Here is a 56350-nt window from a genome sequence, read left to right as displayed (position 1 = left end):
CTCGCCGACCGCCTGGGCACCCAGCGCACGCTGGTGCTGTTCTTCGCCCTGGCCGCGGCTTCGCTGGCGGCGCTGGGTATCAATCCCGGCCCGTGGCTGCTCAACACACTGCTGGTGATCGCCGGCGCCACCACCATTGGCACCCTGGCAGTGATCCATGCCTACGCCGCGCAGTTCTACCCGACCCACGTGCGCTCCACCGGCGTCGGCTGGGCCGCCGGCATCGGCCGGCTCGGCGCCATCGCCGGCCCCATGCTCGGCGGCAGCCTGCTCGCCCTGGAGCTGCCGTTCCAGGAGAACTTCCTCGCCTTTGCCCTGCCCGGCGTAGTCGGGGCGCTGGCCATCGGTTTCATCCGCGTGCGACCGCGCGAGTCCGTCGGTGCCTTTGTCGCCCGCGAAAAATCCGTTTGAAAGGAGAATGTCCATGACCGCTTCGATCTACACCGATTTCCACCTGCAACCCCTGGCCGGCGAATGGCGTACCGGCAGCACCGGCAAATCGCTGCGCGACTGCAACCCCTATGACGGCAGCCTGCTGGTGGAGATTCCCCAGGCCAGCCGCGACGATCTCGATGCCGCCTACCGCAAGGCCGCCCAGGTGCAGCCGGCCTGGGCCGCGCTGCCGCCGGTGGAGCGTGCCGCGCTGTTGCACCGCGCGGTGGCGGTGTTCGACGAGCGCCGCGAGGAGATCATCGGCTGGATCATCCGTGAGTCCGGCAGCACCCGCCTGAAGGCCACGCTGGAGTGGGGCGCGGCGCGCGCCATCACGCTGGAAGCGGCATCGTTCCCCAGCCGCGTGCACGGGCGCATCGTCGACTCCAGCATCCCCGGCAAGGAAAGCCGCGTGTACCGCAGCGCCATCGGGGTAGTAGGCGTCATCAGTCCGTGGAACTTCCCCCTGCACCTGACCCAGCGCTCGCTGGCACCGGCCCTGGCGCTGGGCAACGCGGTGGTGGTCAAACCGGCCAGCGACACCCCGGTATGCGGCGGCCTGCTGCTGGCGAAGGTTTTCGAGGAAGCCGGGCTGCCGGCCGGCGTGCTCAGCGTGGTGGTGGGCGCGGGCAGCGAGATTGGCGATGCGTTCGTCGAACATCCGGTGCCGGGGCTGGTGACGTTCACCGGGTCGACCCCGGTGGGGCGCAATATCGGGCGTATCGCCAGCGGCGGCGCGCACCTCAAGCATGTGGCCCTGGAGCTGGGCGGCAACAGTCCGTTCGTGGTGCTGGAAGACGCCGACCTCGAACAGGCGGTGAATGCCGCGGTGTTCGGCAAGTTCCTGCACCAGGGCCAGATCTGCATGGCGATCAACCGCATCATCGTCGTCGATGCGTTGTACGACGCTTTCGCCGAGCGCTTTGTCGAGCGGGTGAAGCAGGTGAAGGTCGGCGACCCGCAACTGGCGGAGACGGCGGTTGGCCCGATCATCAATGCGCGCCAGCTCGAAGGATTGCTGGAGAAGGTGGCCCTGGCACGCCGCGAGGGTGCCCGGCCGCTGTATGAAGGTGGCGTGCAGGGCCAGTTGCTGGCGCCGCACGTGTATGGCGAGGTCGGCCCGGACATGGAGATCGCCCGCGATGAAATTTTCGGCCCGCTGGTCGGTCTGCTGCGCGCCCGCGACGAGGAGCACGCGCTGGAGCTGGCCAACGCCAGCGAGTACGGCCTGGCCAGCGCCGTGTTCACCCGCGACCTCGACCGTGGCGTGCGCTTTGCCCGCCGCATCCACGCCGGCATGACCCATGTGAACGACATCCCGGTCAACGACGAGGCCAACGCGCCCTTCGGTGGCGAGAAGAACTCCGGCCTGGGCCGCTTCAACGGCGACTGGGCGATCGACGAGTTCACCCGCGACCACTGGGTGAGCGTGCAGCGGGAGGCACGCCACTACCCCTTCTGATCGCCTGACCGGCAACGCTGCGAATTCAGCTCTGGGCGTGTCCACGCGGACGCGTCCCGGGTCGCTGCATCCCTGAAAAAACGGAGAACAATAACAATGATCAGCCGTCATACCCGCGTATTGCCGTCCCTCGCCTGCGCGACCCTGCCGCTCCTGGCCTGCAGCTACGCCCAGGCCGCCGAGGAGGGTGGTTTCTTCGAGGACGCGCGCACCGACCTGGTGCTGCGCAACTATGCCTTCAACCGCGACTTCCGCGACCACAACGCCGGCAAGAGCCTGGTCAACGAGTGGGCACAGGGCTTCATTCTCAAGTTCACCTCCGGCTATACCCGTGGCACGCTGGGTTTCGGCGTCGATGCCCTGGGCCTGTACGGCGTGAAGCTGAACAGCAGTCGCGACCAGAGCGGTTCCGAATTGCTGCCGGTACATGACGACGGCAAGGCCGCGGACGAGTACGGCCGCGTGGCGGTGGCGGCGAAGCTGCGGCTGTCGGCCAGCGAGTTGAAGATCGGCGAGATGCTCCCGGATATCCCGGTTCTGCGCTATGACGACGGTCGCCTGTTGCCGCAGACCTTCCGTGGCGCCGCGCTGGTGTCGCGAGAGTGGGAAGGCATGAGCCTGTACGGCGGGCGCTACGACCAGGTCAGCCTGCGCAACTCGGCAGACCTGCAGGACCTGTCCTCGTGGTCGGCGCCGACGGCGAAGTCCGACGCCTTCAACTATGCCGGCGCGGAGTACCGCTTCAACGACCAGCGCACCCTGGTCGGCGCCTGGTATGCGCAGTTGGAGGACATCTACACCCAGCGCTACTTCAACCTGCTGCACAAGCAGCCGGTGGGCGACTGGGTGCTGGGCGCCAACCTCGGCCTGTTCTTCGACCGCGACGATGGCCGCGCCCTGGCCGGTGACATCGACAGCCACACTGCCTACGCGCTGCTCTCGGCCAATCGTGGCGGGCACACGGTGTACCTTGGCCTGCAGAAGGTCGGTGGCACCGGCATGTGGCAGTCGGTCTATGGCAGTAGCGGACGGACGATGGGCAATGACATGTTCAACGGCAACTTCACCAACGAGGACGAGCGCTCCTGGCAGGTGCGCTATGACTATGACTTCGTCGCCGTGGGCGTGCCGGGCCTGGTGAGCATGGTGCGCTACGGCAAGGGCGACAATGCCACCACCAAGGCGGGCAGCGGCGGCAAGGAATGGGAGCGCGACGTGGAGCTGGGCTACACGGTGCAGAGCGGGGTGCTGAAGAAGCTCAATGTGAGGGTCAACCACGCCAGCAACCGACGCAGCTTCAACAGCGATTTCGATCAGACCCGGTTGATCTTCAACTACCCGATTTCACTCTGACGGCACGCAGGGGGGTGTGGCTGGCGAGCGGGTTGCCTCGCCAGCCCGATGGCGGCGGCTCAGCCCGCCAGCAGCCACGCCCCGGCGCCGGCCGAGGCCAGGCCAGCGAAACGCACCAGCGGCGCCGCGGCCTGCGGCAGCACGCGAACCAGACCATAACCCGCTGCATGCAGCGCGGCGGTCGCACCAACGAAGCCGGCGGCATACAGCCACGGGCTGCTCAGGTCCGGCAGTTCCAGCCCGTGCGCCACCCCGTGGGCGAGGGCGAACAGCGCCGTCGCGCCCATCGCCAGCAACAGCGGCGGACGCACCGCCAGCGACACGCACAGGCCCAGCGCCAGTACCGAAGCGGCAATGCCGGTCTCCATGAACGGCACCTGCAGCCCCTCGAAGCCGAGCAGCCCGCCCACCAGCATGGCCGCGACGAAGGTGCACGGCAGCGCCAGTCGCGCCGCGCCTCGCTGCTGCGCCGCCCAGAGGCCGACGGCGAACATCGCCAGCAAGTGATCGAGACCGGTGACGGGGTGTGCCAAGCCGGCGATCAGGCCATGGTCGCCGTGGCCGGGATGGGCGAAGGCCACCGCCGGGGTGAGGAACAGTGCGATGCTGTAGAGGGCTTTACGCAGGGTCATGGTCATTCCTTGGTCTGTGGGTCTGTTCAGGCTGCGGTCAGCAGGCCCTGGCGCTCGATGAAGGCGATGATCTCGGCCAGGCCCTGACCGGTCTTCTGGTTGCTGAACACGAACGGCTTGTCACCGCGCATGCGCGTGGCGTCCTGGTCCATCACTTCCAGGGAGGCACCCACCAGCGGGGCGAGGTCGATCTTGTTGATCACCAGCAGGTCGGACTTGCAGATGCCCGGCCCGCCCTTGCGCGGGATCTTGTCGCCGGCGGAGACGTCGATCACGTACAGCGTCAGGTCCGACAGCTCGGGGCTGAAGGTAGCCGAGAGGTTGTCGCCACCGGACTCCACCAGGATCAGGTCGAGGCCGGGGAAGCGGCGGTTGAGCTGGTCCACGGCTTCGAGGTTGATCGAGGCGTCCTCGCGGATCGCCGTGTGCGGGCAGCCGCCGGTTTCCACGCCGATGATCCGCTCCGGCTCCAACGCCTCGTTGCGCACCAGGAACTGCGCATCCTCCTGGGTGTAGATGTCGTTGGTGACCACGGCGATGTTGTAGCGCTGGCGCAGGGCGCGGCACAGCGCCAGGGTCAGGGCGGTCTTGCCGGAGCCCACCGGGCCGCCGATGCCGACGCGAAGAGGTTGAGAGTTCATGGCAGTTCTCCTAGGAGCGGAACAGACGGCTGTATTGGGTTTCGTGGTTCATGCTGGCCAGCGCCAGGCCGAAGGGCGCGCCGCCGTGGGGATCGTTTTCCAGCGCGGCCCGGCAGGCGGCGTCGAGCTCGGGAAGCAAGTGCGAGGTGAGCTTCTGCGCGGCCAGCTGGCCCAGCGGCAGGGTTTTCATCAGCACCGCCAGCTGGTTCTCCAGCCAGCTCCACAGCCAGGCACCGAGGGCCTGTTCCGGGGAAAGCCCCCAGGCGCGGGCGGCCAGCGCCCAGGCGGCGGCGAAGGAGGGTTCGGCCTGCTCGGCGAGCCACAGGCGAGCGGGTTCGTCCAGCTCGGGCAGGGCTTCGAGCAACTGGCCGAGGGAGAAGCCCATCTGCCGGTTCTCCAGCCCCAGCTCGCGGGTTTCGCGGCTGGCGCGATGGCGCTCGGCGGCATCGCGCAGGGCGTCCCAGTCGGCGCTCTGCGCGGCGCGCAGCAATTCGGCCAGCAGCGGGCCTTCGAAGCGCGCGAGGTTGAGATGCAGTTGATCGGCGAGCCAGGTGCGAGCTTCATCGGCGTCCTTCACCTGGCCCTGGTCGATGGCGCTTTCCAGCCCTTGCGAGTAGCTGTAGCCGCCGATGGGCAACTGCGGGCTGGCCAGGCGCAGCAGCGCCCAGGCGCTCGAAGATTCAGCCATGGGCGACGGCCTGTGCAGGTGCGCCGATCTGCCTCCTCTCCCTCCGGGAGAGGGCAGGACACTCGCGCAGGAGCATCACAACCGCACTCCGAACTGGTGCAGCTTCGGCGCGTAGTTGAACTCTTCCTCGCCATGGTGCGAGTGGTGATGTCCGCCGCCATAGGCCCCGTGCTCGGGCTGGAAGGGGGCTTCGATGGCCTCCACGGTGGCACCGAGCTGGTCGAGCATGGCCTTGAGCACGTAGTCGTCGAGCAGGCGCAGCCAGCCCTCGCCGACCTGCAGCGCGACGTGGCGGTTGCCCAGGTGATAGGCCGCGCGGTTCAGCTCGCGGGCGTTGGCGCAGGTGACGTGCAGCAATTTCTCGGGCGCCGCGCAGACGCGTACCACGCGGCCATCGTTGGCCAGCAGGCACTCGCCGTCGGCCAGCGGCGACTGGCCGCGCTCGAGGAACAGGCCGACGTCTTCACCGGTAAGGGTGAAGCAGCGCAGGCGGCTCTTGCTGCGCGCCTCGTAGTTCAGGCGCAACTCGGCGTCCCAGTGTTCGCGGGGTTCGATTCGTTGATGAATGACCAGCATGGCAGCGTCCGGCAGTAGCAATGGCGGTGCTACAGCAAGGGGCTTGCCAGCGTGGGTAGCCGTCAGGCTTGGCGCGGGCTGGAGCGCTTGTCCGAACGATCAGGAATGGCGTGCGCGCCCGACGATGGTGCGCACGAAAACGGTGCGCACCAAGGCGGGGCGGTGCGGATCTTTCCAGCAGCGAGCAAGCTCGCGAACCGCTTCACTGCAGAATTTGTTCGCGAGCAAGCTCGCTTCTACAGGTTTCGCGAGCAAGCTCGCTTCTACAGGTCGGGCAGGGTGCGAAGGGGCTGGCTCAGGGCCGCGAGCCGATGCCGGTCCAGTGCTTGGCGCCGATCATGATGAAGCGCAGCTGCTGGGTGATCTTGGCCTGGGGTGAAAGGTGCGTTGGCAGGCTGTCGGCCGGCGGGTCGATCAGCTCGGGAAGGGTGGCGAACACGGTCTTCACCACCAGGTCGGCGATCACGTCGATGTCCTGGGCGGTGAGGTGCGGCAGCTTGTTGAGCAGCACAAGGTCGGCGGCGAGGTCGTCGGTGATGCGCTGGCGCAGCTCGCCCACGGCCTGGCGGATCGGGTGCGAGCCGCCGTATTGCTCGCGGGCGAGAAAAAGGAACTGGGTGCGGTTGGCAGTCACCGCGTCAAGGAAGATGCGCACCGAGGCCTCGATCACGCCACCCAGCTCGAACTCGTTGTGGCGCACCACGCGCAGGGTTTTGCGGAAGGTCTCGTCGACGTCGGCGACCAGGGCGAGGCCGAGCTGGTCCATGTCGGTGAAGTGCCGGTAGAACCCGGCAGGCACGATGCCTGCCGCCTTCGCCACTTCCCGCAGGCTCAGGCTGCCGAAGCCGCGGCCGCTGTCCATCAGGCTGCGCGCGGCATCCATCAGGGCCAGGCGGGTCTGTTGTTTCTGTTCGGCGCGGGGAGTGGACATGAGGCACTGCTATCCAAGGCGAAGGCGCAGGCACTCTAGCAAATGCGAGCCGGCGCCGGGGAGGTTCCTGATCATTACAGTGAACAGATGTTGACTGAAAAGTTCGGGTCGTGCGATTTTAAGTGAACACATGTTTACTGTTTGGTACGCCTTCATGTCCCTGCTTCCCTTCGAGGGCCTGCGTTTCATCTCGCCCCTGCTGTCGCCGCTTCGCGCGCTGGTGCATAGCCAGTGGCTGCGCGAGTCGGATGTAGATGCCGTGCTGCGCGTGTGCAACCGTGGCTGGTCGTTGCGCCGGGTGTTCGCGCGGGTCGAGGCGCGGCGGTGGGTGGCGGACGACATGCTCGAACTGCGCCTGCGCCCCAACGCGCACTGGCGCGGCGCGCGGCCTGGCCAACACCTGCAGCTGTTCGTCGAGCGCGACGGTGTGCGCCACAGCCGCAGCTACAGTCTCACCCGGATCGCCGAGGACGGTTGCCTGGAGTTCGCGGTGAAGCGGCAACCGGGCGGACGGATTTCCACTTTCCTGCTGCAACAACTGTGCGTCGGCGAAATGCTGGAGCTTGGCCAGGCGGACGGCGACCTGAGCTGGCCGACCGATGACCAGGGGGTGCTGCTGCTGGCCGCAGGCAGTGGTCTGACACCCTTGCTCGGTCTGCTGCGCGAGGCACTGACGCGCGGTTACGGCGGCCCTGTCACGCTGCTGCACTACGTCCGCCAGCACGGCCAGAAGGCCTTCGTCGAGGGCCTTCAAGCGCTGGCGCGGCAATACCCCAACCTCGAGCTGCGCTGGGCACTGAGCGGCGATGCCGCGCTGGAGGGCGAGCTGTCCGGGCGTTTCCAGCGCGAGCACGTGGCCGATCTGGATGGTCGCCACGTACTGGTCTGCGGCCCCGGCGGATTTGTCGAAACCGTGCGCCAAGCGCTGGGGGCGAGCAGCCGCAGCCTGCAGGTCGAAAGCTTCAGTCCGCCGGCCTGGGGCGACCGCGAACCGGCGAAAGCCGTGAACCTGCGCTTCGCCCGCAGCGCACTGCAGGTGGCCGGCGACAGCCGCCGCAGCCTGCTGGAGCAGGCCGAGTCCCATGGACTGCGTCCGGTGCATGGCTGCCGCCAGGGCGTCTGCACCCGTTGTACCTGCACGCTGGTCAGCGGCTGCGTGCGCGACCTGCGCAGCGGCGAGCTGTTAAGCGAGCCCGGCCAGCCCATCCGCATTTGTGTCAGCGCGCCCCAGGGCGACCTGACTGTCGATCTCTGAATAGTCTGGAAGCCACCGCCATGCGTGAAGACCGCGACCTCAGCGCTGCCGAGCTGGCAGCCTTCGGTGCCGAACTGGACGCCCTGCGCCAGCGCACCCTGCATGATCTGGGCGAGAGCGACGCCCGCTACATCCGCCGCATCCGCGCGGCGGTGCGCTTCTGCTGCTGGAGTGGCCGCGCGCTGCTGATGGCCGGCTGGTTCCCGCCCACCTGGCTGCTGGGCACCTTCCTGCTCGGGCTGGGCAAGATCCTGGAGAACATGGAACTGGGCCATAACGTCATGCATGGCCAGTACGACTGGATGAACGACCCGGAATTCTCCGGGCGGCAGTACGAGTGGGACATCGTCGGCCCCGCGGATTTCTGGCGGCACACGCACAACCATGTGCATCACACCTACACCAATGTGCTGGGCATGGACGACGACGTGGGTTATGGCGTGGTGCGGCTGTTCCCCGAGCAGAAATGGAAGCCGTTCTATCGCTGGCAGCCGCTGTGGGTGACGTTGCAGGCGCTGCTGTTCCAGTACGCCGTGGCGGTGCAGCACCTGCGCCTGGACAAGTATGTTAAAGGGCGGATGAGCAAGGAGGAATTGCGCCCGCTGCTGCGCCAGTTCAACGCCAAGGTCGGCCGCCAGTGGGTGAAGGATTACGGGGTTTTCCCGCTGCTCGGGCTGTTCACCGGCGCTTTCGGCGCGGTGCTGCTGGGCAATGTGATCGCCAACCTCTTGCGCAACCTGTGGACCTTCACCGTGATCTTCTGCGGCCACTTCACCGAAAAGGCGGCGGTGTTCCCGCCCGAGGTGCTGCAGGGCGAGACGCGCGGCCACTGGTACCTGCGCCAGTTGCGCGGGTCGAGCAACCTGAAGGGCGGGCCGCTGTTCCATATCCTTACCGGCAACCTCAGCCACCAGATCGAGCATCACCTCTATCCGGACCTGCCGGCGCGCCGTTATGCGCAGCTGTCGAAGGCGGTGCAGGCGATTGCCGCGCGCTATGGCCAGACCTATAACAGCGGCCGGCTGTCGGCGCAGTTCGCCACGGTGCTCAAGCGCATCTGGGTTCACCGCCGGCCGACACAGCCGGCCATCGCCTGAGGCGAATCAGGCGCGACGGGTCAGCGGTGAGGCGATCTCTTCACGCAGGGCGCGCAGTTCGGCGGCGTCCAGGTTGAGATGATGGACGGCCTTGAGCAGCTTCTGTCGGAGCAGGTCATCCTGGACCTGTTCGACCGCCCGCATGACTTCAAGGGCCGTGGCTTCATTGTTGGCAGCGACGGCGTCAAGGGTCTTTCGCAGGCTACGGGTTGCGTGGTTCACGTGGTGTTCTCCTGAAAACTGCACGCACCCTACGACCTGAGTATTTCCAATAAATTTCAACAAGTTGCTTTCGGATGGACGGTCATGATGTCGCACCGGTGGCAACCCGCCCGCCCATTGCCCGCAGCAGGATGCGGATCGCCATCTCCCGACCGGGTCCCGGCGGGCGCGCGGCCGATAGCCGGCGGGCCGGCTGCCGACCATAATGCTTGGCGGTGCAGGCATGTGATCTTTGCCTCGCCGGCGCTGTCCGATGTCCGGACGGCCGGTTTCTGCCGCCACACCCTTCGTTCCTTTCTGCTGCCGGACCTGCCATGTTCAGCCCGCTCGTCACGTTCCCTGCACTCTATACCGCCACGCTGCTGATGCTCGCCGGCTCCGGCCTGTTCACCACCTACATGGGCCTGCGCCTGACCCAGGAAGGCGTCAGCGACCTCTGGGTCGGCGGCCTGATGGCGGCTTACTACTTCGGCCTGGTCTGTGGCGGCAAGTTCGGCCACAAGCTGATCGCCGGCTTCGGCCACATCCGCTCCTACGTCGCCTGTGCCGGCATGGCGACGGTGATCGTGCTGATCCACGCGCTGGTCTCGCAACTGGAGGTGTGGATCGTCCTGCGCTTTGTCATGGGCGCGGTGATGATGAACCAGTACATGGTGATCGAGAGCTGGCTCAACGAGCAGGCCGAAGGGCACCAGCGCGGCAAGGTGTTCGCCGGTTACATGGTGGCGGTGGACGCCGGCCTGGTGGTCGGCCAGGGCCTGCTGGCGCTGAGCCCGGCGCTGGATTACAAGCCGCTGCTGCTGGTCGCGATCTGCTTCTCCTCCTGCCTGATCCCGCTGGCGCTGACCCGTCGCGTGCACCCGGCCAAGCTGGTGGCGGCGCCGCTGGAGATCGGCTTCTTCTGGAAGCGCGTGCCGCAGTCGCTGGGCACCATCTTCGTCGCCGGCCTGATGGTCGGCGCCTTCTATGGCCTGGCGCCGGTGTATGCAGCGCGCAACGGCCTGGACACCGCGCAGTCGAGCTTCTTCGTCGGCATGTGCATTGTCGCCGGCTTCTGCGCTCAGTGGCCGTTGGGCTGGTTGTCCGACCGCGTCAACCGCAGCTGGCTGATCCGCGTCAACGCCCTGCTGCTGTGCCTGGCCGCAGTGCCGATGTGGGGGCTGATCGAGTTGCCGTACACCTTGCTGCTGGTGAACGGTTTCGTCACCGGCATGCTGTTGTTCACCCTCTATCCGCTGGCCGTGGCCTTGGGCAACGACCACGTCGAGCAGTCCCGGCGGGTGGCGCTATCGGCCATGCTGCTGACCACTTACGGCGTCGGCGCCTGTATCGGCCCGCTGTTTGCCGGCGCGATGATGCGCCACTTCGGGCCGGGCATGTTCTACATGCTGGTGTCGGCCTATGCGTTGATCCTGATCTTCTGGGTGCAGCCCAAGCGCGTGACCGGTGTGCACCGTGTCGACGAGGCGCCGCTGCATCACGTGGCCATGCCCGACACCGTCAGCCCGATGGCGGCTGCGCTGGACCCGCGTGTCGAGGAGGTGCCGGAGGAGCTGGTGGTGGAGGCGCCAGCGAGCATCGGCCGCTCCGATGGCGAGCCGGATGCAGGCGAGACGAAACACTGATCGGATTGCGCCAGCGCAGAAATGAGAAAGCCCGGCAGATGCCGGGCTTTTCTTTCGCCTGTTCGGCGTATTTCGTGCCGATCAGGAAACACGCTTGAGGTGGGCGTCGAACACGGTGTCACCACCGGACTCGGCGACCATGTTGCCGTGCAGCTTGTCGATGGTGTGCTCGGAGCCGTTCTCGGCTACGCGGACGTCATCCATCTGCTTGTGCAGGCGGTCGATGGTGCGCTCGGAGCCGTTGTCGGCGACGCGGGCCTCGTCCATTTGCTTGTGCAGGCGGTCAATGGTGCGTTCGGAACCGTTGTCGGCGACGCGGGCCTCGTCCATTTGCTTGTGCAGGCGGTCGATGGTGCGTTCGGAACCGTTATCGGCGACGCGACCTTCACCCATCTGCTTGTGCAGGCGATCGATGGTGCGCTCGGCGCCGTTGGCGGCAACGCGGGCTTCGGCGCTCTGTTGCTGGAGCTGCTCGGTGCTGCGCGGGCCGTTGTTGAGGATGGCCGGGGCGGCGAAGACGGCGCTGGCGGTCATCAGGGAAGTCAGTGCAAGGCTGAGGGCGATCTTGGTTTTCATGGGGTGTGGCTCCGAAAGGGGGGCGGAATGTTTTGGCTACAGGGTTATTTTCCCTTCGGATAAATCGATTTAAAAACGATGCTGGGTAATACAGAGCATCAGTGTTGTCGATTATTTAGCCGGCTAATTTCAACTATCGCCGTCAATGATGGAACGACGAAAACCGCTCTAGGGCGGCGTTTTCAAGCATGCTTGAGCAGCTTTCAGGCAAGATGCCGTTACAAATCGCGGCTGGCCTGATATCGATGGCGGGGTTGCGCGGGTTTCGAGCGATAAGAAAGCCCGGCGGGACCGGGCTTTTCTCTCACCTTGCGGTGTACTGCCTGGAGCTTCATGCCTTCAGGTGGGCATCGAAGACGGTATCGCCACCGGATTCGGCCACCATGTTGCTGTGCAGTTGGTCGACGGTGTGCTCGGAACCGTTTTCGGCAACGCTCATGTCGCTGTGCAGACGGTCGATGGTTTTGCTCGAGCCGTTTTCAGCTACGCCCAGTTGCTTGTGCAGGCGGTCGACGGTCTGGCTGGAGCCATTCTCGGCGACGCTCATTGCCTGATGCAGGCGGTCAACCGACTGGCTCGAACCGTTTTCTGCAACGCTCATCTCGCTGTGCAGCCGGTCGATGGTTTGGCTCGAGCCGTTTTCAGCTACGCCCAGTTGCTTGTGCAGGCGGTCGACGGTCTGGCTGGAGCCATTCTCGGCGACGCTCATTGCCTGATGCAGGCGGTCAACCGACTGGCTCGAACCGTTTTCTGCAACGCTCATCTCGCTGTGCAGCCGGTCGATGGTTTGGCTCGAACCGTTTTCAGCCACGCCCAGTTGCTTGTGGAGGCGTTCGACGGTCTGGCTGGAGCCATTCTCGGCCACGTTCATTTTCTGGATCAGGCGATCGACCGACTGGCTGGAACCGTTTTCGGCGATACGGGCCTTGGCCGCGTCCAGCAGTTTCTGCTGTTGACCCAGGCTGCGTTCGGCGCCTTCCTGAACCAGAACCTGGGTCTGGCTGGCATTGATTACAGGGGAGTCCTGCTGGGAGCCGGCGAAAGCGGCATTGGCAGCAAGTACGGAGAGGGCAAAGCCAAGTACGAGGGTGCGTTTCATGATGCGGCTCCAGAAAGAGTGGGGAGTTCGTTGGACACGGGCTCAGTATCTGTTCTGGATTATCGATTGGAAAACGATGCCGGAAGATAGTCGCTATCGATGCCGATGATTGTTATAAAAATACTTATAAATCAGGTATTTATTTTTTAATAATGACTTGTATCAATGCCTTCGATGGGCGATATCGCTGTGATTGTTAGTATCGTATTTATAGATACTTTGTGAGGCGCTGGCGAGGAAAGGCTCTGGGATAAGGGTTGGCGGCCACCAGGCCCAGGAGTCTGATGGGGTGCACGGATGTCCCAGGGATTCGTAGGAGGGGGCTCCGTCCGGGACAGGCCCGCCGCCGGAGGAAAGCATCGCGGTTGTTTCCGCTCCCACGGTGGCCTCCGGCGCCGGCGCCAACAGCACGAAGCCCGGCCGGAGCCGGGCTTCGATGAGGTCAGGAGAGGGTTACTTCAGGTCTTGCAGGATGTCCGCCATGTCGTCGGCGTGCTCTTCTTCCTGGGCGAGGATCTCCTCGAACAGCCGGCGCGTCGTCGGATCGGCATCGCCCAGGTAGACGATGATCTCGCGGTAGCTGTCGATGGCGATGCGCTCGGCGACCAGGTTCTCAGTGACCATTTCGCGCAGGTTGGCGCCGGCCACGTATTCGGCATGGGAGCGCTGGGTCAGCCCGTTTGGGTTGAAGTCCGGCTCACCGCCCAGCTGCATGATGCGCTCGGCCAGCTGGTCGGCGTGCTGCAGTTCCTGGCCGGCGTGTTCGAGAAATTCGGCGGCGGCCACGCTCGCCTTCAGGCCGGTGGCCATGAAGTAGTGGCGCTTGTAGCGCAGGTAGCAGACCAGTTCGGTGGCCAGCGCCTCGTTGAGCAGCCGCAGTACGGTCTGCCGGTCGGCCTGGTAGCCCTCGGTCACGGCGCCTTCTTCTATGTTGCGGCGCGCTCGTTCGCGCAGGGTCTGGACGTCGCTCAGTTGTGCCTGGTTCATCAGTTGTCTCCTTACGGCGGGCCTTGTGACGGGCCGGCGCTGCGTTGGCGCGCGGCGCGAATCGGGTCACAAGGGATGTGAGTCCTGGTGGCGCCGGAAAGTTTGGTTTTTTTGCCTGGCTGTTTGCCGTGCTGCGATTGTCTTGCAGTTAACGGGAGCCATCGGCTGGCTATGCTGGTCCAAGACCACAGGCCAAGGGAGAATGCCGGCCCGGCATGCTCAGGCGGCCGACGATTATCGGCAGCGGCGCGGGGGCTCCGCTGCTTCCACCGACGCGGCAAGCAGGGAGTTTTCGGATATGACGCGCGGGAAAAGAATCTGCCTTTGGGTCTTCCTCGGTATCCTCGCGGTGATCGCTGCACTGGTGGTCTTCATCGCCACCTTCGACTGGAACCGGCTGAAGCCGACCATCAATGAGAAAGTGTCCACTGAGTTGGGCCGCACCTTCGCCATCAACGGCGACCTGCAGGTTTTCTGGCGCACGGAACCCGCAGAAGGCGGCTGGCGTGCCTATGTGCCGTGGCCGCATTTCAGCGCCGCCGATATCACCCTGGGCAACCCCGACTGGGCGGCCGGCAAGACGCACTCGGCGCTTTCGGGCAAGAACCTGTTCGCCAGCCTGGAGAAGGTGGAGTTCCGGCTCGCCCCGTTGCCGCTGCTGTGGCAGACCGTGCGCATTCCGCAGATCGTCCTCACCCGACCCAGCGCCGATCTCCTGCGGCTCGCGGATGGGCGGGCGACCTGGACCTTCGAGTTGCCGAAGAAAGAAGAGGACCCCGACGCCCTGCCCGAGAAGTCCTCGTGGACGCTGGACATCGGCGAGATCGGCTTCGACAAGGGCAGCGTCACCCTCGATGACCAGACCCTGAAGACCCGCCTGGAGCTGGTGGTTGATCCGCTTGGCAAGCCGGTACCCTTCGGCCAGCTGGCGGGCAAGGCGCTGGCCGGCGGCGAGAGGGCCGGCACCCAGGACTACGTGTTCGGCTGGAAGCTCAAGGGCCAGTACAAGGGACTCCCGCTCAGTGGCTCCGGCAAGGTCGGTGGCATGCTCGCCCTGCAGGATGCGGCCCGGCCCTTCCCGGTGCAGGCCGATGTGTCTGCCGGCAGCACGCGTGCGAGCATCGTCGGCACGCTGGTCGACCCGCTGAACCTCGGTGCCCTGGACCTGCGCCTGAAGCTGGCCGGGACCAGCATGGCCAATCTCTTTCCGCTCACCGGCGTGACCCTGCCCGATACCCCGGCCTACGCGACCGATGGCCGCTTGAAGGCGGAGCTGCACGATCCCGCCGGTGCGCAATTCCACTACGAGAACTTCAACGGCAAGGTCGGTGACAGCGACCTGCATGGCGACCTGCTGTTCGTCAATCGCCAGCCGCGGCCCAAGCTCTCCGGAAAGCTGCGTTCCGAGCAGTTGCGCATGGCCGACCTCGGCCCGCTGATCGGCGCCGATTCCAACAAGGAGAAACAGGCGCGTGGCCAGAGCACCCGCCAGCCGGCGGACAAAGTGCTGCCGGTGGAAGAGTTCCGCACCGACCGTTGGCGCGCCATGGACGCCGACGTGGAGTTCACCGGCAAGCGCATCGTGCACAGCGACAAGCTGCCGATCAGCGACCTCTATACCCATCTGGTGCTCAATGACGGTCTGCTGACCCTGGAGCCGCTGCGCTTCGGCGTGGCCGGCGGCACGCTGGATTCGCACATCCGCCTGGACGGCGGCAAGACGCCGCTGCAGAGCAGGGTCCAGTTGCAGGCGCGCAGCTTCAAGCTCAAGGAGCTGTTTCCCAGCTTTGCGCCGATGCAGTCCAGCTTCGGCGAACTGAACGGCGACGCGGCCCTCACCGGCACCGGCAACTCGGTGGCGACCATCCTGGCGGGCGCCAACGGCGAGATGAAGCTGCTGATCAACGATGGCCGAATCAGCCGCAGCCTGATGGAAATCGCCGGGCTCAACGTGGGCAACTACGTGGTGAACAAGCTGTTCGGCGACGACGAGGTGAAGATCAACTGCGCCGCTGCGGACGTGGATATTACCAATGGCCTGGCCAAGCCGCGGCTGTTCGCCTTCGACACCGAGAACGCGTTTATCACGGTGGACGGCACGGCGAACTTTGCCAGCGAACAACTCGACCTGGACATCACCCCGCAGAGCAAGGGCGTGCGCATCTTCTCGCTGCGCTCACCGCTCTATGTGCAAGGCACTTTCAAGAGTCCCAGGGCAGGCGTGCATGTGGTGCCGCTGGCGGCGCGTGGCGCGGGGATGGTCGCCCTGGGCGTGGCGGTCGCCCCGGCGGCGGCGCTGCTGGCGCTGATCGCGCCGAGCAAGCAGGACGACAACCAGTGTGCCGCGCTGCTGCAGCAGATGAAGCAGCCGTCGAAGGCGCCGGCACCGGCGAAGCGCAAGTGAGGGCGATGGGGAACTGTAGGAGCGAACTTGCTCGCGAACCGCCTTGCAGCGAAGGTGTTCGCGAGCAAGCTCGTTCCTACGAAAAGCCGGATCGGTCGCTATGAAGCGTATAACGCCCTAGATGTTACGCGCTCCGATTGGTGGTTCAGTAAATCGGGATGTAGAGATCGGTCTCCGACGCCGGGTCCTGCGGGCCGAGGAAGCGCTCGGTGTAACGCTCAAGGTCCACGCCTTTCTTCGGCTCCAGGCCGTGGCGCGACAGCAGGCTGGAATAGATGGCCTGGAAACTGTCGGCGATGGCGGTGACCGGGCCAATGTGGGTGAACACCGCGTACTTCTGCGCCGGTACCTGGAAGCTCACCATGCCCTCGGGAATGTCGGCGCCGGGCGCCACCGGCAGGCCGGCGATATAGTGGAACTCGCCGCCCGGCAGTTGAGTGCAGACGCCATAGGCGGTCTTGTCCGTCGCGCTGGCCGCGACTTCCTGCTCGCGTGGCAGAAAGCGTTGCCACAGCTGGCCGATACTGTCGTCCTGCGTACTGCCACGGTAGTCCATGCCCACCACTTCGAAGGCGGGCAATTCGATGATGCGGTATTTCATGGTCGGCTCCTGAGGTCGCTGCTGGGATGATAGATGGCCACCGAGTGGTGGGAACATCCCGGCGTCCGTGATCGTGGCGCTGTGACAGGAAAGGTTGCCGAATGAAAAGGCCCCCGCCGATGGGCGAGGGCCTTGTGGTCACACCGGGAGCACCGTCACGGCTGGGCATCGCGCTCGTGGCGGTCGAGTTCGGAACAGGTCATGAAGCCCGACCCATCCACCCGGCCACTGCCGTCGAAACTCACGTAGAAAGGCTGTTGCTGCCCGTCCTTGCTGAGAATGTAGCTGTTGCAGCTGCCCGGCTTCATCAGGCGTTTCTGCGTGGAGGACGGCGTGCCGCCGATCTTCAGGACTTCTTCCTGGCTCATCCCCTTCTCGACGTTGCGCACCAGCGGCTGGTCGCGGAAGGTGATGTAGTTGACCGGGTTCTGCACCTTGGTGGAAGCGCAGCCCGCCACCGAGGCCAGTACCAACAGCGCCAGCAGTGATCGCTTGTACATGGTGTTCTCCTTGGTTGAGCAACTCACTCGCTCAAGTTTGAGCCACCTGAGCGCGCGGACGTTCAAGAAATCTGCGTGCTGTGATCGCGGCCGCCTTTACTCGCTGGCTTTGAGTGCGTCCTCCAGCCGCTGCTGGTTCTGCACATTGGCCGCATCGACCTGCTGCTTGAGCTGCTGCATCTGCTGCTGGGCCTGTTGCGCCTGCTGGGCCTGCAGGTTGGCGGTGGTGGCCGCGGTGGCGGCGGTCTCGCCCAGGCCGCAGGCGGACAACGCGGCGGACAGGAGCAGCAGGCTGGTCAGTTGGAGGGGGCGCATGGCGGGCTCCGAGCGCGAGGGGTATACCGCCACACTAGCGCATGGCGGCCGTTGCGTCAGTGAGCCGCTGCTCAGCCGTAGCGCTTCATCGCCTCGATGGCCAGGCCATTGCCGATGCCGCCAAAGCGGTCGCCGTCGATGTGGCGGGCGTTGGGCAGCATCGCCGCCACGCTCTGGCGCAGCGCCGGCACGCCGGAGGAGCCGCCGGTGAAGAACACAGTGTCGACCCGCGCCGGGTCTACGTCAGCCGCGCTCAGCAGCTCGCTGATGCTGCCGCGCACGCGCTCCAGCAGCGGGCCGATGGCACTTTCGAACAGTTCGCGGCTCAGCTCGGCTACCAGGCCGGCTTCGATGCGCGCCAGGTCGATGTCGCGGCGCTCGGTGTCGGACAGCTCGATCTTGCTGGCTTCCACCTGCATCGCCAGCCAGTGGCCGGCGCGCTGCTCGATGAGCTTGAACAGGCGGTCGATGCCGGTGGCGTCGACGATGTCGTAGCGCATGTTCTGCAGCGCCAGCTGGGACTTCTGCGCGTACACCGCGTTGATGGTGTGCCAGGTGGCAAGGTTGAGGTGGTAGCTGGTCGGCATGAAGGCGTCGCTCTTCATCTTGCTGCCGTAGCCGAACAGCGGCATCACGCCCTGGATGCTCAGCTGCTTGTCGAAGTCGGTACCGCCGATGTGCACGCCGCCGGTGGCGAGGATGTCGCCCTGGCGGTCGGCCACTTCGCGGCGCTCCGGCGACAGGCGCACGAGTGAGAAGTCCGAGGTACCACCACCGATGTCGACGATCAGCACCAGTTCTTCACGTGCAATGCTGCGCTCGTAGTCGAAGGCCGCGGCAAGCGGTTCGTACTGGAAGGAGACATCCTTGAAGCCGAGCTTCTGCGCCACGGCCACCAGGGTGTCCTGGGCTTCCTGGTCGGCCTTGGGATCGTCGTCGACGAAGAACACCGGACGACCCAGCACGACGGACTCGAACTCGCGCCCGGCGACCGTTTCGGCGCGCTTCTTCAGTTCGCCGATGAACAGCCCGAGCAGATCCTTGAACGGCATGGCGCTGCCCAGCACGGTGGTCTCGCTTTTCAACAGCGAGGAGCCCAGCAGGCTTTTCAGCGAGCGCATCAGGCGGCCTTCGTAGCCTTCCAGGTATTCGTGCAGGGCCATGCGGCCGTATACCGGACGGCGCTCCTCGACATTGAAGAAGATCACCGAGGGCAGGGTGATCTTATCGTCTTCCAGGGCGATCAGCGGTTCGCTGTCCGGACGCCACCAGCCGACGGTGGAGTTGGAGGTGCCGAAGTCGATGCCCAGGGCGCGGGCCGCAGTGGTCGGGAACATGATGCGGAGTGTCCGGAGAAAAAACGGCCGCGCAGTGTACGCGAGTGTCTGCCGAAATTCAGGGTATCCGTCGGAAGACTATGGTGGCAAAGAGGGCTTGGGGAGTAGCTTGTAGTTTTGCTACATTGTGTTCCTGTAGTTTTCCTACAAGAGTTTTCCACTATCTGATTTCCGTTCTCCCACCCCGTACCAGCCGTTGGATCCCACCATGCACAGAGCCTCCTTCCACGAATTGCGCAAGGATTTCCGCGCCTTACTGAATTCTTCAGCCTGCTATCACACCGCTTCGGTGTTCGACCCCATGTCGGCACGCATCGCCGGCGACCTGGGTTTCGAAGTAGGTATCCTGGGCGGTTCTGTAGCTTCACTACAAGTTCTGGCGGCGCCTGATTTCGCGCTGATCACCCTGAGCGAATTCACCGAGCAAGCCACCCGCATCGGTCGCGTCGCCCGACTGCCGGTGATTGCCGATGCCGACCACGGCTACGGCAACGCGCTGAACACCATGCGCACCATCGTCGAGCTGGAACGCGCCGGCGTGGCCGCGCTGACCATCGAGGATACCCTGCTGCCCGCGCAGTTCGGCCGTAAGTCCACTGACCTGATCCCGGTCGAGGAGGGCGTCGGCAAGATCCGCGCGGCGCTGGAAGCGCGCATCGATTCGGAAATGGCGATCATTGCCCGCACCAATGCCGAAGTGCTGGAGGTGGACGACGTGATCCGCCGCACCCTGGCCTACCAGGCCGCTGGCGCCGATGGCATCTGCATGGTCGGCATCCGCGACTTCGACCACCTGGAGGCCATCTCCCGCCACCTGTCCGTGCCGCTGATGCTGGTGTCCTACGGCAACCCCGAGCTGCGCGATGACGCGCGCCTGGCCGAGCTGGGCGTGCGCATCGTGGTCGACGGTCACGCCGCTTACTTTGCCGCGATCAAGGCCACCTATGACTGCCTGCGCGAGCAGCGCGGCGTGCATGCCTCCGACCTGACCGCTTCGGAGCTGGCGAAGAAGTACACGCTGCCCGAGGAGTACCAGATCTGGGCCCGCGAATACATGGAAGTGAAAGAGTAAGGTCGCGCCGCAGTTCCCCGGAACATCAGCTCTGGGGGAGATAGCGCGTGAGGTATTCGATCTGCGCGTTGAACGGGTAGAGCAGGGTGCCCGAGGGGCCTTCGGCTTTGCGCAGATAGGTCCAGCGCATCAGCAGCGCGTCTCGCTCGTTGCCGGCTGGCATGGCCTCGAGCTGGGACTGGATGTCTTGCTGCAATGCCAGGATCCGCTGCGACTCTTCATCGGCCGACTCGCCCAACAGCTTGCCGTTGGCCTTGCGCGCTTCCAGTAGTGCCAGCTCGCGCAGGTCGATGTGCAGCTTGGAAGAGGTGTCTGCACCGGCTTCCAGGAAGCTGTCGAACAATTGGGCCACCTCGCGGGTTTGCCGGACGGCGGTGGGCAGGTCGCCCCCTTTCTTGTTGTACGCATCCCGTACCTTGGCGAGCGTCTGCTGATAGAGCGCCCAGATGTCCTTGAGGGCGGTGGCGTTGCGCTGGGCGGCGAGCTTGTCGGCAAAGGTCGTGCCCAGATTGTCGAGGCGCGTCAGGAACCGTTCATCGCCGGTGGCGCTGTACAGCAGCAGATAGCGTTCGATGTCCTGCATCAACGGATCGGTGGTGAGCCTTTCCGGCTCGCCCGCCAGCGCGGTTGCGGCGGTGGTTGAAAGCAGCAGGCAGCTCAGCAGCGCGGAGAGGCGGCGCATGATATGGTCCTTGAGTTATCGAAAGTGCCGACATTTTCGAGGTCCGCCTCCGGAATGAATGTCAGATAAATCCGATATATCGCACGCGAAGTTCCGCTTTCCTGCCTGACGTTGCCCTTGCAAAGCACGATCTCAACCGTCATATCTGTACGCATACTGAGCGAGGTATGGGAGGTCGTCATGGCCAGTGGTTGGGCGAACGACGGAGCGGTTCAGGAGCAGATCGACAGCACCATCGAGGATGCCATCGCGCGGGCGCGCAACCAGTTGCCCAAGGGCGAAAGCCTGACCCATTGCGAGGAGTGCGATGCACCGATCCCCGAGGCACGGCGCAAGGCCATCCCCGGCGTGCGCCTGTGCGTGAAGTGCCAGACCGAACATGACAAGGAGCAGGCGAACTACGCCGGTTACAACCGTCGCGGCAGCAAGGACAGCCAGCTGCGTTGACATTGGCTGTGACATTGAAACGGCGCCCAAAGGCGCCGTTCTTCGTGAAGAACTGTAGGAGCAAGTCCACGCCTACGAAAAGACGGAGTCAGGGGTTGAGCGGCACCAGCACGCTGAAGGTGATGATGCCGTCGGCCTGTTCGACTTCGATCCGACCGCCATGGGCCTGGACGATGGCCTGGGAAACGTAGAGGCCTATGCCCAGCCCGCTCTTGTTGCGGCTGTGGCCGCCGGCTTCCTGCTTGAACGGGACGAAGAGGTTGGCCAGGCGCGCGTCATCCAGGGGCTCTGCCTCGTTGAGCACGCTCAGGCGGACCAGTTCGCCCTGGCGGCACAGTTCCACCAGCACCGGTCGGCCGGGGCGGCCATGGTGCCGCGCATTGCTCAGCAGGTTGGCGACCACCTGCAGGTAGCGGTCCGGGTCGACATGCGCCTGCACGCCTGTCTCGATGGCCGTCTCGATGGCCAGGCCCGGATAGGCCACGTCGGTTTCCTGAACGATGTCGTGCACCAGACGCGAGAGATCGGCGCCCACCGGTTTCACCGTCATTCCCGCGCCGCTCTGCAAGCGGCTCATCTCCAGGATCTGGCTGATCAGCCGCTCCATCCGGCTGCTGGAGTAGGTGATGTGCTGGCGCAACTCGGCGTTGCGTACATCGCTGGAGGAAAGCATGGCTGCAGCCATGGAAATCGATTGCAGCGGGTTGCGCAGGTCGTGGCCGAGCACGGCGATCAGGCGCTGGCGCATGCGGTCGATCTCGCCGGCGCGGTTCAGGCACAACTCGACCAGTTCGGTGCGCAGCTTCTCGGCGATGGAGACGTCGATGCCGGTCCACGGCATGGAGCGGCCGCGCACCACTTCCTCCCAGGCCTCGAACGAGCCACGCGGCGTCAGGCGCGGGCCGGACGGGCCGGTGCTGACGATCTTCTCCGGCTTGCCGCCCCAGCGGATGCGGTGCACCTGCTCCATGCGCAACCAGACGATCCAGCCCGCTTCCTGGCGGTGAAAACGGATGGCCATGACGCCGCAGTAGCGCGGGTCGTTGCGGTCGTCGCTCAACTCCAGGCGGCGGTCGCTGTGGAACAGGTCGAGCTCCTCCTCGTGCTGCAGCTGCGAAATGATCGATACGGCCAGATCCTCGAAGTCGCCGCCGATGCTGCTGGCGCGCCCGCCCAGCATCACCACCGCGCCGTCGCAGGGCAGCAGGTCGGCGACGCTCGCGCCGGGACGGGTCAGGGCGCTGAGCAGATCGTCGGCGTCGCGGGTGCGGCGCAGCAGCGCCTGCTGGCGCTCCGAGGCCTGGCGCAGCAGTTCGCTGATGCGACTCTGCTCCAGTCGTTCGACCAGGGCGCTGCACACCTGGGAGAACACCTGGAAGGACATGCGGATCGGATACGGCACCAGCTTCGGGCTCATGTGGTGGCAGGAGAACAACCCCCACAGGCGTCCACCGACCACGATGGAAATGCTCATCGACGCGCGCACCCCCATGTTGGCGAGGTATTCGCAATGGATCGGCGAAACGCTGCGCAGCGTGCTGTAACTCAGATCGAACGGCTGGCGGCTCTGCGGGTTGAGTGTCGGCCGCACCGCCACCGGCTGGTAGGCCACGTCACCGATCAGTCGCACCGGGTTCTGCAGGTAGAGGCGGCGCGCCTGGGCCGGAATGTCCGACGCGGGGTAGCGCTGGCCGAGGTAACTTTCCAGGTCCTCGCGGCGGGATTCGGCGACCACCTCGCCGGAGTCGTCCTCGTTGAAACGGTAGGCCATGACACGGTCGTAACCGGTCATCCGCCGCACTTCCTCGGTGACGCTGACCAGCAGGCTTTCGACGTCATTGCGCAACTGCAGCTGGCTGACCAGGCGCTGGGCATTGAGGGCGAAGCTGGTGAAGGAGGCGGTGCCGGCTGCGCGCCGCTCGAATTCCAGGTAGCGCACGCCTTCATGGCTGTGGCCGATCACGTCGAAGAAGCGCCGGTTGATCCGTGCTTCCACGCTGTTCACCCAGGGGCCTTCCTCGCGCATGCCTTCGGCGAGCATCGACAGCACGCCGGGGCCGACGTCCGACTCCGCCAGGGGCTCGCCCAGCGTGGCACAGATGCCGAGCAGGGTGCCCAGGTTATCGCTGCTGCCGAGCACGTTGCCCTGGTCGTCGAGAGCGATCAGTGCGCCGTGCGGCTGGATAGCGCCCGGCAGGTGGATAGGCTCGTCCTCGCAGTTGGCGAGGGTGACCGGCGGCTCGCTCATGGGTGCTCCGCGTGGCTTGGCGCGGCGAGCAGCACCCAGTCGCGGAACGAGCTGAAGGCGCGCACTGCGGCATTCTGGGCGAGGGCGATGTCCTCGGGCGTGGTGACGCGCTCGGCCAGCAGGCGCTGGAAGGTGCCCCAGCGTTCGCCGGTGTGCTCGCCGTAACCTTGCAGCCAGCGCAGCGGCAGCGGGGCGAGGGTGACCTTGAGGCGCTTATAGAGCACGCGTCCGCCCAGGGTGGCGCCTTCGGCGACGTAGGCGATGCCGAAGGCTTCGGCGAGGCTGTTCGGAACTGGCGCGGCGGGGCACTCGGGCAGGGCTTGGACGGCCTTCGATCCGGCCAGCAGGTCGGCCTCCAGCCAGTGGCTCTTGCCACGACGCAGGCGTGCGTCTTCGTTGTCCGGCCAGAGCGGCCACAGGGCCCGCTCCAGCGGCCGCATCCAGCCCAGCACTCGGGCGGCGTGGTCGAGGTACTCGGCGTGGGTCAGCGTCGTGGTGAGCGGCGAGCGGCTATCGAGATCGGCATGCAGCGCATGGGTGGCGGCGCGCAACGCGGCCAGCGCGGGCGAGATGCCCGGGCGGTCGTTCGTCTGGGGAGTCATCGCCGTCATCGCAGGTCCACCTTTTTCCTCGAGCAGCAGAGCATAGCAGCAGAGGGGTACGACCGGGCTGACAGAAGAAAATTGACTGAGTAGTCAGGGTTTTCGTGCTTGAAGCAACGGAGTGAGCAAAAAAAAGACCGCCGCACGTTGCGTGCGGCGGCCCGGAGTCACGACAGGATCAGAAGTTGACCTTGAACCCTACGGTCACTGCCTGGTCCCGGTAGCCGTTGTCGCCGAACTGGTGGCCCACTTCACCCCAGACGTTGACCCGGCTGTTCACCTTGCTGGTGGCGCCGAGCTTCACTTCGAAGATGTCGCTGGCGCCGTCCATCTCGAACTTGCTGCTGCCCATCTTCGCGCCGAAGTCCTTGGAGTTGTGGATCCAGTTGGTTTCCACGTAGGGTTCCACGCCGTAGGTGTTGGCGAAGCCGCCGGCCTGGTTGCTGCGCACGGCGGCGCGGGCGCCCAGGCGGGTCATGACGTTGCCGTCGCCCTTGCCGGTGACCTTGGTGCCGTTGGCCTCGCGGTGGCTGTCAGCCTTCACGCCCATGTAGACCACTTGCGCCTGCGGCTGCACGTAGTAGCTGGCGCTCTCGGTCTTGGCCACTTCGAAGGTCTTGCCGGCCTCGATGGAGGCGGTGATGCCCTTGAGGTCGTAGCTTTCCTTGGCCAGTTGATCGCCCTTCACGTCGGCGTCGAACTCGTTGTAGAGAACCCAGCTGTCGACATAGGCGCCGTTTTCGTCCTCCTTGTTTTCGTACCAGGTGCCATACACGCCCAGGCTGTAGCCATCGATTTCGCCGCGCGAGCGGTAGCCGGTGATGCGCGACTTGGTGGTGGAGTTGCCGTTGGCGTAGCCGGCCATCACGCCGAATACCCAGTCACCGTTGTCGGTTTCCTTGCGGTACACGTCGCTGCCCAGTTGCAGCACATAGCGGTTGGACTCGGTCTTCAGCTGCCCGGTGCTGTCTTCCCAGCGGGTCGAGCCGTCGACGTTGCGCATCCACAGCATCGAGGTAACTTCCTTGCCGGTATCCGGGTCGACGTAGGTCAGGTTGCCGGTCCGGTCATGCAGGCGATGCAGGAACATGGTGTTGGCCGCCGCGATGTTGGCGGTGTAGCTGCCACCTTCGGGCTGACGCACGCGGTCCTTGTCGCTGGGCGTGGGCTTTTCCGGCACCGGGTCGGTCGGGCCCGGATCGACGGGCCCCGGCTCTTCCGGAGTCGGATCGACCGGTGGCGGATCGACCGGCGGCGGGTCAACCGGCGGCGGATCGACCGGTGGCGGGTCAACCGGTGGCGGATCGACCGGTGGTGGGTCCTCCGGATCGGGATCGGTCGGTTTGTACGAGGTCAGGTACCAGTCGCTGTTCGAGCCGGTGGAGCCAACGAAGCTGCCGCCGCGACGCAGCACATACTCGTAGCCGCCTTCGGTGACCCGGTCGGACTTGAACTCGCCAGCGGAGGTGCCGCCCACGGTGATCATCTGGATGCCTTCCAGGGTTTCGGCACCGGGGCCGTCGGTGTTGTTGACGGTGACGCGCGTATCGCCCGAAGTGCTGCCGCTGATGGCGAGCTTGTCGGTCTCGGACGTGTCGTCGCCCAGGTAGGTATTCATCACCAGGTGACCGCCGCCGGTGAAGTCGCCATCAACGGTCAGCGTCTTGTAGGTGTAGGCGCCGTGTTCGTCGTGGCGGTCATAGACCAGTTGGGCGCCATCGGTGAGCGTGAGGTTGGTCAGGTTGGAGTTGCCGGTCATGAACCACTGGCTGGAGGCCCCGTCCATGGCGAGGTCGATCACCCCGTCGGTGGCGGTGCTGGTGGTGCCGTTGAGGTAGGAGCCGGCAGCCATCTTCAGGTCCAGCTTGCCCTGGTTCTCGGCGTACAGGGCGATGCCCTTGCGGTTGGCGAGATCTTCTGCGGCGCTGCTGTCCAGCACGTAGATCGCAGCATTCTCCGAGACGATGCTGGAGTCCGCGCCATTGGCCGACATGGCGCGGGTACCGTCGATCACGGTGACCTTGGTGTCGCCATACAGATGCACCTTGCCGCCGCGCATGCCATTGAAGTCCTCCAGGGTCTGCGCATAGATGCCGTAGGCGTTGTTTCTGCCGGTGGTGATGTCGGTGCTGCCCAGGTGGATCTCGCCGCCACGGTTGGCGAACACGGCGTGGGCGGAAGAACCCGTCGTGCTGATGGTGCTGCCATCGTCGATGCGCACTTCGGCATCACCCTTGTACAACAGTGCTTCGCTGTCCCGGTTGCCGGCATAGACTGCGTAGCCGTTGCCATCGCTGCCATTGCTGCCGCTGCCGGTGGTAGTGATCACCGCGCCTTTACCTAGCAGGATGCGGTTGGTGCCGCCATTCTTCGAGGTATTGGCGCGCACGCCCATGCCGGAAGTCGTGATGCTGGCGTTGTCGCCGATGGTCACCGTGGAGTTGTAGGCGTTCTCGGTGACGTTGATGCCGTCGGCCGAGGAGCCCTTGGTGACGATGGTCAGCTTGTCGATGGAAATGTTGTTCGTGCCGATGTTGGCCTGGATGGCATCGGCCTTGTAACCGCTGAGCAGGCCCGAGACGGTGCCGGTCATCAGCGTCGCTTCCTTCAGGTTCCAGTTCGAGCCGTTGCCGTACATGGCGAAGCCTGCCATGGGGCCCATGCTGCCGCGTGCGTTGCCGGTATCGACGTGGACGCTCTCCACAGCGCTATCGAGCCCCCACCACAGGGTCTCGTCGCAGGTGTATGTCTTGCCGTCACCGCTGGTGGTGCAGGTGGCACTGGCTGTGCCCACTTGCCCCGCCAGGGCGATGGCCAGCGCGATGTGCGTGGCCAGAAGGGTCTTGGTAAAGCGCATTGCAAACCTCCTTGCACCCGTCGCCGAGTGGCGATGCGGGGCGGATTTCCAGCGCCTGTGTGAGCCTGTCCTGGCGGGGGATCGGAGTACTCCGGATCGGGTCCTGCTTTCACTGGAAGTTGCGTTGGGGAGGCATGGCCGCGAACTGTCGCGCCACGCCGGATCGGCCGCCGCGTAAGGCTTTGCCGTATCAGTGGGCACATTGTTCAGCGCGCGTTCAGGTAGCCGAATAAGACGAATCTCAATCGGTGGGCAGCGGGGCGGGGGATGGGGAAAAGTTTGATTTATGGCAATGGCAGAAGCCGGACCGGGCATTGCACACCGGTCCGGAAAGCAGGCAGAGCCTTACTTGTTCAGCTTGATCACTTCACCGGAAACGGTGGTGGTGTAGCCGGTCAGGACCCAGGCCCAGAACCAGTTTTCCTGCACCTGGGTGTTGATCAGCGCATCACCGCCCTTGGTCTTGACCGCGGCGTTCTGCGCGCGGACGAAGCGGTCGTTCTGCTGGATCGGGATGAAGCCGAACAGCAGGATGCCAGTGGCCTTGCCTTCGCTGTGGCCGACCACGGTGTACTGGTCGGGGCTGTAGGTCTGGGTCTTCATCGGGGTGCCGGTGCAGCCGGCAAGGACGGCGGTGGCCAGCAGGGTGGCGGCGATACGGGTGAACTTCACATGACTCTCCTGAGATTGAAACCCCTGGGACTCTTTCCCAGGGGGGGCGAAGGGTAGCCATCATTGCGCCATAGCGGAAGCCGGCAATGTGTCGCAATCTTCGGAATCGGTCTTCGGAATAGTCTGTCCTTACAGCAGCTTCTCTCAGAAGAGGAAGTACCGCTGCGCCATCGGCAGCACGTCCGCCGGTTCGCACCACAGCAACTGCCCATCGGCGCGCACCTGGTAGTTCTGCGCATCGACCTCGATGTGCGGCAGGTAGGCGTTGTGAATCAGGTCGGTCTTCTGCACCGTGCGGCAGCCCTTCACCACGCCGATGGTCTTGCGCAGGCCCAGTTCGTGATGCACGCCGAGGTCGAACGCGGCCTGGCTGATGAAGGTCAGGCAGGTAGCGTGGCGGCTGCCGGCGTAGCTGGCGAACATCGGCCGGTAGTGCACCGGCTGCGGCGTCGGGATCGAGGCGTTGGCGTCGCCCATCAGGCTTGCGGCAATCGCGCCGCCCTTGAGGATCAGACTTGGCTTCACCCCGAAGAAGGCCGGGCGCCAGAGCACCAGGTCGGCCAGCTTGCCCACCTCGATGCTGCCCACTTCGTGGGCGACGCCGTGGGTGATGGCCGGGTTGATGGTGTACTTGGCGATGTAGCGCTTGGCGCGGAAGTTGTCGTTGCGCGCGCCGTCGCCCTCCAGCGCGCCGCGCTGTTGTTTCATCTTGTCGGCGGTCTGCCAGGTGCGCGTGATCACCTCGCCGACACGGCCCATGGCCTGGCTGTCGGAGCTGATCATGCTGAAGGCGCCGAGGTCGTGGAGGATGTCCTCGGCGGCGATGGTCTCGCGGCGAATGCGCGACTCGGCGAAGGCCACGTCCTCGGCGATGCTCGGGTCCAGGTGGTGGCAGACCATGAGCATGTCCAGGTGCTCGTCGATGGTGTTTCGGGTGAAGGGCCGGGTCGGGTTGGTCGAGCTGGGCAGCACGTTGGCGAAGCCGCAGGCCTTGATGATGTCTGGCGCATGGCCGCCGCCGGCGCCTTCGGTGTGGTAGGTGTGGATGGTGCGGCCCTTGAAGGCGGCCAGGGTGGTTTCGACGAAACCGGATTCGTTGAGGGTATCGGTGTGGATCGCCACCTGCACGTCGAGGCGGTCGGCCACGGACAGGCAGTTGTCGATCGCCGCCGGGGTGGTGCCCCAGTCTTCGTGCAGCTTCAGGCCGATGGCGCCGGCACGTACCTGTTCCTCCAGCGGCAGCGGCAGGCTGGCGTTGCCCTTGCCGGTGAAGCCGATGTTCATCGGGAAGGCGTCGGCAGCCTGGAGCATGCGCGCCATGTGCCAGGGCCCCGAGGTGCAGGTGGTGGCGTTGGTGCCGGTGGCCGGCCCGGTGCCGCCGCCGATCATGGTGGTGACTCCGCTCATCAGCGCCTCTTCGATCTGTTGCGGGCAGATGAAGTGGATGTGCGTGTCGATGCCGCCGGCGGTGAGGATCATGCCTTCGCCGGCGATCACTTCGATGCTGGCACCCAGGGCGATGGTCACGCCGGGCTGGATGTCCGGGTTGCCGGCCTTGCCGATGGCGGCGATGCGGCCGTGCTTCAAACCGACATCGGCTTTCACGATGCCCCAATGGTCGATGATCAGCGCGTTGGTGATCACCGTGTCGACCACGTCGGCGGCACACAACTGGCCCTGGCCCATGCCATCGCGGATGACCTTGCCACCGCCGAACTTCACTTCCTCGCCGTAGACGGTGAAGTCCTGCTCCACCTCGACCCACAGGTTGGTGTCGGCCAGACGCACGCGGTCGCCGACGGTGGGGCCGAACATGTCGGCGTAGGCTTGTCTGCTGATTTTCATCGGGGCTCCTTGGTCATTCCCTGCGCTGGTTTGCCCTCTCCCCAACCCTCTCCCTGAAGGGAGAGGGCGCTGATCGGAGCACAGTGTGGTTCCGCCGTGGCGGCCTGCTTTCTCCCTCTCCCTTCAGGGAGAGGGCGGGGGAGAGGGGCTCTTATTGGCATGGAAGTCACAACGCCCCCATCACCCGCCCGGCAAATCCATACACCTTGCGCTCGCCCGCCAGCTCCACCAGCTCCACCTCACGGCTCTGCCCCGGCTCGAAGCGCACGGCGGTGCCGGCCGGGATATTCAGGCGCATGCCGCGTGCCGCGTCGCGGTCGAACAGCAGCGCGTCGTTGGTCTCGAAGAAGTGGTAGTGCGAGCCGACCTGGATCGGCCGGTCGCCGCTGTTGGCGACCGTCAGGCCGAGCGTGCGGCGGCCGGCGTTGAGTTCGATCTCGCCGCTCTGGATGTCGTATTCGCCAGGAATCATGGGGCGCTCCGTGAGTCGAGGTTCAATTGCATGAAGGTCAGGTCCAGCCAGCGGCCGAACTTCTGGCCCACCTGGGGCATCTGCCCGGTGATGGAGAAGCCCAGGCGCTCGTGCAGGCGGATCGACGCCGCGTTGCCGCTCTCGATGGCCGCGACCATCACGTGCAGCCCTTGGGCGTGGGCGCGCTCGATCAGCGCCTGCATCAGCAGCGGACCCAGGCCCTTGCCGCGCTGGTCAGCGCGCACATAGACCGAGTGCTCGACGGTCTCGCGGAAGCCATCGAAGGCGCGCCAAGGGCCGTAGCTGGCGTAGCCCACCACTTCGCCGCCATCCTCGGCCACCAGCACCGGCAACCCCTGCTGCTCACGTAGAGCAAGCCACTGTCGGCGGTTCTCCAGGTCGATGGCGGCCTCGTTCCAGATCGCGGTGGTGTTGAGCACGGCGTCGTTGTAGATGTCGCGCAGACTGCCGAGGTCGGCTTGGCTGGCGTCGCGGATGAGCATGGTGGTTCCTCTATACGTAGGGCGAATGAAGCGGAACGCTTCATCCGCCATTGTCGCTGCACCCCGCTTGGAGGGCGCGCGATCAAGCGATGGGCTGGTGCACGGTGACCAACTTGGTGCCATCCGGGAAGGTGGCTTCCACCTGGATCTCCGGGATCATTTCCGGCACGCCTTCCATCACCTGTTCACGGCTCAGCAGCGTGGTGCCGTAGTGCATCAGGTCGGCCACCGTCTGGCCATCCCGCGCGCCTTCGAGCAGCGCGGCGGAAATCAGCGCCACGGCCTCCGGGTAGTTGAGTTTCACCCCGCGGGCGAGGCGACGCTCGGCGACCAGGCCGGCGGTGAAAATCAGCAGTTTGTCTTTTTCGCGGGGCGTCAGGTCCATCTCAGGTGCTCCAGATTCGTGGCGGGACGGCCTCGCGGCCGAGCAGCGCGGGCCGCAGCCGGCGCCAGAGTTCGATAAGCCAGGCGCGGGCGTGCAGCGCCTCGACGGCGAGGCAGCGGGCGACTACCAGGCCGGGCAATTGGGTGAGGTTGCCGCGGCCCTGGCAGGGCAGCGCGCGGCAGGTTTCGAGCAGCGACGCGTCGATCTGCCCGCTGGCGATCAGCGTCGCCATCACCGGATGGCCGGCGAGGCCGATGGGCGAATCGAGCAGGCGGTCGTTGCCCTCCACGCGCTGGCGCTCGTGCCACAAGCGCTGGCCGTCGCGGCGGATATCCAGGGCGGCGGCGAAGTGGCCGTTGTCGAAACGCTCGCCGCTGGCTGGGCGGCCGAGGGCGACCACGTCCCAGTAGAACAATCGGGCGTCGGCTTCGAGATCGATACGAGTCGTCAGTTCGGCCTGCGCGCCGGAGTAGATGATGGTTTCCTGCGGCAGCCATTCCAGCGTGGCGCCGGGGCCGACGCGGATGTCCAGCTGTTGCTTCGCCACGCAGTTGGCGCGGTACCACTTGGCGGCGCCGGGGCTGGTGAGCTGCGCCCAGCTGCCGTTGCCGGCGCGGATGTCGAGGCTCAGGGTATCGCCGCCAGCGATACCACCAGGCGGGTGCACGACGATGTGCTGGCAGACCTGCGGCCCTTCCGCGTAAAGGTGCTTTTGCACCCGCAGCGGCCCGAGGTGGCGTCGGGTGACCGGCCGCGTGCAATCGCCGAAGCGAGCGTAGGCAAGCTCCAGCTCGGCGTGCCAGGCAGGGTGGAAGAGGGTGGCCGGTGCGTTCATGGGCAGCTTCGAAACGAAGGATGCTCAGGCCAGAGCAATCAGCGTGCCGGGATGCGCCAGGATAGTGCGTGGCGCCTGCACAAGGTGTCGCAGGGCCCGTTCGGTGCGGTGTATGGGGTGCCCAGGGGGATTGTCTGGTTGGTCAGGTATGGGCGCGGTTGCGGTGCGTTATCGATCGTTGCGCCCCATCTCGGTGCGTCGACTACACGGAGAGCTGCTTGCGCATGTACACGCGGCGGAAGCCGTTCTCCAGCCGGCGCGCGTATTCCTGGTAGCCGTTCCTGGCGTACAGCTCGATGTTCTCCACCATGCGCTCGTTGGTGTAGAGGTACAGCGACGAGTAGCCCAGCTTCGCGGCGGCTGTCTCGGCGTGCACCAGCAACTCGCGGCCGATGCCCTGGCCGGCGCATTCGGGGAGCACGGCGATGTTGTCGAGCAGGAAGCCTTCGTCGGTCTCGCGCATTACCAGCAGGCCGACTGGCGCGCCGTCCTGCTCGGCGATCAGCACGCGGTCCTCGGCGATGATGGCGTGGTAGTCGTCCAGCATCGGGCCGGGCTTGCGGCCGAGCCTGGGAATCCACTGGGCGTAGGCGGCTGCCACGCAGACTGCGGCGAAACCGGCGTCGTCATAGACGGCGGGGCGCAGGACGAGGGGCATGACGAACTCCAGAAAAACCAGTGCGTGGCCTGGCAGCTTGCCATCGGTTGTCGTCGTTCGCCAGTGACAGGTCGTCTCGGTGTGGGGCGTGGTTCGCGAGCACGCTCGCTCCTACCGATCGGATCTGCATGCTCTTTGTAGGAGCGAGCTTGCTCGCGAACCCGCCGACAGTCGGCTAGATAGCCACCAGCCCGCGTACGCCCTCGGCCTCCATATCTGCCCCCCGGCCCTGCTGGACGATTTCGCCACGGGACATCACCAGGTACTGGTCGGCCAGTTCGGCGGCGAAGTCATAGAACTGCTCCACCAGCAGGATGGCCATGTCGCCGCGCTGGGCGAGCTTGCGGATCACCGCGCCGATCTCCTTGATCACCGAGGGCTGGATGCCTTCGGTGGGCTCGTCGAGGATCAGCAGGCGTGGCTGGCTGGCCAGCGCGCGGCCGATGGCGAGCTGTTGCTGCTGGCCGCCGGAGAGGTCACCGCCGCGGCGCTGTTTCATCTCCTTGAGCACCGGGAACAGTTCGTAGATGTGTTCAGGTACCGCCCTGGCTTCGTTGGCGCTGAACCGCGACAGGCCCATCAGCAGGTTTTCCTCCACCGTCAGGCGCGGGAAGATTTCCCGCCCCTGGGGCACGTAGGCGATACCGGCGTGCACGCGCTGGTGCGGCTTGAAACCGGTGATCGGCTTGCCTTCCCAGCTGACCTTGCCCTCCTTGGCCGGCACCAGGCCCATCAGGCAGCGCAGCAGGGTGGTCTTGCCCACGCCGTTGCGGCCGAGCAGGCAGGTGACCTCACCGATCTTCGCGTCGAACGACAGGCCACGGAGGATGTGGCTGCCGCCGTAGTACTGGTGCAGTTTGTCGACTTGCAGCATGGGTGTTTCCTTTGCATTGGGCTGCGGCGGATAACGCTGCGCGTTATGCGCCCTACGGTTAGCTACGGCGTAGGGCGAATGAAGCGCAGCGCTTCATCCGCCGACGTTCTAGCGCCCTAGATAGACCTCAATGACGTGCTCATTCGCCTGCACGTCTTCCAGCGAACCCTCGGCCAGCACATGCCCCTGGTGCAGCACGCTGACGTGGTCGGCGATGCTGCCGACGAAGCCCATGTCGTGCTCCACCACCATCAGCGAATGCTTGCCAGCAAGGGACTTGAACAACTCGGCGGTGAACTCGGTCTCGGCGTCGGTCATGCCCGCCACCGGTTCATCCAGCAACAGGAGTTGCGGCTCCTGCACCAGCAGCATGCCGATCTCCAGGAACTGCTTCTGCCCGTGGGACAGCAATCCTGCGGGGCGATTGCGCGACTCGCGCAGGCGGATGGTGGTGAGCACCTCTTCGATACGGTCCTTCTGCTCGCCGGTGAGTTTCGCCTTGAGGCTCGCCCATACCGACTTGTCGGCCTTCTGCGCGAGCTCCAGGTTTTCGAACACCGAAAGCGCCTCGAACACCGTGGGCTTCTGGAATTTGCGGCCGATGCCGGCCTGGGCGATCTCCACTTCGCTCATGCGGGTGAGGTCGAGGGTTTCGCCGAAGTAGGCCTTGCCGTTGTCCGGGCGGGTCTTGCCGGTGATCACGTCCATCAGCGTGGTCTTGCCTGCGCCGTTGGGGCCGATGATGCAGCGCAGCTCGCCGACGCCGATGTATAGCGTGAGGTCGCGCAGGGCGCGGAAGCCGTCGAAACTGACGTTGATGTCTTCCAGGGTGAGGATGGTGCCGTGGCGCACGTCCAGCTGGCCGCTCGCGCTCGAACCGATGCCGATGGCATCGCGGCTGGCGCCCGACGGGTCATAGGCCGGTTCCAGCATCAGGTGGGGGACCGCTCTCATTGCTCTTCCTCCGCGGAAATCGTCAGGAGCGCGTCGCGAGCAATCCCGACTGCAAGGCGCGCCGCGCGCAGCGACGAGACAGTACGATGGGGTACGGTGAGGAGTGAGCACGGCGCAACGCCGCAGTCGGGATGCGCAGTAGCGATCATGATGATTTCCTCAGGCCGATGATGCCGCGCGGCAGATACAGGGTGACGAGGATGAACAGCGCGCCGAGGAAGAACAGCCAGTACTCGGGGAAGGCCACGGTGAACCAGCTCTTCGCGCCGTTGACCACGCCGGCGCCCAGCAGCGGGCCAATCAGCGTGCCGCGCCCGCCCAGGGCGACCCAGACGGCGGCCTCGATGGAGTTGGTCGGCGACATCTCGCTGGGGTTGATGATGCCCACCAGCGGCACGAATAGCGCGCCGGCCAGGCCGCAGAGCACCGCGCTCAGGGTCCAGACGAAGAGCTTGTAGCCGCGCGGGTCGTAGCCGCAGAACATCAGGCGGTTCTCCGCGTCGCGCAGGGCGGTGAGCACGCGGCCGAACTTGCTGCGCGCCAGGGCGAAGCCGATGGCCAGGCTCGCCGCAAGCAGCAGGACGATGGCAATGAACAGCGCTGCTCGAGTGCCCGGCGCGGTGATCGAAAAACCGAGGATGCTGCGGAAGTTGGTGAAGCCGTTGTTGCCGCCGAAGCCCGTCTCGTTGCGGAAGAACAGCAGCATGCCGGCGAAGGTCAGCGCCTGGGTCATGATCGAGAAGTACACGCCCTTGATCCGCGAGCGGAAGGCGAAGAAGCCGAACACCAGCGCCAGCAGGCCGGGCGCCAGCACCACCAGGCACAGCGCCCAGAGGAAGTGCTGCGTGCCGGCCCAGTACCAGGGCAGTTCCGTCCAGGAGAGGAAGGTCATGAACGCGGGCAACTGGTCGCCGGCCGCTTCGCGCATCAGGTACATGCCCATGGCGTAGCCGCCCAGGGCGAAGAACAGCCCGTGGCCCAGGGACAGCAGGCCGGCGTAGCCCCAGACCAGGTCCAGCGCCAGGGCGACGATGGCGTAGCAGAGGATCTTGCCGGTGAGCGTCAGCCCGTAGGCGGAGAGGTGCAGTGCGTGGCTCTCCGGCAGCAGGTGCAGCAGCGGTAGTATCAGCAGCGCGATGAGCGCGGCGCCGACGATGCCGGCGGTGAGTTTCGGGCCGGCCTTCTGTGCGGCCGTCACGGTGAGTGGCTGGTTCACGAATAAGTCTCCCCGGCTTTCTGTAGGAGCGAGCTTGCTCGCGAACAGATTTCCCGTTGGCTTCGGAGTTGGGCGGGTTCGCGAGCAAGCTCGCTCCTACGAAGAGCGGATGGATAGAAGGGGAACGTTTTCATCAATCGATGACCCTCCCTTTCAGAGCGAAGAGCCCCTGCGGACGTTTCTGGATGAACAGGATGATCAGCGCGAGGATCAGGATCTTGCCCAGCACCGCGCCGATCTGCGGCTCGAGGATCTTGTTCGCCACGCCCAGGCCGAAGGCGGCCAGCACGCTGCCGGCGAGCTGGCCGACACCGCCGAGCACCACCACCAGGAAGGAGTCGATGATGTAGCTCTGGCCCAGGTCCGGGCCGACGTTGCCGACCTGCGACAGCGCCACGCCGCCCAGGCCGGCGATGCCCGAGCCCAGGCCGAAGGCGAGCATGTCCACGCGGCCGGTGGGCACCCCGCAGCAGGCGGCCATGTTGCGGTTCTGGGTGACGGCACGGACGTTCAAGCCCAGCCGCGTGCGGTTGAGCAGCAACCAGGTGAGCGCCAGCACGAACAGCGCGAAGCCGATGATGACGATGCGGTTCCACGGCAGCACGAGATTGGGCAGCACCTGGATGCCGCCGGACAGCCAGGCCGGGTTGGCGACCTCGACGTTCTGCGCGCCGAACAGCACGCGTACCAGCTGGATCAGCACCAGGCTGATGCCCCAGGTGGCGAGCAGGGTTTCCAGCGGGCGGCCATAGAGGTGGCGGATCACCGTACGCTCCAGGGCCATGCCGATGCACGCGGTGACCAGGAAGGCCACCGGCAGCGCCAGCAGCGGGTACAGCTCCAGCAGGCCGGGGGCGAAGCGCTGGCAGAGCAGCTGCACCACGTAGGTGGAGTAGGCGCCAAGCATCAGCATCTCGCCGTGGGCCATGTTGATCACCCCGAGCAGGCCATAGGTGATCGCCAGGCCCAGGGCGGCGAGCAGCAGGATCGAGCCCAGCGACAGGCCGCTGAACGCCTGGCCGAACAGATCACCCATCAACAGACGGCGCTTGACCTGGCCGAGGCTGGTGGCGGCGGCGGTACGCACGGAATCGTCAGGTTCGACAGCGGGGTCGAGGAGATTTTCCAGGCGGGTGCGCGCCTGCGGATCGCCGGATTCGCCCAGCAGGCGCACGGCGGAGAGGCGCACGGCGGGCGCCGGGTCGGCCAACTGCAGGTTGGCCAGGGCCAGTTGCAGGGCGGCTTTGACGCTTTCGTTCGACTCTTCGTTTAGGCGGTATTCGAGCAGCGTGCGTTGTGCCGGGCGGGCGCTCTTCTGCAACTGGCGCGCGGCTTCCAGGCGTACTTCGGGACTGTCGGCGACCAGTTGGTGGCTGGCCATGGCGGTGTTGACCAGGCCGCGCAGGCGGTTGTTCAGGCGCAGCTTGTCGGGCTCGCCGACCGCGGTTGCGCCGCCCTCGGCGGGGTGGTAATGGCCGTCGTCACCCATGAGGAAGGCGCGGTTCTGCGCATCGACGGCCAGGCGCCCGGACTGGATGGCGTCCAGCAGCGGCAGGCGGTCGGCGTCGGGGGCGGCGGCCCATTGTTCGAGCAATTGGGCGCGGGCGTCGTTGTCGGCGCTGGCGAAGTCCTGCGCGGCGCTGGCGAAGGCGAGCTGCGGCAGCAGCGCGGCCAGCGCCAGGGCGCAGAGGCGGAGCAGGGGGAGCAGGGCAGTGGGCATGGATGTATTCCCTGAGAGGCGGGTGTGGGCGGCTGCGCCCTCTCCCCAGCCCTCTCCCTGAAGGGAGAGGGAGCTGTCCGTGCCGCCGGATACTTCACAGCCTCATCCTGCGCAGACGGTCTTCCCCGGCAGGGAGAGACGGCCTGGGCCGGCTGACGCTGGCGTTTGATCTTGCGCCATTCGGTCCCCTCTCCCTTCAGGGAGAGGGTTAGGGAGAGGGGCTCTGCAGCCCGCTCCGGATCAGTTGCTGCGCACCGCGTAATCCGGCTTCTTGTCGTTGCCCGGAATGAACGGGCTCCACGGCTGGGCGCGGATCGGCTCGGGGGTCTTCCAGACCACGTTGAACTGACCGTTGTCCTCGATCTCGCCGATCATCACCGGCTTGTGCAGGTGGTGGTTGGTCTTGTCCATGGTCAGGGTGAAGCCCGACGGCGCCTTGAAGGTCTGCCCGCCCATGGCCTCGCGGACCTTGTCCACGTCGGTGCTGCCGGCCTTCTGCACGGCCTGCGCCCACATGTGGATGCCGACGTAGGTGGCCTCCATCGGGTCGTTGGTCACGGCGGTGCTGTAGTTGGGCAGGTTCCTGGCCTTGGCGTAGGCCTTCCAGTCAGCGACGAACTTGCTGTTCTCCGGGTTCTTCACCGATTCGAAGTAGTTCCACGCCGCCAGGTTGCCCACCAGCGGCTTGGTGTCGATGCCGCGCAGTTCTTCCTCGCCCACGGAGAAGGCCACCACCGGCACTTCGGTGGCTTCCAGGCCCTGGTTGGCCAGCTCCTTGTAGAAGGGCACGTTGGAGTCGCCGTTGACGGTGGAGATCACCGCGGTCTTGCCGCCGGCGGAGAACTTCTTGATGTCGGCGACGATGGTTTGATAGTCGCTGTGGCCGAACGGCGTGTAGACCTCCTGGATGTCCTTGTCGGCCACGCCCTTGCTGTGCAGGAAGGCGCGCAGGATCTTGTTGGTGGTGCGCGGGTAGACGTAGTCGGTGCCCAGCAGGAAGAAGCGCTTGGCGGCGCCGCCGTCCTCGCTCATCAGGTATTCCACGGCCGGGATGGCCTGCTGGTTCGGTGCGGCACCGGTGTAGAAGACGTTGGGCGACATTTCTTCACCCTCGTACTGCACCGGGTAGAACAGCAGGCCGTTGAGTTCCTCGAATACCGGCAACACCGATTTGCGCGACACGCTGGTCCAGCAGCCGAAGACCACCGCGACCTTGTCCTGGGTCAGCAGCTGGCGCGCTTTCTCGGCGAACAGCGGCCAGTTGGAGGCCGGGTCGACCACTACCGCCTCGAGCTTCTTGCCGTTCACTCCGCCCTTAGCGTTGATCTCGTCGATGGTCATCAACGCCATGTCCTTGAGCGAGGTCTCGGAGATCGCCATGGTGCCGGACAGCGAATGCAGGATGCCGACCTTGATGGTCTCGGCGGCCTGGGAGCTGAACGGGAACAGACCGGTGAGCAGCAGGGCGCTCATGGCCAGCGTACTTTTCAACAGCGGACGACGTTTCATCGCGGCAGCCTCCTTGGCTATCCAGGGGCGGGGAGTTGCCGGTGCGGCAGCTTCCCCGGAAATGGGGCGATCCGTGGACCGGATCGAAGCTGCCATCGCAGCATCCGTGCCAAACAGGCAAAAGCCTTGGCGCAGATGGGCTGCACGCGATTTTCTGTCGTGATGATGAGGTTTTTCAGTGCGCAGCTTTGGTGCGTTGAACACGCTTTGCTGCGCGATGCTCCCCAAAGGTGCGCGTGGCTAGGGAATGAAGTAGCCGCGCACGCCGGTCATGATGATCTGCGCGGCGAGGGCGCAGACGAACAGGCCCATCAGGCGGCTGACGATCATCAGGCCCTGCTCGCCGAGGACCTTCTCGATCTTGTCGGACAGGTAGAGCGTGACGCCCACCGTCAGGCAGGCGAGGAATATCGCCGCCATGGCCAGCAGCTTGTGCTCCCAGTCCTGGTTCACGCCCATCACCAGCAGTGCGCCAATGGTGCCCGGGCCGACTGTGATGGGAATGGTCAGCGGGACTATGGTGACGTCCTGCTGCACGTTGTCCGCCTGCACCGCCGAACGACCCTGGGCCATGCCCAGCGCGGAGATGAACAGCACGCTGCCCGCGCCGATGCGGAAGGCGTCGGCGGTGATGCCGAACAGGGTGAAGATATAGCGCCCGAACAGGTACAGCAGCACGCTGGCGATCAACGCCGCCAGGGCCACGCGCCAGGCCATGCGCTTGCGGTCGCGCGGGGCGAAGCCGCGGTTCAGGCTGATGAAGCAGGAAAGGACGAAGAACGGGCTGTAGAGCACCAGCATCTTCAGGTACACGCTGAACATCACTTGCATGGGAACGACTCGTCCGGATTGAGAGGGCGCGGCAGGGCACAGCATAGCGGGTGGCACGGCGGGAGGCATTGCGGCGGGGCAAATGCCCGCTCGGTCTATCGGGCTCCTACGCCAGGGATATGACGGGCGGAAGGGCGGGATCAGGACGGCAGCGCATCGCTCTGCTGGCGCAGGCGGCGATCGCGTTCGCCGACCCAGTAGGCCACCAGCTCGCGCAGTTGCGACAGCTCCACCGGCTTGGCCATGTGGCCGTCCATGCCGACCAGCCGCGCGCGCTCCTTGTGCTCGCTGAGGATGTGCGCGGTGAGCGCCACCACCGGGGTGTGCGGGCGCTGCTCGCTGGCTTCCCAGGCGCGCAGTCGTTCGGTGGCGGAGAAACCGTCGAGTACCGGCATCTCGCAGTCCATCAGCACCAGGTCGTACTGGGTGGACTTCATCGCCGCCAGCGCTTCCTCACCGTTGCTGGCGGTATCGGGCTGCAGGTTGAGCTTGCTCAGCATGCCGCGGATGACCTTGGTGGAGATGCTGTTGTCCTCGGCGACGAGGATGCGGAAGTCGGTCGGCGGCACGTTGGACACCGGCTCGCTGGCCGGCGCGAGGTAGTTGCTCACGCCGCTCGGGCCGCGCTGCGACAGTTCTTCGGCGAGGGTCGCCTTGAGCGTGTAACCGGCCACCGGCTTGGCGAGGATGCGCTTGATGCCCGCATTGCGCGCGATGATCTTGCTCGGCGCATTGCTGATACCCGTGAGCATGATCAGCAGGAGGTCGTGGTTGATATTCGGGTCTTCCTGGATCTTGGTGGCCAGCTGCATGCCGGTCATGCCGGGCATGTCCTGGTCGAGCAGGACCACGTCGAAGTATTCGCGCAGGTGCGCCTTGGTGCGCAGTTGGGCCAGCGCTTCCTTGCCCGAGGACACCGCGCTGACGTTCATGCCCCAGGCGCTGCACTGCTGCACCACCACCTTGCGGCAGGTCTGGTTGTCGTCCACCACCAGCAGGCGGGCGCCCTGCAACGGACCGTCGAGGTCGGCGCCGGCCTGGTCGATCTGCTGCGGGTCCAGCGGCAGGCTGAGCCACAACAGGTTGCCGGCGCCTTCGGCGCCTTGGCCGCTTTCGATACCGCTCTCGATGCCAAAGTCGCCGGACATCAGGCGGATCAGCTGGCGCGCGATGATCAGGCCAAGGCGGCTGCTGATGCGGGTGGCGGAGAGGAAGTCGCGGCTGTGCAGCTCGGCGGTGAGCAGCGCCTGGCGGTCGGCGCTGTCCAGCGGTCGGCCGCTGTCCTGCACGGCGATGCGCAGGCGCGGACGCTCTGTTGGGCCGTCGAGGGCGACGACGAGCAGAATCTCGCCCTCGTCGGTCTGCTTGAAGGCGTTGTCCAGCAGGCTCAGTACGGCCTGGCGCAGGCGTGTCGGGTCGCCGCTGACGATGCGCGGCACCTGCGGCTGGGTGAAACTGATCAGTTCGACTTTCTGCTGCTCGGCCTTGGCGCGGAAGATCGCCAGGCAGTCCTCGATCAGCGCGCCGAGGTCGAACTGCACCTCGTCCAGCTCGATCTGTCCGGACTCCAGCTTGGAGATGTCGAGAATCTCGTTGATCAGCGACAGCAGTTCGTTGCCCGCACTGTGGATGGTCTGCACGTAATCGCGCTGCTTGGCCGAGAGCGGGGTGCCGAGCAGCAACTCGGTCATGCCCAGCACCCCGTTCATGGGGGTGCGGATCTCGTGGCTGATCTTGGCCAGGAAGTCGCCCTTGGCCTGCAACTCCGCCGCATGAGCCGCCTCGCTGGTGCGCTGCTGCAGGTTGAGCTGCTGCAGCAGGCGCTGGCGCTCGGTAAGCGACACGCTGAGGATGAAACCGGCGAGGGTGGCGAAGCTGAAGACGCCCAGTACCAGCCAGCCCGGCTCCAGCTGGTGGGTGCCGAACAGAACCGGCAGGAACACCAGGAAGCCACTGTTGAATACCAGCATGCCGATGGTGACCAGGCGAGCCGGGCGGTAGCCGTGGTACCAGTGCCAGGCGGCCACCAGCGGCACACTGAGCGAGCAGAGGATCACCAGCAGGTAGACCAGCCAGCTGAACCAGAACACCTGGGTGAAGGCGATGAGCATGCCGATCAGCAGGATTGCCAGTGCCTCGGCGTGGAGCAGGCGATTGAGCGGGCTGTTCACGGTGCCGCGGAAGAAGCTGGCCGCAAAACCCAGCAGGCAGACAGCGGCACCCAGGGCCCCCAGGTCGGCAACCAGCGACTGGTTGAACGTCAGCCAGGGCAGGGCGAAGGCCACCAGCCCCAGGTTGGCGGCGGCGCAAAGCGCCAGCGACCCATGCATCGCCGCCAGCCAGAGGCTGCTGGTGCTGCCGCGCATGTAGGCGAAGCGGGTGAGGTTGTACAGCATCAGCAGGAGCATGGCGCCCAGGAGCATGCCGAAGAAGTATGCCGGCCGCTCCAGGGCCACCAGGCCGGCGTCGTCGATCTGTTCGAACCAGGCCATCAGCGGATGGTTGGAGGTCATCCGCACGTAGAGCGTCATCGGCTGGCCATCGGTAGGCAGCGCGAAGAGATAGGAACGCGAAGGCAGCGGGCGCTCCTGGAACGGCCGGAGTTCCCCGGTGTGCAGCTGCTTTTGCAGCCGACCGTCCTGCACCAGGTAGTAATCGAGGTACTGAACGCGCGGGGCGAAGATCCACAGCCAGCTGGGGCGCTGCTGCGCCGGCAGTTGCACTTGCAGCCAGACGGCCTGGGAACTGGCGGGGTAGATGAAGGAGTGTTTGTCGAGCGGGAAGAATTGCTGTTTGCGTTGCAGGACGTCGGCGATCTGCAGTTGCGCGCTCTCGTCGCGCAGGACGTTCCACTGCGCGGCCGGTGGAGGCGGCGTCGAGGTATCACGCAGAACAACGGACTGCGCCGCCAGGGTTGCATCGCCATTACTCGACGCAGCCAGCGCAGGCAACAGCAGCACGAGGCTGATGAGCAGTCCTATGGCAATCCAGAGCCGACGCACGGCGAAGTCCCTTCGGTAGTGAGTGGTCGAATTATAGCCAAGTGTACTGAGGCCCGGAATCCACCCGTGCACGCGCGGATCAGGGTAGCGGAGGCATCCGACAGCGGATGCCTCCGCCCGTCGGATCAGCCCTCGCCGCGTTCGCGAGCGATGGCGCGATAGCCGATGTCCTTGCGGTAGAAGCTGCCGTTCCAGCGGACCTTCTCGGCCAGGCGATAAGCCTGCTCCTGGGCCGAGGAAACGCTCGGGCCGATGGCGGTGGCGCACAGCACGCGGCCGCCGCTGGTGACGACCTGGCCGTCCTTCAGCGCGGTACCGGCGTGGAACACCTTGCCGTCGAGCTTGGCGGCTTCGTCCAGGCCCTCGATGACGTCACCCTTGGCGTAGTCGCCCGGGTAGCCGCCGGCGGCCAATACGACACCCACGGTGGGACGCGGGTCCCAGGTGGCTTCGACCTTGTCCAGCGCCTTGGCCAGGGCGGCCTCGACCAGCAGGACCAGGGACGATTCGAGGCGGACCATGATCGGCTGGGTTTCCGGGTCGCCGAAGCGGCAGTTGAACTCGATGACCTTCGGCGCGCCGCTCTTGTCGATCATCAGGCCGGCGTAGAGGAAGCCGGTGTAGACGTTGCCTTCCTCGGCCATGCCGCGCACGGTCGGGTAGATCACTTCGTCCATTACGCGCTGGTGCACGTCGGCAGTCACCACCGGAGCGGGGGAGTACGCACCCATGCCGCCGGTGTTCGGGCCGGTATCGCCGTCGCCGACGCGCTTGTGGTCCTGGCTGGTGGCCATGGGCAGCACGTTCTGGCCGTCGACCATGACGATGAAGCTGGCTTCCTCACCGTCGAGGAATTCCTCGATCACCACGCGCGAACCGGCGTCACCGAAGGCGTTGCCGGCGAGCATGTCGCGCACGGCGTCTTCGGCTTCGGCTAGGGTCATGGCGACGATCACGCCCTTGCCCGCGGCCAGGCCGTCGGCCTTGATCACGATGGGCGCGCCTTTCTCCTTCAGGTAGGCCAGCGCCGGCTCGACTTCGGTGAAGTTCTGGTAGTCGGCGGTGGGGATCTTGTGGCGCGCGAGGAAGTCCTTGGTGAAGGCCTTGGAGCCTTCCAGCTGGGCGGCGCCGGCGGTGGGGCCGAAGATGTCCAGGCCGCGGGCGCGGAACAGGTCGACCACGCCTTTGACCAGCGGGGCCTCGGGGCCGACTATGGTCAGCTGCACGTTCTTCGCGGCGAAGTCGGCCAGCTCTTCCAGGGCCAGCACGTCGATGGCGACGTTCTCGCACTTGGCTTCGGTAGCGGTGCCGGCGTTGCCCGGCGCGACGAAGACCTTCTGCACGCGCGAATCCTGCGCGACCTTCCAGGCCAGCGCGTGCTCGCGACCGCCGCTGCCGATGATGAGTACGTTCATTGGAAATCTCCTGAACAGTTCCGGCTTGGCCGGATTGTCGGGTATCGCTTCGCTCCACCCAACCTACGAGAGCTTTTTTCCAGCCTGTGCGAGGGCGCAATGGAGTGGCTGGATGCAAGGCGCGGACGGCTTCGACAAGCGGAGTTGCCTATTGGCAATGAGCATTGGTGAAGTCGTCCGCAACGCAGTAGACGGCCGCTACAGTGCGGCCGTCCCGGTTAATGCCTAAAGTGGCGCATGCCGGTGAAGACCATGGCAATACCGGCTTCGTCTGCAGCGGCGATCACTTCGTTGTCGCGCATCGAGCCACCCGGCTGGATCACCGCGGTGATGCCGGCCTTGGCCGCGTTGTCGATGCCGTCGCGGAACGGGAAGAAGGCGTCGGAGGCCATGACCGCACCCTTCACTTCCAGGCCAGCGTGCTCGGCCTTGATGGCGGCGATACGGGCGGAGTTCACGCGGCTCATCTGGCCGGCGCCGACACCGACGGTCTGGCGGTTCTTGGCATAGACGATGGCGTTGGATTTCACGAACTTGGCGACTTTCCAGGCGAAGATCAGGTCGTGGATTTCCTGCTCGCTCGGGGCGCGCTGGGTGACGATCTTCAGGTCATCGGCGGTGATCATGCCGATGTCGCGGCTCTGTACCAGCAGGCCGCCGTTGACGCGCTTGAAGTCCCAGCCGGCAGGACGCTCGGCCGGCCACTCGCCGCATTCCAGCAGGCGCACGTTGGCCTTGGCGGCAACCACGGCGCGGGCGGCTTCGGAGACTTTCGGGGCGATGATGACTTCGACGAACTGGCGCTCGACGATGGCCTGGGCGGTCTCGCCGTCCAGCTCGCGGTTGAAGGCGATGATGCCGCCGAAGGCCGACTCGGTGTCGGTGGCGTAGGCCAGGTCATAGGCCTTGCGGATGCCGCCTTCGTTTTCCGGAACCACGGCCACGCCGCACGGGTTGGCGTGCTTGACGATGACGCAGGCCGGCTTGACGAAGCTCTTCACGCATTCCAGCGCGGCGTCGGTGTCGGCCACGTTGTTGAACGACAGCTCCTTGCCCTGCAGCTGGATGGCGGTGGAGACGCTGGCCTCGCCGCCTTCGACGTAGAACGCCGCGCTCTGGTGCGGGTTCTCGCCGTAGCGCATGTCCTGGGCCTTGATGAACTGGCTGTTGAAGGTGCGCGGGAACTGCAGGCGATTCTCGGTGGACAGCGTCTCGGCGTCCTGGTCGATGGTGCCCAGGTAGTTGGCGATCATGCCGTCGTAGGCGGAGGTGTGCTCGAACGCCTTGAGGGCCAGGTTGAAGCGCTGGGCGTAGGTCAGGCCTCCGTCCTTCAGGGCCGCGATGACGCCTGCATAGTCGGTGGAGTTGACCACGATGGCGACGTCCTTGTGGTTCTTCGCCGCGCTGCGAACCATGGTCGGGCCGCCGATGTCGATGTTCTCGATGGCGTCGGGCAGGGTGCAGCCGGGTTTGGCCACGGTGGCGGCGAAGGGGTACAGGTTGACCGCGACCAGGTCGATCGGCTTGATGCCGTGCTCCTGCATCACCGCGCCGTCGATGTCGCGACGACCGAGGATGCCGCCGTGGACTTTCGGGTGCAGGGTTTTCACGCGGCCGTCCATCATCTCCGGGAAGCCGGTGTAGTCGGCCACTTCCACGGCGGCGATGGCGTTGTCCCTGAGCAGCTTGTAGGTGCCGCCGGTGGAGAGAATCTCCACGCCGAGGGCTGCCAGCTCACGGGCGAAATCGACGACGCCGGTCTTGTCGGAAACGCTGATCAGCGCACGGCGGACGGGCAGGCGGGTGGTTTGGTCGGTCATAGCGGCTTCCACAAAGGCTTCGGGCTTTTCGCGTGTCAGGCGCGGGCCCGGCTGACCTCGAGGTCGCGGGCCCGCGCCTGCCACCTGTCAGAGAAGATCGTACTGCTTGAGTTTCTTGCGCAGGGTCCCGCGGTTCAGCCCCAGCAGTTCGGAGGCTTTGGTCTGGTTACCCTTCACGTAGTTCATGACGGTTTCCAGCAGCGGTGCTTCGACTTCGCAAAGCACCATGTTGTACACGTCCGTGACCGGCTGCCCTTCGAGATGGGCGAAATAGTTGTGCAGCGCCTTTTCCACGCTGTCGCGGAGGGTCTGGCCCTCCTGCGTCGGAGTGGTCAGGTGCTGTTTAAGGTTGGCGTTGTCGCTCACGGGTGTCATTCCACTCACTAATGTCTCGGTCATCGTTGTCATGCGGCCACCCCTTCTCCGTTATTGTGGCGCTCGGCGAAGAACTGCCTGACGCTGGCGCTCTGTGCATCCGTGTCCTGCAAACGATTGAACTGGGAGCGGAACTCCGCCGCTCCCGGTAGGGTTGCGAGGTACCAGCCCACATGCTTGCGGGCAATTCGCACACCCATTTCCTCCCCATAAAACGCATGCAATGCAGCGAGGTGCTCGAGCAGGATGCCCTGCACCTCGTGCAGACTCGGCGCCGGCAGCAGCTCGCCGGTGCTCAGGTAATGATCGATTTCGCGGAATATCCAGGGGTTGCCCTGGGCGGCGCGGCCGATCAGCAGGGCATCCACGCCCGTCTGCTCGAAAACCTGCCGTGCCTTGCGCGGCGAATCGATATCACCATTGGCGAAGACCGGAATCGAAACCGCCTGCTTGATCGCCGCGATGGTTTCGTACTCCGCCTCGCCGGTGTAGAGGTCGGCACGCGTCCTGCCGTGCACCGCCAGCGCCTGAATGCCCGACTGCTCGGCGATCCGCGCCACCGTCACACCGTTCTTGTTCGACCGGTCCCAACCGGTACGAATCTTCAGGGTGACGGGAACCTCTACGGCCGCGACCACCGCCTCGAGGATGTCGGCCACCAGCCGTTCATCCTTCATCAGCGCGGAACCCGCGGCCTTGTTGCAAACCTTCTTCGCCGGACAGCCCATGTTGATGTCGATGATCTGGGCGCCGAGCTCCACGTTGCACCTTGCGGCTTCCGCGAGCATCTGCGGGTCGCCGCCGGCGATCTGCACCGAACGTGGCTGGTCCTCGTGGTCGTGCTGCAGGCGCAGGCGCGACTTGCGGCTGTTCCACAGGCGGACGTCGCTGGTGACCATCTCCGAGACCACCATGCCGGCGCCGAGGCGGCGACAAAGCTGGCGGAACGGACGATCGGTGACGCCGGCCATCGGGGCCAGGATCAGTCTGTTGGGCAGTGTGTAGGAGCCGATGCGTACCACCGACTGGTTTTCCATGGTCAATGGGGCGGGAACACCGAGGCGCCGCGCGTTAGGGACTCGCGGGTGCGTTTCGGGGCCTGCCACCGGTGCTAGCAAAAAAGGGAGGGCATGATACCCGCTCTCGATGACCGGATAAAGGCGAATTTGGATAAATTCTGAACAGCTCCGGGCTTAGCACTCAAGGTAGGAAGACGAGCGGAGCTGGCGTTCTCAGGCGCTTTGAGCTACCCGCCGGGTCATTCCGGCGAGTGGAAGCTCAGGCTGTAGTTCACTGCCTTCGGACCCGGATCGAGGATGTCCAGGGAGATGTGGATCGGCGTCTGCGGCGGCATCTCGTCCTGCCCGGCCAACTCCCCCGAGAGGTATTCGCTGGGTTTGAAACGACGGCTGGCGATCAGTTGGCCATTCAGGTCGGCGAAGCGCATCTCCAGCAGCGGGAAAGGCTGGGAGAAGTTGGCGCGGTTGTAGATGATCGCGTCGACCACCAGTGCGCCGCTGAAGTCCGGGTGGCTGCGCACCACCAGGTTGCTGCTGCGGATCTGCTCCACATCGACCTTGGAGGGCAGGGTACAGCCCAGCTCCGGGCAGGCCTGGGCGAACCAGGGGCGGTACTGGTCCTGGCGCGCCAGTTCGTCGAAGTGATAGGCGATGTACTGGCCGGCGAGGCCGGCCAGGGCCAGCAATACCAGCAGCAGCCAGAACAGGCGGCGGCCCCAGCGGCGCTTGGGCTTCTGCCAGTCGAGCTGCAGGGGTTCGTCGCTCAGGTCGTGCAGGCCGCCATCGTGCAGGGCGGGTTCGGCGCGGCGGTTGTCGCCGCGGGGGTCGGCCAGCGGCGGAGCTTCGTCCTGGTCCTCGTCCGCTTCGGGTTCGTCATCGTCGCGGCGGGCGCTGAAGGCAGGAAGCTTTTCCTCGTCGGTCTCTACCCGCAAGGGCTCCATGCGCCGGGGCGCTGGATCGATGCGTGGTTCGTCTTCCGGTTCGTCCTCCGGCTCTTCGGGCTGGGGAGCCGTGTCGGCTACCAGGCGTGCGCTGGCGGGCGGCTCCTCGGGCTCGTCGGCGGACAGTCGGCCGAGGCTGGGCTCCTGGCGGGATGCCCGGCTGGCGCCGTTCTGTTCATCTTCCAGCAGCGCTTCGGCCCAGCGTTCGTCATGCGGGTCGCGCTTTTCTTCCTGACGGGTCTGCAGGGCCTCGCTGGGGCGCGGGGCGCGATCGATGCTGAGGAACTCCTGGGACAGTTCGAATTCATCGAGCTTGGCCAGTTCCTCGTCGAGATTGAGGCTGTCCAGGTCGAGGTCGTCGTGAATCCACAGGGTTTCGTCTTTTTTCGACGGCACGGGAGCGGGCCTGGACGGCTCGCTGGTCAGGGTTGCCGCGGGGGCGATCACCGTGGTGGCCGGGGCAGGTTCGACCACGGGGGCCGGTTTCGCTTCCGCCTTGGGTTCGACGACGGCGGGTTTTTCCGCCACATCGCTGGAATGCCTTGCCGCATGGGGCGCCAGCGGCCAGCCGAGGGTGGCGGTGCCGGGGGTGGCGGGTGCCGCTGGCCTTTCGGGGGTGAAGGTCGTGAAGGCTGGCGTGGGACTCGGCGCCGCTGCGACGGGCTGCGGAGCTTTCGGCGGAGCAGGTGGCGCGACCGGCTCGGGGTTCGGGATAGGTCCTGGGGCTTCGACCGGCGGTGCTGCCCTGACAGTCGGTGCGGGAACCTGGGACGGCTCGCCCACCATGTTCTGCGGCGCGCTGAACACCTTCAGGCAGGTTCCGCAGCGCACAGCACCGCTGGCCGCGCCCAGTTGCGCCGCGTTGACGCGGAAACGGGTCTGGCAATGGGGGCACTGTGTGATGAAGCTGTCGCTCATGCGGCGGTCCGGCGGAAAAAACTGGCGGTTAGTCTAACTCAAGCCCCGTGCGGCGGGCATCAGCGGCGGCGGCCGCTGATGCGGATCCAGCCGTCGCGCTCGGCGGTCGGGTCGAGATCGAAGGCGTCGGCATAGGCGGCGCGAACTTCCTCGGCCTGCTCGGCGAGGATGCCCGAGAGGGCCAGCAGGCCACCGGATTTCACCAGGCCGGTGAGCTGTTCTGCCAATGTGACCAGCGGACCGGCCAGAATGTTCGCCACCAGGACGTCCGCCTGTGCCTTGGGCAGATCGGCGGGCAGGTAGACGGGGAATTTCGCCGGGTCGATGCCGTTGCGCGAGGCATTGTCGCGAGAGGCTTCCAGCGCCTGCGGGTCGATGTCGGTGCCGACAGCCTGTTCGGCGCCCAGCAGCAGCGCGGCGATGGCGAGGATGCCCGAGCCGCAGCCGAAATCCAGCACCTGTTGGCCGGCCAGCTCCTGGCCGTCGAGCCACTCCAGGCACAGCGCGGTGGTCGGGTGGGTGCCGGTGCCGAACGCCAGGCCTGGGTCGAGCAGCAGGTTCACCGCCTCAGGCTCCGGAGCCTCGTGCCAACTGGGGACGATCCACAGGCGGCGACCGAAGCGCATCGGCTTGAAGTTGTCCATCCAGCTGCGTTCCCAGTCCTGGTCCTCGATACGCTCGATCTGGTGTTCCGGCAGTGCGCCGCCGGTAAGTAGCGAAAGGTGGGCGGTCAGCGCCGTCTCGTCGGTGTCGGCCTCGAACAGCGCGAGCAGGTGGGTGTGGCTCCACAGCGGGGTGGTGCCCAGGTCCGGCTCGAAGATCGGCTGGTCTTCGGCGTCCATGAAGGTCACGGAGACGGCGCCGACTTCCAGCAGCGCATCTTCATAGGTTTCCGCCTGATCCGGGGTGATGGCGAGTCGGACTTGAAGCCAGGGCATGGGGCGGTACCTCGATCGTGCTGGGATGGCGCTGGAAAAGACAACGGGCCGCCTGGGCGGCCCGCAGATAAAGGCGGCAAGCTTACTGCACGGCACCCTGCCATGCCAGCGTGCAGGGGCCGCAAAGCACAAGGGCCGCCCGGAGGCAGCCCTTGTGATGGAGCGAGGCGGAGCAGGCAGGCTCAGTGCTTGTCCATGCCCAGCTTCTTCTCCAGGTAGTGGATGTTCACGCCACCCTTGCAGAACTCTTTATCGCGGACCAGCTCCTTGTGCAGCTCGGTGTTGGTCTTGATGCCGTCGACAATCAGCTCGTCCAGCGCATTGCGCATGCGCGCCATGGCTTCATCGCGGTCCTTGCCGTAGGTGATGATCTTGCCCACCAGCGAGTCGTAGTTCGGCGGTACGGCGTAGCCGCTGTACAGGTGCGAATCCACGCGCACGCCGTTGCCGCCCGGTGCGTGGAAGTGCTTCACCTTGCCGGGGCTGGGCATGAAGGTCTTCGGGTCTTCGGCGTTGATCCGGCATTCCAGCGCATGGCCACGGATGACCACGTCTTCCTGGCGGATCGACAGCTTGTTGCCCGAGGCGATGCTGAGCATTTCCTTGACGATGTCGATACCCGTGACCATCTCCGACACCGGATGCTCCACCTGCACGCGGGTGTTCATCTCGATGAAGTAGAAGCGGCCGTTCTCGTAGAGGAACTCGAAGGTGCCGGCGCCACGGTAGCCGATTTCCACGCAGGCCTGGACGCAGCGGGCCAGCACTTCGGCGCGGGCCTTCTCGTCGATGCCGGGGGCTGGGGCTTCTTCCAGCACCTTCTGGTGACGACGCTGCAGGGAGCAGTCGCGGTCGCCCAGGTGGATGGCGTTGCCCTGGCCGTCGGAGAGGACCTGGACTTCCACGTGACGCGGGTTGGTCAGGAACTTCTCCAGGTAGACCATCGAGTTGCCGAAGGCCGCGCCCGCTTCGGTGCGGGTCAGCTTGGCGGACTTGATCAGGTCTTCCTCGTGGTGCACCACGCGCATGCCGCGACCACCACCGCCACCGGCGGCCTTGATGATCACCGGGTAGCCGACCTCGCGGGCGATCGCCAGTGCGGTCTCTTCGTCTTCGGGCAGCGGGCCGTCGGAGCCCGGCACGGTCGGCACACCGGCTTTCTTCATGGCGTCCTTGGCCGACACCTTGTCACCCATCAGGCGGATGACGTCGGCGCTGGGGCCGATGAAGGTGAAGCCCGAGCGCTCGACCTGCTCGGCGAAGTCGGCGTTCTCGGCGAGGAAGCCGTAGCCGGGGTGGATACCCACGGCGCCGGTGACCTCGGCCGCGGCGATGATCGCCGGGATGTGCAGGTAGGACTGCGCGGCCGGGGCCGGACCGATGCAGACCGCTTCGTCGGCCAGCGACAGGTGCATCAGCTCGCGGTCGGCGGTCGAGTGCACGGCCACTGTCTTGATGCCCAGCTCCTTGCACGCGCGCAGGATGCGCAGCGCGATTTCGCCGCGGTTGGCGATCAGTACTTTTTCCAACATCGCAGGTTCCCCGCGGTTTAAACGATGGTGAACAGGGGCTGGTCGAACTCGACCGGCTGGCCGTTCTCCACGAGGATCTGGCCGATCACGCCGCTGGTCTCGGCCTCGATGTGGTTCATCATCTTCATGGCTTCGACGATGCAGAGGATGTCGCCTTTCTTCACGCTCTGGCCGACTTCGACGAAGTTGGCGGAGGTCGGGGAGGCTGCGCGGTAGAAGGTGCCGACCATCGGCGAGCGCACGGCGCCGGCGAGGTTCTGCGCAGCCGGAGCGGCTTCAGCGGCCGGGGCGGCAGCGGCAGCGGCAGCGACCGGCGCTGCGGCCGGAGCCGGAGCGTAGGCCGGGGCGGCAGCGTAGATCGGCTGGGCGGCGGTCTTGCTGTGACGGCTGATGCGTACGGACTCTTCGCCCTCTTTGATCTCCAGTTCGTCGATACCGGATTCTTCGAGCAGTTCGATCAGTTTCTTGACTTTACGGATGTCCATCAGTGTTCGCTCTCCCAGGTGAGGTCACGGGCGTTCAAGTTGTTCAAGGGCGGATTCCAGGGCCAGGCGGTAGCCTGTGGCGCCCAGACCGCAGATCACCCCTACCGCCACGTCGGAGAAGTAGGAGTGATGCCGGAAAGGTTCACGTTTGTGCACGTTGGAGAGGTGCACTTCGATGAATGGGATGCTCACTGCGAGCAATGCGTCACGTAGAGCGACACTTGTATGCGTGAAAGCGGCCGGATTGATGAGGATGAAGTCCACGCCTTCGTTGCGCGCGGCATGGATCCGGTCGATCAATTCGTACTCGGCGTTGCTCTGCAGGTGCATCAGGTGGTGGCCGGCCTCGCGGGCGCGGCGCTCCAGGTCCTGGTTGATCTGCTCGAGGGTGACGGAGCCGTACTTGTCGGGCTCGCGGGTACCCAGCAGGTTGAGGTTGGGCCCGTGCAATACCAGTAAGGTCGCCATCTGGATGCGGTAGTCCTTGTTCTTGGCGGGGAAAGAGTGGGCGGGACTATGCCGGAAAGCTGGCGTGACTGTCCAGTCATGCGGGTTTTGCCGTAGATGTCAGCATGTTGCCAGCCGATTGCGGCAAAACCATTGCAATCAAACGGTGGTCAGGAACGCTTGCCAGCCTGTTTCAGGCGGTCGGCGAGGGTGGCGGCGTCGGTCTCGCCGATGATGCGCAGGTCCGACCATTCGTCGCCTTTGGGCGAGAAGAACAGCAGCGCCGGCGGGCCGAACAGGTTGTAGCGGTCGAGCAGGGCGCGCTGTTCCTCGGTGCTGGCGGTCATGTCGAAGCGCAGCAGGACGAAGCCGGGCAGCTGTGACTGGACTTCCGGCGCCGGCAACACCTGGCGCTCGATGATCTTGCAGCTGATGCACCAGTCGGCGTACCAGTCCAGCAGCACCGGGCGACCGGCGGCCCGGGCGCTGGCCAGGGCGGCGTTGAGCTGCGCCGGGGTGGTGATGTTCTGCCAATCACCGGGGGTGGCGCTCGGAGGGCCGGCGTGGGTGCTGACGCCGCTGCGGCCCAGCGGGTGCAGCGGGTCGGATTCGCCGCGCAGGGCACCGGTCCAGGCTGCCACGGCGTAGACCAGCAGCATCAGGCCCAGCAGTTGGCCGAGTCGTTGCAGCGGCTGCTTCGGCCCCAGTTCAAGGGTGCCGATGGCCAGGGCGACGCCTCCGGCGAGAGTGCCCCAGAGGGTCAGGGCTACCGGCCCGGAGACCAGGCGCTCGAGCATCCAGATGGCCACCGCCAGCAGCATCACGCCGAAGACGTTGCGTACGCCGTTCATCCAGGCGCCGCTCTTGGGCAGCAGCGCGCCGCCGCCGACGGCGAAGATCACCAGCGGCGTACCCATGCCCAGGCCCAGGGAGAACAGCAGCAGACCGCCGCCGACGGCATCGCCGGTGCTGCTGATGTAGAGCAGCAGGCCGGCCAGCGGTGCGGTGACGCAGGGCGACACCAGCAGGCTGGAGAGCACGCCCAGGGTCGCCGCGCCGGCAATCGAACCGCCGCGGGTGTTGTTCGCCATGTTGTCCAGGCGCTCGCGCAGGAAGCCCGGAAGGCGCATCTCGAACACGCCGAACATGGCGATGGCGAAGACCACGAAGAAGGCCGCGAAGGGGATCAGCACCCAGGGCGACTGCAGCATCGCCTGCAGGTTGAGCTTGGCGCCGAACAGGCCCATCAGCGTGCCGAGGACCGCGTAGCAGGCCGCCATGGGCAGCACGTAGGCCAGCGACAGCGCCAGGCCGCGCATGCCGCCCGGACGACCGCGCAGGACCACGCCGGAGAGGATCGGCAGCATCGGCAGCACGCAGGGGGTGAAGGTCAGCGCCAGGCCCAGCAGGAAGAAGATCACCAGCGCGCGGCCGAGTTTCTTGATCTTGCCCGGCTCGTGGTCGCCCAGCAGGCTGGCCAGCGGGTTGCCCGAGGCGGTGGACTTGGCCGCGGTGGCAGCGGGGGCGGGGCCGGTCACGACGCTGGCGGCCTGGCCGTCGGCGATCTGCAGGCGGGTGGTTTCCGGCGCGTAGCACAGGCCCTTGTCGGCGCAGCCCTGGTAGCTGACGACCAGGGTGAAGGGCTTGTGCTGCGGATTGAGCAGCGGCACGTCGATGTCGGTGATGGCGTAGTAGACCACCGTATCGCCGAAATAGTCGTCGTGGTGCTGCTTGCCTGGCGGCAGCTTCACTTCGCCGACGCTCACGCCGCTGTCGGCGGGCTCGACCTTGAAGCTGAAGCGGTGCTGGTAGAGGTAGTAGCCGTCGGCATTGATAAAGCGCAGCTTCACCTGCTGGCTGTCGCTGTCCTCGACGCTGACGCGGAAGGCCTCGGCCACCGGCAGGAAGTCGCCCTTGGCCGGTTGCGTGACGGCGAAGCCGCCCTTGTCGGCGGGTTTGTCGAACAGGCCGGCGGAAGCGGGCAGGGCGACCAGGAGCAGGAGCAGGGTTAGCAGGCGGCGCATGGACATCTCGCGGACTACGTAATGGGCGGACGGAGGACGTGGCGGGCATGATAGCGGAAAGCTTCCGGTGCGGCCCGGGGCGTTGCCGCATGAGCTGTCACAAGAAGTGATAGCCGCTGTGGGACTGCGCCTACTGGGCTCGGTTCCCGTGGCGCTGCTGCGTCAATCGGCCGCGTGCTGGTCGAAGGCTGCCAGCAGGTCGCTGACGAAGGCCTGCTCGGCGTCGCCGGGATGGCGGCCGCGGTGGCGGGTCAGGCTGAAGGCCACATCGAAGCCCAACTCGCCCGGCAGCAGTTCGCGCAACTGGCCGCGCTCGATCCACGGTTGGGCGACGTGCTTGGGCAGGTAGCCGATGTGCGCGCCGGAGAGGATGAACGCCAGGCTGCCGTCGACCTGCTCGCAGCGCGCGCTGCTGCGGCTGGTTTGCAGCGGCTCGTCGGCGGCGATGAAACGATACGGGTGTAGCACCTGATCGGCTTCCGCCAGGGAGTCGCGGCTCGGCTTCTTTTCCTTGAAGGCCGGATGACCGGCGCCGCAATACAGGCCCTGGGGTTCGACGAACAGGGTGTGATGCTCCAGCGCGGCCTGGGTGCCGGCGAAGTAGCCGACCGCCAGGTGCAGGCGATCCTGCAGGAGCAGGCGCTCCAGTTCTGCGGGCGTGGCGGTGAGAAGGTCGAGGGTGACCGCCTCGTTGCGTTGACGGAAGCGCCGGATGGCGTCGGACAGACGCGCCAGCACGCTCTCTTCCAGGCTTTCCGACAGGCCGATGCGCACCTCGCCCAGCAGTTTGTCGGCAACGCCGCGCGCCTCGTCGCGGAATCCCTCGATGGCAACGAACAGCCGTCGCGTCGATTGCAGCAGGTGCTCGCCCTTGGGGGTCAGGCGGAAGCCGCCCTTGCCGCGCTCGCACAGGCGGTAGCCCAGGCGTGTCTCCAGCTTGGCCATCTGGATGCTGATGCTCGGCTGGCTCAAGCCCAGTTCGCCCTGTGCCGCGCTGAAGCCGCCGCACTCCACCACCGTGACGAAGAGGCGCAGCAACTGCAGGTCGAGGTCGCGCAACTGGCTGAGCATGATGGGCACCAAACATTGTGAGAGTGAAATGCCAAAGTAATTAACTTTGTATTTTTGCAAAGTAAAGCCCGCCCCATGCTCGCCCCATGACCACAACAACCTTGAGGCGATGATCATGCGTGTGTTCTTCCGGGCGACTCTCGCGGCACTGGCCGTGTCGTTGGCCGTGCCCCTGCAGGCGCAGGAGCGGGTGCTCAACCTGTACAACTGGGCGGATTACGTCGGCGCCGACGCGCTGCAGCGGTTCCAGAAGGAGACCGGCATCCGTGTCAAGTACGACACCTTCGACAGTGCCGAGGTACTCGACAGCAAGTTGATGACCGGACGCAGCGGCTACGACGTGGTGTTCCCGGCCAGCAGCGGGTTGGCCCGCGCGATTCAGGCCAGGGCCGTGCAGCCGGTGGACGACACTCAGTTGAAGAACTTCGCCAACCTCGACCCGGAACTGCTGGCGAAACTCGCCGCCATCGACCCCGGCAACCGCTTCGGCGTGCCCTATACCTGGGGCACCGTGGGCCTGGCGATCAACCAGGACGAAGTGCTCAAGCGCATCCCCGATGCGCCGCTGGACAGCCTCGACCTGCTGTTCAAGCCCGAATACGCCAGCCGCCTGGCCGACTGCGGCCTCTCGCTGATCGACTCGCCCCAGGAGGTCATCAGCGTGGCGCTGAACTACCTCGGCAAGCCGCCCTACAGCACCGATCCGGCCGACCTCGCCCAGGTCCGTGAGCTGCTGGGCAAGCTGCAACCCAACGTGCGCTACATCGCCAGCGGCAAGCACATCAATGACCTGGCCAATGGTTCGTTGTGCGTTGCCCTGACCTATACCGGTGACGCGCTGATGGGGGCGGCGCAGGCCAGGCAGGCGAACAAGCCGTTCGAGGTGATCTACCGGATTCCCAGGGAAGGCACGCTGATCTGGTTCGACACCATGGCCATCCCGGTGGACGCCCCGCACCCGCAGGAAGCTCGCGCGTTCATCGACTTCATGCTGCGCCCGGACGCCATCGCCGAGCTGACCAACACCCTGTACTTCGCCAACGCCAACCTCAAGGCCACGCCGCTGCTCAATGCCGACGTCGCCAGCGATCCGGACATCTACCCGCCGGTGGCCATGCGCCAGAAATTGTTCGGCGAACAACTGCTGACCCTGAAGCAGCAACGCGAGCGCACCCGGCTGTGGTCGGCGTTCCGCACGCGTAGCTGATTCGCCTGCGCTTGCCCTCTCCCTAACCCTCTCCCTAAAGG

52 protein-coding genes (1 of these 52 cut by a window edge) are annotated in these 56350 nt (G+C 65.7%); 10 read left to right on the top strand and 42 right to left on the bottom strand.

Annotation, left to right across the window (positions count from 1 at the left end):
- From C167_RS0110520 to C167_RS0110510, 3 genes are all read left to right on the top strand, one after another.
- Positions 1–411 carry the 3' portion of an MFS transporter gene (locus C167_RS0110520; protein ID WP_017518236.1) on the top strand. It extends 927 nt beyond the left edge of the window, so the window shows 411 of its 1338 coding nt (coding positions 928–1338); the start codon falls outside the window, past its left edge; the stop codon is at positions 409–411.
- Between the two features lie 13 nt (positions 412–424).
- Entirely contained in the window at positions 425–1894 is a 1470-nt protein-coding gene (locus C167_RS0110515) for an aldehyde dehydrogenase family protein (protein WP_017518235.1), read from the top strand.
- A gap of 96 nt (positions 1895–1990) precedes the next feature.
- Positions 1991–3247, top strand: a complete 1257-nt coding sequence (locus C167_RS0110510; RefSeq protein ID WP_017518234.1) for an OprD family porin — start codon at positions 1991–1993, stop codon at positions 3245–3247.
- A gap of 59 nt (positions 3248–3306) precedes the next feature.
- Here the strand turns inward: C167_RS0110510 and C167_RS0110505 are convergent, their stop codons facing one another.
- The 5 genes from C167_RS0110505 to C167_RS0110485 all read right to left on the bottom strand — a co-directional run bounded on the left by C167_RS0110505 (position 3307) and on the right by C167_RS0110485 (position 6715).
- Positions 3307–3879, bottom strand: coding sequence for a HupE/UreJ family protein (locus tag C167_RS0110505; protein WP_017518233.1), 573 nt, complete (start codon positions 3877–3879; stop codon positions 3307–3309).
- A 26-nt stretch (positions 3880–3905) separates the two neighbouring features.
- Complete coding sequence (gene ureG / locus C167_RS0110500) at positions 3906–4520, bottom strand: urease accessory protein UreG (protein WP_017518232.1); 615 nt, start codon at positions 4518–4520, stop codon at positions 3906–3908.
- Between the two features lie 10 nt (positions 4521–4530).
- Positions 4531–5208 (bottom strand): urease accessory protein UreF, encoded by a 678-nt coding sequence (locus C167_RS0110495; protein ID WP_017518231.1) that lies wholly within the window; start codon positions 5206–5208, stop codon positions 4531–4533.
- 75 nt (positions 5209–5283) lie between these two features.
- Positions 5284–5784, bottom strand: a complete 501-nt coding sequence (ureE, locus tag C167_RS0110490; protein ID WP_017518230.1) for an urease accessory protein UreE — start codon at positions 5782–5784, stop codon at positions 5284–5286.
- Between the two features lie 295 nt (positions 5785–6079).
- Positions 6080–6715 (bottom strand): TetR family transcriptional regulator, encoded by a 636-nt coding sequence (locus C167_RS0110485; protein ID WP_017518229.1) that lies wholly within the window; start codon positions 6713–6715, stop codon positions 6080–6082.
- 154 nt (positions 6716–6869) lie between these two features.
- On the opposite strand from C167_RS0110485, the gene C167_RS0110480 reads away from it, so the two are divergent.
- Both C167_RS0110480 and C167_RS0110475 read left to right on the top strand, forming a co-directional pair.
- On the top strand, positions 6870–7970 hold the full coding sequence (locus tag C167_RS0110480; protein WP_017518228.1) for a ferredoxin reductase: 1101 nt from the start codon (positions 6870–6872) through the stop codon (positions 7968–7970).
- Between the two features lie 20 nt (positions 7971–7990).
- Entirely contained in the window at positions 7991–9067 is a 1077-nt protein-coding gene (locus tag C167_RS0110475) for a fatty acid desaturase family protein (RefSeq protein ID WP_017518227.1), read from the top strand.
- A 6-nt stretch (positions 9068–9073) separates the two neighbouring features.
- On the opposite strand, the gene C167_RS0110470 is transcribed toward C167_RS0110475, so the two are convergent.
- Positions 9074–9289, bottom strand: coding sequence for a hypothetical protein (locus C167_RS0110470; RefSeq protein ID WP_017518226.1), 216 nt, complete (start codon positions 9287–9289; stop codon positions 9074–9076).
- Between the two features lie 314 nt (positions 9290–9603).
- On the opposite strand from C167_RS0110470, the gene C167_RS0110465 reads away from it, so the two are divergent.
- Positions 9604–10914 (top strand): MFS transporter, encoded by a 1311-nt coding sequence (locus C167_RS0110465; protein WP_017518225.1) that lies wholly within the window; start codon positions 9604–9606, stop codon positions 10912–10914.
- 81 nt (positions 10915–10995) lie between these two features.
- Here the strand turns inward: C167_RS0110465 and C167_RS0110460 are convergent, their stop codons facing one another.
- From C167_RS0110460 to C167_RS0110450, 3 genes are all read right to left on the bottom strand, one after another.
- Positions 10996–11490 carry a hypothetical protein gene (locus C167_RS0110460; RefSeq protein WP_017518224.1) on the bottom strand — a complete coding sequence of 165 codons (495 nt, stop codon included), beginning with the start codon at positions 11488–11490 and terminating at the stop codon, positions 10996–10998.
- Between the two features lie 331 nt (positions 11491–11821).
- A complete protein-coding gene (locus C167_RS0110455) occupies positions 11822–12589 on the bottom strand; it encodes a hypothetical protein (protein WP_017518223.1) in 768 nt (255 codons plus the stop codon).
- A gap of 453 nt (positions 12590–13042) precedes the next feature.
- Entirely contained in the window at positions 13043–13576 is a 534-nt protein-coding gene (locus C167_RS0110450) for a ferritin-like domain-containing protein (protein ID WP_017518222.1), read from the bottom strand.
- A 298-nt stretch (positions 13577–13874) separates the two neighbouring features.
- Here C167_RS0110450 and C167_RS0110445 point away from each other — a divergent pair, with 298 nt between their 5' ends.
- The gene (locus C167_RS0110445) at positions 13875–15980 is read left to right on the top strand and encodes an AsmA family protein (protein ID WP_017518221.1); all 2106 of its coding nucleotides are present in this window, start codon (positions 13875–13877) and stop codon (positions 15978–15980) included.
- Between the two features lie 145 nt (positions 15981–16125).
- Here C167_RS0110445 and C167_RS0110440 read toward each other — a convergent pair whose 3' ends face one another.
- The 4 genes from C167_RS0110440 to C167_RS0110425 all read right to left on the bottom strand — a co-directional run bounded on the left by C167_RS0110440 (position 16126) and on the right by C167_RS0110425 (position 18733).
- Entirely contained in the window at positions 16126–16581 is a 456-nt protein-coding gene (locus tag C167_RS0110440) for a GyrI-like domain-containing protein (protein WP_017518220.1), read from the bottom strand.
- 155 nt (positions 16582–16736) lie between these two features.
- Positions 16737–17081, bottom strand: a complete 345-nt coding sequence (osmE, locus tag C167_RS0110435; protein ID WP_017518219.1) for an osmotically-inducible lipoprotein OsmE — start codon at positions 17079–17081, stop codon at positions 16737–16739.
- Between the two features lie 96 nt (positions 17082–17177).
- Complete coding sequence (locus C167_RS32405) at positions 17178–17396, bottom strand: hypothetical protein (RefSeq protein ID WP_017518218.1); 219 nt, start codon at positions 17394–17396, stop codon at positions 17178–17180.
- Between the two features lie 71 nt (positions 17397–17467).
- Entirely contained in the window at positions 17468–18733 is a 1266-nt protein-coding gene (locus tag C167_RS0110425) for an Hsp70 family protein (protein WP_017518217.1), read from the bottom strand.
- Between the two features lie 208 nt (positions 18734–18941).
- Here C167_RS0110425 and C167_RS0110420 point away from each other — a divergent pair, with 208 nt between their 5' ends.
- A complete protein-coding gene (locus C167_RS0110420) occupies positions 18942–19805 on the top strand; it encodes an isocitrate lyase/PEP mutase family protein (protein ID WP_017518216.1) in 864 nt (287 codons plus the stop codon).
- A 25-nt stretch (positions 19806–19830) separates the two neighbouring features.
- Here the strand turns inward: C167_RS0110420 and C167_RS0110415 are convergent, their stop codons facing one another.
- Complete coding sequence (locus tag C167_RS0110415) at positions 19831–20487, bottom strand: hypothetical protein (RefSeq protein WP_017518215.1); 657 nt, start codon at positions 20485–20487, stop codon at positions 19831–19833.
- 180 nt (positions 20488–20667) lie between these two features.
- On the opposite strand from C167_RS0110415, the gene C167_RS0110410 reads away from it, so the two are divergent.
- Positions 20668–20934, top strand: a complete 267-nt coding sequence (locus C167_RS0110410; RefSeq protein ID WP_017518214.1) for a DksA/TraR family C4-type zinc finger protein — start codon at positions 20668–20670, stop codon at positions 20932–20934.
- Positions 20935–21022: 88 nt separating this feature from the next.
- On the opposite strand, the gene C167_RS0110405 is transcribed toward C167_RS0110410, so the two are convergent.
- From C167_RS0110405 to C167_RS0110265, 28 genes are all read right to left on the bottom strand, one after another.
- Positions 21023–23182: a GAF domain-containing protein gene (locus C167_RS0110405; protein WP_017518213.1), complete on the bottom strand. Its 2160-nt coding sequence runs from the start codon at positions 23180–23182 to the stop codon at positions 21023–21025.
- The gene (locus C167_RS0110400) at positions 23179–23784 is read right to left on the bottom strand and encodes a biliverdin-producing heme oxygenase (protein ID WP_017518212.1); all 606 of its coding nucleotides are present in this window, start codon (positions 23782–23784) and stop codon (positions 23179–23181) included. The genes C167_RS0110405 and C167_RS0110400 overlap by 4 nt, the downstream gene beginning before the upstream one ends.
- Before the next feature lie 178 nt (positions 23785–23962).
- Positions 23963–26641: an autotransporter outer membrane beta-barrel domain-containing protein gene (locus tag C167_RS32400; RefSeq protein WP_017518211.1), complete on the bottom strand. Its 2679-nt coding sequence runs from the start codon at positions 26639–26641 to the stop codon at positions 23963–23965.
- A gap of 345 nt (positions 26642–26986) precedes the next feature.
- Positions 26987–27313 carry a hypothetical protein gene (locus tag C167_RS0110390; RefSeq protein ID WP_017518210.1) on the bottom strand — a complete coding sequence of 109 codons (327 nt, stop codon included), beginning with the start codon at positions 27311–27313 and terminating at the stop codon, positions 26987–26989.
- 144 nt (positions 27314–27457) lie between these two features.
- Positions 27458–29158 carry an urease subunit alpha gene (gene ureC, locus C167_RS0110385; protein WP_017518209.1) on the bottom strand — a complete coding sequence of 567 codons (1701 nt, stop codon included), beginning with the start codon at positions 29156–29158 and terminating at the stop codon, positions 27458–27460.
- Between the two features lie 166 nt (positions 29159–29324).
- Positions 29325–29630, bottom strand: a complete 306-nt coding sequence (locus tag C167_RS0110380; protein ID WP_015479075.1) for an urease subunit beta — start codon at positions 29628–29630, stop codon at positions 29325–29327.
- The gene (locus C167_RS0110375) at positions 29627–30133 is read right to left on the bottom strand and encodes a GNAT family N-acetyltransferase (RefSeq protein ID WP_017518208.1); all 507 of its coding nucleotides are present in this window, start codon (positions 30131–30133) and stop codon (positions 29627–29629) included. The genes C167_RS0110380 and C167_RS0110375 overlap by 4 nt, the downstream gene beginning before the upstream one ends.
- A gap of 82 nt (positions 30134–30215) precedes the next feature.
- Positions 30216–30518: an urease subunit gamma gene (locus C167_RS0110370; RefSeq protein ID WP_017518207.1), complete on the bottom strand. Its 303-nt coding sequence runs from the start codon at positions 30516–30518 to the stop codon at positions 30216–30218.
- A 1-nt stretch (position 30519) separates the two neighbouring features.
- Positions 30520–31353 (bottom strand): urease accessory protein UreD, encoded by an 834-nt coding sequence (locus C167_RS0110365; RefSeq protein ID WP_017518206.1) that lies wholly within the window; start codon positions 31351–31353, stop codon positions 30520–30522.
- Positions 31354–31555: 202 nt separating this feature from the next.
- Positions 31556–32011 carry a GNAT family N-acetyltransferase gene (locus tag C167_RS0110360; RefSeq protein WP_017518205.1) on the bottom strand — a complete coding sequence of 152 codons (456 nt, stop codon included), beginning with the start codon at positions 32009–32011 and terminating at the stop codon, positions 31556–31558.
- A gap of 175 nt (positions 32012–32186) precedes the next feature.
- Complete coding sequence (gene urtE / locus C167_RS0110355) at positions 32187–32885, bottom strand: urea ABC transporter ATP-binding subunit UrtE (RefSeq protein ID WP_017518204.1); 699 nt, start codon at positions 32883–32885, stop codon at positions 32187–32189.
- A gap of 108 nt (positions 32886–32993) precedes the next feature.
- Positions 32994–33839, bottom strand: coding sequence for an urea ABC transporter ATP-binding protein UrtD (urtD, locus tag C167_RS0110350; protein ID WP_026078948.1), 846 nt, complete (start codon positions 33837–33839; stop codon positions 32994–32996).
- Positions 33840–33984: 145 nt separating this feature from the next.
- Positions 33985–35055 carry an urea ABC transporter permease subunit UrtC gene (urtC, locus tag C167_RS0110340; RefSeq protein WP_017518201.1) on the bottom strand — a complete coding sequence of 357 codons (1071 nt, stop codon included), beginning with the start codon at positions 35053–35055 and terminating at the stop codon, positions 33985–33987.
- 133 nt (positions 35056–35188) lie between these two features.
- Positions 35189–36775 (bottom strand): urea ABC transporter permease subunit UrtB, encoded by a 1587-nt coding sequence (gene urtB / locus C167_RS0110335; protein WP_017518200.1) that lies wholly within the window; start codon positions 36773–36775, stop codon positions 35189–35191.
- Between the two features lie 240 nt (positions 36776–37015).
- The gene (urtA, locus tag C167_RS0110330; protein WP_017518199.1) at positions 37016–38284 is read right to left on the bottom strand and encodes an urea ABC transporter substrate-binding protein; all 1269 of its coding nucleotides are present in this window, start codon (positions 38282–38284) and stop codon (positions 37016–37018) included.
- Positions 38285–38524: 240 nt separating this feature from the next.
- Entirely contained in the window at positions 38525–39115 is a 591-nt protein-coding gene (locus C167_RS0110325; protein ID WP_017518198.1) for a MarC family protein, read from the bottom strand.
- A gap of 140 nt (positions 39116–39255) precedes the next feature.
- The gene (locus tag C167_RS0110320) at positions 39256–42117 is read right to left on the bottom strand and encodes a hybrid sensor histidine kinase/response regulator (RefSeq protein WP_017518197.1); all 2862 of its coding nucleotides are present in this window, start codon (positions 42115–42117) and stop codon (positions 39256–39258) included.
- A 125-nt stretch (positions 42118–42242) separates the two neighbouring features.
- Positions 42243–43532, bottom strand: coding sequence for a phosphoribosylamine--glycine ligase (purD, locus tag C167_RS0110315; protein ID WP_017518196.1), 1290 nt, complete (start codon positions 43530–43532; stop codon positions 42243–42245).
- Between the two features lie 218 nt (positions 43533–43750).
- A complete protein-coding gene (gene purH, locus C167_RS0110310; protein ID WP_017518195.1) occupies positions 43751–45352 on the bottom strand; it encodes a bifunctional phosphoribosylaminoimidazolecarboxamide formyltransferase/IMP cyclohydrolase in 1602 nt (533 codons plus the stop codon).
- 87 nt (positions 45353–45439) lie between these two features.
- Positions 45440–45760, bottom strand: a complete 321-nt coding sequence (fis, locus tag C167_RS0110305) for a DNA-binding transcriptional regulator Fis (RefSeq protein ID WP_026078947.1) — start codon at positions 45758–45760, stop codon at positions 45440–45442.
- Positions 45757–46764, bottom strand: coding sequence for a tRNA dihydrouridine synthase DusB (dusB, locus tag C167_RS0110300; protein ID WP_017518193.1), 1008 nt, complete (start codon positions 46762–46764; stop codon positions 45757–45759). The genes fis and dusB overlap by 4 nt, the downstream gene beginning before the upstream one ends.
- A 221-nt stretch (positions 46765–46985) precedes the next feature.
- Entirely contained in the window at positions 46986–48605 is a 1620-nt protein-coding gene (locus tag C167_RS32395) for a DUF3426 domain-containing protein (RefSeq protein ID WP_026078945.1), read from the bottom strand.
- 59 nt (positions 48606–48664) lie between these two features.
- The gene (prmA, locus tag C167_RS0110290) at positions 48665–49543 is read right to left on the bottom strand and encodes a 50S ribosomal protein L11 methyltransferase (RefSeq protein ID WP_017518191.1); all 879 of its coding nucleotides are present in this window, start codon (positions 49541–49543) and stop codon (positions 48665–48667) included.
- A 182-nt stretch (positions 49544–49725) separates the two neighbouring features.
- Positions 49726–51075, bottom strand: a complete 1350-nt coding sequence (gene accC / locus C167_RS0110285) for an acetyl-CoA carboxylase biotin carboxylase subunit (protein ID WP_017518190.1) — start codon at positions 51073–51075, stop codon at positions 49726–49728.
- A 17-nt stretch (positions 51076–51092) separates the two neighbouring features.
- Entirely contained in the window at positions 51093–51560 is a 468-nt protein-coding gene (gene accB / locus C167_RS0110280) for an acetyl-CoA carboxylase biotin carboxyl carrier protein (protein ID WP_017518189.1), read from the bottom strand.
- A gap of 24 nt (positions 51561–51584) precedes the next feature.
- On the bottom strand, positions 51585–52028 hold the full coding sequence (gene aroQ / locus C167_RS0110275; protein WP_015479055.1) for a type II 3-dehydroquinate dehydratase: 444 nt from the start codon (positions 52026–52028) through the stop codon (positions 51585–51587).
- Positions 52029–52177: 149 nt separating this feature from the next.
- Positions 52178–54031 carry a protein-disulfide reductase DsbD gene (locus C167_RS0110270; RefSeq protein WP_017518188.1) on the bottom strand — a complete coding sequence of 618 codons (1854 nt, stop codon included), beginning with the start codon at positions 54029–54031 and terminating at the stop codon, positions 52178–52180.
- Between the two features lie 162 nt (positions 54032–54193).
- Positions 54194–55102, bottom strand: a complete 909-nt coding sequence (locus C167_RS0110265; protein ID WP_017518187.1) for a LysR family transcriptional regulator — start codon at positions 55100–55102, stop codon at positions 54194–54196.
- 115 nt (positions 55103–55217) lie between these two features.
- Between C167_RS0110265 and C167_RS0110260 the strand changes: the two genes are divergently transcribed.
- Positions 55218–56309, top strand: coding sequence for a polyamine ABC transporter substrate-binding protein (locus C167_RS0110260; protein ID WP_026078944.1), 1092 nt, complete (start codon positions 55218–55220; stop codon positions 56307–56309).
- The last annotated feature ends 41 nt before the right edge of the window (positions 56310–56350 follow it).

Source organism: Pseudomonas nitroreducens TX1 (assembly GCF_000313755.1).
GTDB lineage: Bacteria > Pseudomonadota > Gammaproteobacteria > Pseudomonadales > Pseudomonadaceae > Pseudomonas > Pseudomonas nitroreducens_A.
The sequence above is the reverse complement of the archived record's forward strand: the minus strand, read 5'-3'. Positions and strand labels throughout refer to the sequence as shown.

Excerpts from the sequence above, each read along its gene's own strand:
- C167_RS0110515 (WP_017518235.1), top strand. The coding sequence starts at position 425 with ATGACCGCTTCGATCTACACCGATTTCCACCTGCAACCCCTGGCCGGC.
- C167_RS0110510 (WP_017518234.1), top strand. The coding sequence starts at position 1,991 with ATGATCAGCCGTCATACCCGCGTATTGCCGTCCCTCGCCTGCGCGACC.
- C167_RS0110505 (WP_017518233.1), bottom strand. The coding sequence starts at position 3,879 with ATGACCCTGCGTAAAGCCCTCTACAGCATCGCACTGTTCCTCACCCCG.
- ureG (WP_017518232.1), bottom strand. The coding sequence starts at position 4,520 with ATGAACTCTCAACCTCTTCGCGTCGGCATCGGCGGCCCGGTGGGCTCC.
- C167_RS0110495 (WP_017518231.1), bottom strand. The coding sequence starts at position 5,208 with ATGGCTGAATCTTCGAGCGCCTGGGCGCTGCTGCGCCTGGCCAGCCCG.
- ureE (WP_017518230.1), bottom strand. The coding sequence starts at position 5,784 with ATGCTGGTCATTCATCAACGAATCGAACCCCGCGAACACTGGGACGCC.
- C167_RS0110485 (WP_017518229.1), bottom strand. The coding sequence starts at position 6,715 with ATGTCCACTCCCCGCGCCGAACAGAAACAACAGACCCGCCTGGCCCTG.
- C167_RS0110480 (WP_017518228.1), top strand. The coding sequence starts at position 6,870 with ATGTCCCTGCTTCCCTTCGAGGGCCTGCGTTTCATCTCGCCCCTGCTG.
- C167_RS0110475 (WP_017518227.1), top strand. The coding sequence starts at position 7,991 with ATGCGTGAAGACCGCGACCTCAGCGCTGCCGAGCTGGCAGCCTTCGGT.
- C167_RS0110465 (WP_017518225.1), top strand. The coding sequence starts at position 9,604 with ATGTTCAGCCCGCTCGTCACGTTCCCTGCACTCTATACCGCCACGCTG.
- C167_RS0110460 (WP_017518224.1), bottom strand. The coding sequence starts at position 11,490 with ATGAAAACCAAGATCGCCCTCAGCCTTGCACTGACTTCCCTGATGACC.
- C167_RS0110455 (WP_017518223.1), bottom strand. The coding sequence starts at position 12,589 with ATGAAACGCACCCTCGTACTTGGCTTTGCCCTCTCCGTACTTGCTGCC.
- C167_RS0110450 (WP_017518222.1), bottom strand. The coding sequence starts at position 13,576 with ATGAACCAGGCACAACTGAGCGACGTCCAGACCCTGCGCGAACGAGCG.
- C167_RS0110445 (WP_017518221.1), top strand. The coding sequence starts at position 13,875 with ATGACGCGCGGGAAAAGAATCTGCCTTTGGGTCTTCCTCGGTATCCTC.
- C167_RS0110440 (WP_017518220.1), bottom strand. The coding sequence starts at position 16,581 with ATGAAATACCGCATCATCGAATTGCCCGCCTTCGAAGTGGTGGGCATG.
- osmE (WP_017518219.1), bottom strand. The coding sequence starts at position 17,081 with ATGTACAAGCGATCACTGCTGGCGCTGTTGGTACTGGCCTCGGTGGCG.
- C167_RS32405 (WP_017518218.1), bottom strand. The coding sequence starts at position 17,396 with ATGCGCCCCCTCCAACTGACCAGCCTGCTGCTCCTGTCCGCCGCGTTG.
- C167_RS0110425 (WP_017518217.1), bottom strand. The coding sequence starts at position 18,733 with ATGTTCCCGACCACTGCGGCCCGCGCCCTGGGCATCGACTTCGGCACC.
- C167_RS0110420 (WP_017518216.1), top strand. The coding sequence starts at position 18,942 with ATGCACAGAGCCTCCTTCCACGAATTGCGCAAGGATTTCCGCGCCTTA.
- C167_RS0110415 (WP_017518215.1), bottom strand. The coding sequence starts at position 20,487 with ATGCGCCGCCTCTCCGCGCTGCTGAGCTGCCTGCTGCTTTCAACCACC.
- C167_RS0110410 (WP_017518214.1), top strand. The coding sequence starts at position 20,668 with ATGGCCAGTGGTTGGGCGAACGACGGAGCGGTTCAGGAGCAGATCGAC.
- C167_RS0110405 (WP_017518213.1), bottom strand. The coding sequence starts at position 23,182 with ATGAGCGAGCCGCCGGTCACCCTCGCCAACTGCGAGGACGAGCCTATC.
- C167_RS0110400 (WP_017518212.1), bottom strand. The coding sequence starts at position 23,784 with ATGACTCCCCAGACGAACGACCGCCCGGGCATCTCGCCCGCGCTGGCC.
- C167_RS32400 (WP_017518211.1), bottom strand. The coding sequence starts at position 26,641 with ATGCGCTTTACCAAGACCCTTCTGGCCACGCACATCGCGCTGGCCATC.
- ureC (WP_017518209.1), bottom strand. The coding sequence starts at position 29,158 with ATGAAAATCAGCAGACAAGCCTACGCCGACATGTTCGGCCCCACCGTC.
- C167_RS0110380 (WP_015479075.1), bottom strand. The coding sequence starts at position 29,630 with ATGATTCCTGGCGAATACGACATCCAGAGCGGCGAGATCGAACTCAAC.
- C167_RS0110375 (WP_017518208.1), bottom strand. The coding sequence starts at position 30,133 with ATGCTCATCCGCGACGCCAGCCAAGCCGACCTCGGCAGTCTGCGCGAC.
- C167_RS0110370 (WP_017518207.1), bottom strand. The coding sequence starts at position 30,518 with ATGGACCTGACGCCCCGCGAAAAAGACAAACTGCTGATTTTCACCGCC.
- C167_RS0110365 (WP_017518206.1), bottom strand. The coding sequence starts at position 31,353 with ATGAACGCACCGGCCACCCTCTTCCACCCTGCCTGGCACGCCGAGCTG.
- C167_RS0110360 (WP_017518205.1), bottom strand. The coding sequence starts at position 32,011 with ATGCCCCTCGTCCTGCGCCCCGCCGTCTATGACGACGCCGGTTTCGCC.
- urtE (WP_017518204.1), bottom strand. The coding sequence starts at position 32,885 with ATGCTGCAAGTCGACAAACTGCACCAGTACTACGGCGGCAGCCACATC.
- urtD (WP_026078948.1), bottom strand. The coding sequence starts at position 33,839 with ATGAGAGCGGTCCCCCACCTGATGCTGGAACCGGCCTATGACCCGTCG.
- urtB (WP_017518200.1), bottom strand. The coding sequence starts at position 36,775 with ATGCCCACTGCCCTGCTCCCCCTGCTCCGCCTCTGCGCCCTGGCGCTG.
- urtA (WP_017518199.1), bottom strand. The coding sequence starts at position 38,284 with ATGAAACGTCGTCCGCTGTTGAAAAGTACGCTGGCCATGAGCGCCCTG.
- C167_RS0110325 (WP_017518198.1), bottom strand. The coding sequence starts at position 39,115 with ATGCAAGTGATGTTCAGCGTGTACCTGAAGATGCTGGTGCTCTACAGC.
- purD (WP_017518196.1), bottom strand. The coding sequence starts at position 43,532 with ATGAACGTACTCATCATCGGCAGCGGCGGTCGCGAGCACGCGCTGGCC.
- purH (WP_017518195.1), bottom strand. The coding sequence starts at position 45,352 with ATGACCGACCAAACCACCCGCCTGCCCGTCCGCCGTGCGCTGATCAGC.
- fis (WP_026078947.1), bottom strand. The coding sequence starts at position 45,760 with ATGACAACGATGACCGAGACATTAGTGAGTGGAATGACACCCGTGAGC.
- dusB (WP_017518193.1), bottom strand. The coding sequence starts at position 46,764 with ATGGAAAACCAGTCGGTGGTACGCATCGGCTCCTACACACTGCCCAAC.
- C167_RS32395 (WP_026078945.1), bottom strand. The coding sequence starts at position 48,605 with ATGAGCGACAGCTTCATCACACAGTGCCCCCATTGCCAGACCCGTTTC.
- prmA (WP_017518191.1), bottom strand. The coding sequence starts at position 49,543 with ATGCCCTGGCTTCAAGTCCGACTCGCCATCACCCCGGATCAGGCGGAA.
- accC (WP_017518190.1), bottom strand. The coding sequence starts at position 51,075 with ATGTTGGAAAAAGTACTGATCGCCAACCGCGGCGAAATCGCGCTGCGC.
- accB (WP_017518189.1), bottom strand. The coding sequence starts at position 51,560 with ATGGACATCCGTAAAGTCAAGAAACTGATCGAACTGCTCGAAGAATCC.
- aroQ (WP_015479055.1), bottom strand. The coding sequence starts at position 52,028 with ATGGCGACCTTACTGGTATTGCACGGGCCCAACCTCAACCTGCTGGGT.
- C167_RS0110270 (WP_017518188.1), bottom strand. The coding sequence starts at position 54,031 with ATGCGCCGCCTGCTAACCCTGCTCCTGCTCCTGGTCGCCCTGCCCGCT.
- C167_RS0110265 (WP_017518187.1), bottom strand. The coding sequence starts at position 55,102 with ATGCTCAGCCAGTTGCGCGACCTCGACCTGCAGTTGCTGCGCCTCTTC.
- C167_RS0110260 (WP_026078944.1), top strand. The coding sequence starts at position 55,218 with ATGCGTGTGTTCTTCCGGGCGACTCTCGCGGCACTGGCCGTGTCGTTG.